A 57,385-nucleotide genomic window follows, 5' to 3' on the forward strand; every position below is an offset into this window, starting at 1 on the left:
TGCGTTTGCTGCTGGGGGTGCAGCAGCCCGACGGCGGCGACGCCTCCCTGGGCGCCTCGGTGGCCATCGGGGAAATCGACCAGGCCCGCGGCCTGCTGGCCGGCCATCTCAAACTTGCCGATGCCGTCGAGGCGGTACTCACCGAACAGACCCCAGCCGAAGTCCGCACCCTGCTGGCCAAATTCGGCCTCAAAGCGGACCACACGTCCAGGGCCGTTGACTCGCTCTCGCCCGGCGAGCGGACCCGGGCCGCGCTGGCGCTGCTGCAGGCCCGCGGCGTGAACCTGCTGGTCCTCGACGAGCCCACCAACCACCTGGACCTTCCCGCGATCGAGCAGCTCGAGGAGGCCCTCGACAGCTACGACGGCGCGCTGCTGCTCGTCACGCACGACCGTAGGCTGCTGGAAAACGTGCGCCTGGACGTGCGCTGGAACGTCCTCGACGGCGTCGTCACCGAACTGCTGGGCGCGAGCGCCACGAAAGGCTCGGCCCACCAACAAATGAGGACCAACAAATGAGCATGGACCGGGTCGCCTGGAGCTCCCTCTACAACATCACCCGCGCCTCCAGCGGGTCCAAGCCGTTCTCCAAGGAGACGATCAAACGGGTGTTCGGCTTCGCCCGGCCGCACCGAAACCGGCTGATCGCCTTCGTGCTGCTCTCCATCGTGATGGCGGTCCTGGCCGTCGCTACGCCGGTTCTCGCCGGCCAGGTGGTGGACGCGATCATCGCGCACGCCGACGCCGGGACGGTGATCTGGCTCGCCGTGCTGATAGCGATCGTGGCAGTGGCCGAGGCCGGGCTAGGGCTGGTGACGCGCTGGCTGTCCTCCATCATCGGCGAGGGCGTGATCGTGGACCTGCGCACAAAGGTGTTCGACCACGTGCAGAAGATGCCGATCGCATTCTTCACGCGGACCCGCACGGGTGCGCTGGTCAGCCGGCTCAATAACGATGTGATCGGGGCGCAGTCGGCCTTCGCCGGCACACTTTCCGGGGTGGTGAGCAACGTAGTGGCGCTGGTCCTGACGCTCGTGGTGATGCTCAACAAATCCTGGCTTGTGACCGTGCTGGCCATCATCCTGCTGCCGATCTTCCTCATCCCGGCACGCCGGATGGGCTCCAAGCTGGCAGATTTGCGCCGCGAGGCCGCGGAAAACAATGCCGCCATGGGTACCCAGATGACGGAACGCTTCTCCGCCCCCGGAGCCACCCTGGTGAAGCTCTTCGGCCGGCCGGCCGAGGAGTCCCACGAATTCGCGCTCCGGGCCGGCCGGGTGCGGGACATCGGTGTCCGCACCGCCATGCTCCAGTTCACCTTTGTCACGGCGCTGACTCTGGTTTCTGCCTTGGCCTTGGCCCTGGTCTACGGGCTGGGCGGCCGGCTGGCCCTTGCCGGGCAGCTCGCCGCGGGCGACGTCGTGGTGCTGGCGTTGCTGCTCACCCGGCTCTACGCTCCGCTGACCGCGCTCTCCAGCGCCCGGGTCGAAATCATGAGTGCGCTGGTTAGCTTCGAGCGCGTCTTCGAAATCCTGGACCTCAAGCCGCTCATCCAGCAAAAGCCTGACGCAGTGGAGTCGCCGCGCGGTCCGCTCTCCGTGGAGTTCGACGACGTCCGCTTCTCCTACCCCGCGGCGGACAAGGTCTCGCTCGCCTCTCTGGAGGACGTCTCCACGCTGGACACCCGCGGCGGCGAGGAAGTGCTGCACGGAATCAGCTTCCGGGTGGAACCGGGCCAGACCGTGGCCCTGGTGGGTTCCTCGGGCGCGGGAAAGTCCACCATCGCGCAGTTGCTCTCACGCCTGTACGACGTCGATTCCGGCGCCGTCCGCTTCGGCGGCAGGCAGCCCGGCACGAGCGTCGACGTCCGCGACCTCACCTTCGATTCGATGCGCGCCACCCTGGGCATGGTCACCCAGGACGGTCACCTCTTCCATGAGAGCATCGCCTCCAACCTGCGCCTGGCCCGCCCGGACGCGACCGCGGAGCTGATGTGGGATGTGCTGCGCCAGGCCCGGCTTGAGGACATGATCCGCTCGCTGCCGGACGGGCTGGACACCGTGGTGGGGGAGCGTGGTTACCGGCTCTCCGGCGGCGAACGCCAGCGGCTTACGATTGCCCGTCTGCTGATCGCGCAGCCGCGGATCGTGATCCTGGACGAGGCCACGGCCGCACTGGACTCCACGAACGAGGCTGCGGTGCAGGAAGCGCTCGGCGTGGCCCTCGAAGGCCGCACCGCCGTCGTGATCGCGCACCGGCTCTCTACGATCCGTGCCGCCGACGCCATCCTGGTGGTCGAGGGAGGCTCGATAGTGGAACGCGGCACGCACAATGAGCTGCTCGCCGCCGAGGGCCGCTATGCGGAGCTGTACCGGACCCAATTCGCCGAGGCCACGGCCGTGGCCGCCGAGGCTGTGCCGGAGAGCTAGGCCCAAGCCCTAGCTCTTCCGGGGCGTCCGCGCCCCGAGCAGCGGCAGCACGTGGTCCGTGAGCAGCGGCGCCAGGTCATCGGGGAGTCCGGCGCCGAGGTCCAGCCAGCGGATTTCTGCGATCTCGGCCGAGGCGTGCGCGGTCCAGGTCCCGGGGGCGGTGAAGACCGTGGCTTCGATCTGTGTGGCGGCCTCGTTGGCGGCCTCGGCCAGCCAGCTGCCGAAGGGCTCCAAGTCCTCGGGCGGCACAATAATTCCGACTTCCTCGGCCAGTTCCCGGGACGCGGCCTGGGCGGCGGTCTCGCCGGCCTCGGGTTTGCCGCCCGGATGCATGAACTTGTCCGTGCCGCGCTTGCGGACGGTCAGTAGGCGGCCCGCGGTGTCAAAGACGCAGACGGCGGAGACAATAATCCGGGGATTGACCGTTGCCGGTACGGTAGCCTCCGCTGCGACGGCGCCCGGTCCGGCCGTTCGGTGCAGTATGGATTCGAGCAGCAGATCCTTGGTCGGGCCCGTGACGTCCCAGCGGTAATGGAACTCGGCCGGGCCGACGCGGGTGTAACGGACCCGGTAGGTGTCCGGGTCGCACCAATGGCTGTCGCGGTTGTCCTGCCTGTCTTGACCGCCGAAGCCGATGCGGTGGAAGGGCCTGCCGTCATGGAAGTACATGTCCATGATGTCCGGTCTTGCCGCGGGTCGGAGCAGATACTCGCGGCTGGCCGGTCCAGAGTAGGGCGTCCCGGCGGCCGGATTCCACCGCATGGTGCCTTCCTCGCGGAAGCGAAGGCCGCCGTCGTCGGTTTCCGTGAAGTTGACTACGCCGGTGAACGTCCCGCGGCTGCCCGTGGCGCGGTCGAGCAGGCTGCGGGCGACATCCCAGCCGCCCATCAGGTAGGCGCGCAGCTCAAAGCGCTGGGCGGAGTGCAGCTCAAAATCCGGGCCGGCGCCCGGCGTCAGGGAGTTCAAGTGCCCTCGATTGGAATCGAACCAACGACACCGGCTTTAGGAGAGCCGTGCTCTATCCACTGAGCTACGAGGGCGCGTGTGCGGGTGGGCGGCCGTCGGCCGGTCCGTTCGGACACGGATACCAGCATACAAGGTGAGGGCGCGTACTACGCTCTTGGCATGACAGCATCTTCCACCACCGCGGCCCGGCAACTCAGCTACATCCCTGATGTGGCGTCCACACGGTTCTACCTCGGAGCGCTCGCCAAGTTGAGCGTGCTGCAGTACTTCGTTGCGGAGGCGGCGGTGATCGGCGCCTGGGCCGGCAGCAAGCCGTATAGCCGGCGCACCGGCTACATCAGCGACCTGGGCGCCCTGGGCTGCGGCGGATATTCGGGCCGCGATGTCTGCTCGCCGGCGCACCTGTTGATGAACGCCTCGTTCGTGGTGCAGGGGATCGGCATGATGGTCGGCGCCCTGCTGCTCAGCTCCGCCGTGATCGGCATCGCAGGTCGGGCGGGGGCTCGGCTTGCGGTTGCCCCGGGACAGCGTTCGCCGTCGGGCGCCGCACTTGTTGTCCGGGCGCTGAGCCTGGCTGCGGGGGCGGGGACCGTGGTGGTGGGGCTGGTCCCCGAGGATGCCGGCTCCGGCTGGCATCTGGTGGGCGCCATCCTGTATTTTGCCGGCGGCGGCCTGGCGCTCCTGCTGGTCGGCTGGCTGTGGCGCCGGCAGACACCGTTGGGCTTGTTTATTCTTGCCTGCGGCGCCGTTTCCCTGGCCGCGCTCATCACCGGCGGCGTGACCCGGATGCAGGTGCCTGAACCGGGCACGCTGGAACGTCTGATGGGATACCCCATCACCATCGGCATGGCGGCGCTGGGCCTGGTCCTCGCACAGCGGGTTCGGCGGGAGCTGGCGGCGCGGAAGATGAGCGCCGGGACTGACGTCTGAACAGACGCATGTTGTCAGGCAGTTGGTGGGTCCGGAGCATTTGACTAATCCGTGTCCCGGGGTGTCCGATGTCTCATCCGAGCGTCGGCTTGGACTATTATGAGGGCATTCGCCGGAACGCGCTCCGGTGCCTCGTGCAGGAGTTGGCTCCGGAGCACGCCGAATTGCCGACTTGTAGTCTTTGGGGACAGATGCCTGATCAGCTAGTTGTGTCGAGCCTTGCAGCGGCTGCCTGCGGCGGCCGCGAAAGCGCCCCAGCGCGCCGTGGCACCGTCCGAGGGGTTGTGGTTCGATGACGGTGGAAGCCCCGGTCGCGTCGGACGAGGAGATTCCCGAGGAAGTGCGGGCGGTTGGTGGAGCGTCAGCGGACGCGGCGCCGTCGACGTCCGCGGAGCCCCTTATCGGTGTCCGGCAACTGGAGGGCGAGATTATCGAAGTCACGCTGCCGCCGAACCAGGAGATCAATGGCCCCGAAGCTCGGGTGGCGGGCGCCGCCGTCCGGGCGTTCGCCGACGGCAGACGGGTGCCGGTGCTGCTGGTGATCTCCGGCGCAGTCGGTGTCAGCGTGGAAGCGCGCCAGGTCTTTGCCGGCTCCATCGCGGCGACGGCGTTCGCCATCGTGGGGGAGACACCCGTGGACCGCGTGATCGCCCACTACCTGCTGCGCTCAAAGACCGAGACCATCCCGGCAGCGTTCTTTTGTTCCCGGACAGAGGCGCTCGAGTGGTTAAGGCAGTACACGAGTGAAAAGTGATGCTCCAGACCCTCGGCTGCATACCCTCGTCGAGGGCATCGTCCGGATCGCAAGCGGTGACCTGAGCACCCGGATTCCGCACTCCGGCGCGCGCGACGACGTCGCCGCCGTCATCGCTGGCATCAACCTGATGGCCGATGACCTGCAGACCATTTACCAGGAACTTGAGGAGCGGGTCGAGAGCCGGACCGCCATGTTGCGCCAGGCCCAAGTGGAGCTGGAACGGATGGCACTGACTGACCCGTTGACCCAGCTGGCCAACCGGACTGCTCTGAACTCGGTGCTTAGCCACGCGCTCGCCGAGACGACCCGCGGCGAGATGCCGCCGGCCCTGCTGGTTCTCGACCTCGATTCCTTCAAAGGCATCAATGACACGCTGGGCCACAGCGCAGGGGACGACGTCCTTCGCGTGATTGCCCGGCGGCTCCAGGACGCGGTGCGGACCACAGACACCGTGGCCCGGCTGGGCGGCGACGAATTTGCCGTCATGCTGCCAAAATCCAACCTCGTCCGCGCCCGACGGGTCGCCAACAGGATCCTCAAGGCGCTCAGCGAGAGCATTGAAATCGGAGACCTGCGTATCACGTGCGGCACCAGCATCGGCGTCCGGGTGGCCGAACCGGGCCAGTCCGCCGACGACCTCGTCATGGAGGCCGATACCGCGATGTACGCCGCCAAGGCCCAGCAGCACAGCGGGATCAAGGTCTTCGAGCCAGCGCTGCTGTACGCCCGCAGGCTGCAAAGCCTCATGGTTACGGAGATGCGCCACGCGATCCGCCAGGACCAGCTGACGCTGCACTACCAGCCGGTAGTGGAGCTCGGCACCGGGAGGGTCGAGGGTGTCGAGGCGCTGGTCCGCTGGAATCACCCTGAGCGCGGGCTGCTGATGCCGGACCAGTTCATTCCGCTGGCTGAAGAGACCGGCATGATCGTGGAGTTGGGACACTGGGTCCTGCGAAACTCGGTCCGCCAGCTCCGTGACTGGCAGGACCGGCTGACACTGGACCCGGAGTTCTCTGTCCGGGTCAACATCTCAACGACCGAGCTGCAGAACCTTGAGCTCATCGAGCACGTTCAGGACATCCTCCGCGAGACGGGCGTGGATGCCAAAAACCTCGTCATTGAACTGACCGAGTCCACGGCGGTCACCGGCGGCGACATCGACAAGTATTCTCTTAGCGGACTGCGGCAGCTCGGCGTGCAGCTCGAAATCGACGACTTCGGCACAGGCTATTCCTCCATCAGCTATCTGCGCCAGCTCCCTGTCAATGTGGTCAAGATCGACCGCAGCCTGATCGATGGACTGGGCACGGACGAGGAACAGGGCCGCTTTGTCGAGGCCGTGCTTCACCTGATCCACGCCTGCGGACTCAAGGCCGTGGCGGAAGGAATCGAGACGGCCGAGCAGGCCGAGGAGCTGGTGCGCCTGGGCTGTGCCAGCGGCCAAGGCTATTTCTTCGGGCGGCCGACGGCCCCTGACGCCATTGAGGCCCTCATCAGCCTGGGCCGGCCAGTTTCGCCGTAGGCGGCCGGGCTTATTCGCGGTGGCTGGCGCCGGACAGCGACGACGGCGGTTCGGGCTGGCGATGTGTTGCGGTAAAAACAAAGGACGGGAACTGGATCTAGATCCGGTTCCCGTCCTCTGCGATTGCTGTCTTCGTTAGTTCTTCGGGGTGGAGTTCGGCCAGTAACCGACAGCGGCTACGGAACCCTGTCCCGAGGTGCCCCCGCTAGCGGAAATAGCGGATGCAGCTGACAGACCTGCTGCGGCCAAAGCGCCGGCGACGAGGAGTGTTGCGAGGGTTTTCTTCATGTGGTACTCCTGTTATGTAAGTGGCAGATGTGACTCATGTTGTACAGACCTGAGTATAGGGGCATCAAGATGCCGCTAGCTATAGAACGGTCCCAATTAGATGAATCCCGATCAATACCGAGGCGTCACTGGGTTTGGCGTGGTCAGGCTTGCGCGCCGAGTGCAGATTTACCGGCGTTAGACCGGATAATAGATATATGCACTCCGTTTCTCCGCTGTATGCAGCTGCTGAGCTGAAGGCTCATGAGTTTCGAAGTAACCATGCCTTTGCTGAGGCAGCCAGCAGCGCACAACGAGCGGCAGAGATTGCCCTCCGCGACGGCGACTCCGCGTCGTGGTGGAACATGACTTTCCTGCAGGCGCAAAATCTTCTTGACGTAGACCGTTTTGATGACTGCGCAAATTTGGCGATTGGTCTGTTGACGGATGCGTTCGGCCAGTGTGACGTACACGACCTGGCCCGGGCGCACGTATTGCTGGCCCGGGCGCGCCAAGGATCCGGTTTGCTGGACTCCGCAGCGGCCGAGGCCCGGTCGGCCGTGGATCTAACGAACAGCGAGACTGATGTCGATGTCAACGTTAAGGCCAGGCAGGCCCTAATCGCCGTCCTCGCGGACGCCGGAAAGTTGGACGAGGCATGGTCCGAGAGTAAGAGCCTCGCCGCTGTCATCTCTGACGAAGTGGATGTACAACTCGCGGGCAAGGCATTCTGGGTAATCGGCAACGTCGCATTTCTTTGCGACAACGTAGAGGAGGGCTTACGCTTCCACGAGCTTGCAGCCTCAACTTTCTCTCCGGCCCGAGACTTGGATATCTGGGCCAAATTCAACAAAGCGTCGGCTGCCATGCGTCTTGCGGCAAACGTTGCCGATCCCGACACGCTACGGTGCATCGAGCGAGCTGAGTTGGCCACGGATGTCATCGGCGGCAGCGCCAACGATTTGCTGCTGTTGCGACGCAATCGCGCTCATTGGACTTTCCTGGCAGGCGACGCGCAGTCCGCCGTCGTCATTCTTGAGGACATCTGCGAAACCGGGACAACCACACCGCAAAATATGGGAGATGCTTGCTTTCTCCTTGGGAGAGCGTATCTCGCAACTGACAATAAGGTTGCAGCGAGGCGTGCACTCGCGAATTCCGCTGCCCACTTTGAAAGTGCCGGTGCGCCAGACCGTGCCCAGCAGGCCCGCGACTTCCTTAAGTCCGAACTGGGCAGGGAATCGTACTGGTCCCGGCTGCGTCGCACAGTAAGTTTCGACCGTAACTAATCCTGCGGCCCGGTTCTCTCAAGACTAAGTCCGAGGAACATGCTCAGCGGTCCGGGAAACCGCTCTTCAATCTCCGCATGATGCACGAGCGCCTGTGGAGCATGCCCTCCGCTCGGGCTGGAAGTTGGACATCTAGGCCAAATGCTCACTGGCTGACCCCACGGATGGGCATGTCCAGTGGGTGCCATTGCGCTAGCGCAATCTGCCTAGGGAGCATGCCCTCCGCCGGGGTGGATCGTTGGACATCTAGGCCAAATGCTCTCTGGCTGGCCCCACGGATGGGCATGTCCAGTGGGTGCCATTGCGCTAGCGCGATCTGCCCGGGGAGCATGCCCTCCGCCGGGGTGGACCGTTGGACATCTAGGCCAAATGCTCTCCGGCTGGCCCCACGGATGGGCATGTCCAGTGGAGCGAGACGCCGACGCAGGCCGCAGCCCCCGGCCCGTGAAACGCCCCGCCGTTACGCCGGGATTGCGCCTGAAGTCCCGCCCCGCGCCGAGGAAGCCTTCCGACCCAGGAATACCGCCGCGCCGCCGACCACTAGGCTCAGGACCAACAGGACCCAGCCCGCCACCGTGAGCCCGGACGCCAGGGCTATCTGGCCGCCGTCGAGCGTGGCCGCGGACATCATGGCGTCGATGACCGAGTTTGCCCACAACCGCACGCCCGCGAACAGCAGCGGGACCGCCCACAGGGCCCAGCGGAGCGACTTCCGGGCAACATTGGTGCCGATCAGCAGCAGCCAGGTGAAGCCGAAAATCAGCGGGAAGAGCATACCGGCGGTTTTATGCACGTAGTTCAATTGCCCGCGGGCGTCACCGTCCATGGCCGAGCGCAACCGTTCCACAAAGCCCTGGTCGAAGCCGCCGACCAGCGAATCCGGCATCGGCAGCCCGCCGCTGAGCTGCGTGAGCTGGTTCAGGGTCAACAAGTGGAGGTACCAGAACAGGAACAGGCTCGCCACGACACCCGCAACCAGGATCAGGTTGCTGTTGCTCTGCGCCTTTTGTGGGGTACGGGTGGTGCTGGGGTTGATCACCGCGGGCAGGTGGTGCTGGGGAACGGCGGCGTTCGCGCCGTGCTTCTTGATCCGCTGCGCGGGTGTCTTGGCCATGGCTCCATTATTGCCCCTCACCTCAGACAGCGGGTGCCCCGCGCGGGCAGGGGGCACCTGAACGGAGCCGCTGACATACCTGATGTGGCACGCCTGTTCAGCCGCTCAGGTGGCCCGATAGGCTGAACGGGTGAGCGAACTGAGCAACAACGAACGTAGCAGCACCGAACCTGGCAAGCACCGCCTCGGCCGGCATAGCACCGCGGAACTAAGCCCGGACCTGGATGACTACCAGCTCGCCGAGGCACTGGTGCGGGAGGCCGGCAACCTGGCGTTGCTGATGCGGCAGGCCGGACTGGAGGGACAACAGAAAACGTCTGTCTCCGATGTCGTGACCGCAGCAGACCACGCCGCCGAGGCTTACGTGCTCGAACAGCTCCAGCGGTGCCGGCCCGATGACGGCATCCTCGGCGAAGAGGGCGCCTCCGAACAGGGCAACAGCGGCCGGACCTGGGTCATCGACCCGGTGGACGGCACCTACAACTTCCTGCACGGCTCCACCTACTGGTGCTCCGCGATCGCGCTCAAGGACTCGTCCGGGGCGCTTCTCGGTGCCATCTTCCAGCCCGAAGAGGACAAGCTCTGGCTCGGCGGCACCACGCGGGCGGCCACCCTCAACGGGGAGCCGCTGACCAGTTTCCGGTCCAACGACTCCGGTGGCCGGGTCCGCGCAGAGACGCCGCTAGCGGAACAGGGTGCCGCGACCTACATCCATCCCACCTGGCTCGCCGACCCCATGTGCGCCATGCCCTGGCATGCCGCGGCGACCTCGGCGGCGTCTCTGCGGATGTTCGGCTCGGGCTCGTGCGACCTTGGCCGGGTGGCCGACGGCGAACTGGACTGCTGGTTCCAGCACAGCTCCCCGGAGTGGGACTGGCTGCCGGGCCAGGCGATAGTGCTCGCCGCCGGCGGGGCGGCCGACGTCGTCCGCGTCAACGGACTCGAGTGGTTTGTGGCAGGAGGAACGACGGCGGTCCGGCAGCTCCGCGCCGCGCTCGAGTCAGGTTCCGTGGGGTAGCTCGGACGCGGGAGCGAACGCCGGGGGACATGCCTATTTTCCGCAGGCCTCCACAGCCGCCGCAGCGCCAGGGGACATGCTCATCCTTCAGGCCCAGGCGTGGGCACAATGGCGCTATGTCCGTCCGCGGGCCCGGGCGCCGGGCATGTCCGGCGCGGAGGCGGGGCTGTGATGCACGGGGAGTGCCAGTCGGCTGCGCGGAGCGACTGGCACGAGAGGGCATGCTCATTCTTGAGGCCGAGGCATGGGCACAATGGCCCTATGTCCATTCGCGGGCCCGGGCGCCGGGCATGTCCGGCGCGGCTGCGTGGCCGCGATGCGCCGGAGCCAGGGCGCCACGGGGACGTGCTCATCTCCTGCTGAGCGCAGGGGACATGCTCATCTCCCGCATGGCGTCAGGGGGACATGCTCATTCTTCGGACCGAGGCGTGGGCACAATGGCGCTATGTCCATCCGCGGGCCCAGGCGCCGGGCATGTCCGGCGGTGCTGCGGCCGCGGATCGTGCTGTCAGTGGCACCGCCTAGACTTGTTAACACCATGGATATGTTGTTTGACCCCTACGCCGACGGACCCTTCCGAGCTGCCGCGAAGCCGGCTGTGCCCGCCAAAGCTTCTGGAATCCCGGGGTCCGGCACCGGTATGCCGGACCTGAGGTCCGCACCCGGCGTCGCGTCCCCCGAAGCGCCGCAAAGCGGAAACCAAAGCGGAAACCACAGCGGAAACCACAGCGGCCAACACGGCGGCAGCGGCGCGGGTCACGGCGATGAGTGGGACCGCCCCCGGCTCCCGAACGCGGACGAACTCGTGCAGGGACTCAATCCGCAGCAGGAAGAAGCAGTCACGCATGTGGGCAGTGCCCTGCTGATCGTGGCCGGCGCCGGATCGGGCAAGACCCGGGTGCTCAGCCACCGCATCGCCTACCTGATCGCTACCCGGCGGGCACACCACGGCGAGATCCTGGCCATCACCTTCACCAACAAGGCCGCCGCCGAAATGCGCGAGCGCGTTGAAGCCCTGGTTGGCGGCCGGGCCAAGACCATGTGGGTCTCCACGTTCCACTCCTCCTGCGTCCGGATCCTGCGCCGCGAAGCCAAAAACGTGGGCCTGAACTCCAACTTCTCCATCTACGACTCGGCCGATTCGCTCCGCCTGATCACCCTCGTGGCCAAGAACCTGGACCTGGATCCCAAGCGATTCGCGCCCAAGGCCATCCAGCACAAGATCTCGGCGCTCAAAAACGAGCTGATCGATGCGGACGGCTATGCCTTCAGTGCCAATCACAACGAGCCCTTCGAACGGGCCGTCGCCGAGGTCTTCAAGGGCTATGCTCAGCGGCTGCGCCAGGCCAACGCGATGGACTTCGATGACCTGATTGCCGAAACCGTCTACATGTTCCGGGCCTTCCCGGCGGTCGCCGACTCGTACCGGCGCCGCTTCCGGCACGTGCTCGTGGATGAGTACCAAGACACCAACCACGCCCAGTACGCCCTGGTGCGGGAGATCGTCGGAGCGGGGCCCGGCGCGGCCGAGCTGACCGTCGTCGGCGACTCGGACCAGTCCATCTATGCCTTCCGCGGGGCGGACATCCGCAACATCGTGGAGTTCGAGGAGGACTACCCGGACGCCAAGACCATCAAGCTCGAGCAGAACTACCGTTCCACCCAGACGATCCTCAGCGCAGCGAACTCGGTCATCTCCCGCAACCCCAACCGGCCGGAGAAACGGCTCTGGACGGCCGAGGGTGACGGCGAAAAAATCGTCGGCTACGTCGGCGAAAACGAGCATGACGAAGCCCAGTTCATTGCCAAGGAAATCGACCGGCTTCAGGACGAAGGGGACCTCCGCCCGGGCGACGTCGCCATCTTCTACCGCACCAACGCCCAGTCCCGGTCTATCGAGGACGTCCTGGTTCGCGTCGGGCTGCCCTACAAGGTTGTCGGCGGCACCCGCTTCTACGAGCGCAAGGAAATCAAGGACGCCCTCGCCTACCTGCGTGTGCTGGTCAACCCCGACGACGACGTCAACCTGCGCCGCATCCTCAACGAACCCAAGCGCGGCATCGGCGACCGGGCCGAGGGAGCTGTCGCCGCTCTGGCGGAGCGCGAGCGGACCTCGTTCATGGCCGCCGCCCGCCGTGCCGAGGAAGCGCCCGGCATGGCGACCCGCTCCGTCAACGCTGTCCTCGGCTTCGTGAAGCTCCTCGATGACCTTGCCGAGGTGGCAACCGGCTCCGGCGCGTCCGCGGCCCTGGAAGCGGTCCTGGAGCAGACCGGCTACCTCGCCACCCTGCGCTCCAGCACCGACCCGCAGGACGAATCCAGGGTGGAGAACCTGGCCGAACTCGTCGCCGTCGTGCGCGAATACGAACGGGACAACCCCGAGGGTTCGCTCGGCGCCTTCCTGGAAGGCGTCTCCTTAGTGGCCGACGCCGACCAGATCCCCGACGCGCCAGCGGGGAGCGCCGACGAGCTGGCCGCCGCCGTCGCCGAAGCCAAACGGCTCGGCGTCGTCACCCTGATGACCCTGCACACCGCGAAAGGCCTGGAGTTCCCGGTGGTCTTCCTGACCGGGATGGAGCACGGGCTGTTCCCGCACCAGCGCTCGGCCACCGATCCCAAGGAGCTCGCTGAGGAACGCCGGCTCGCCTATGTGGGCCTGACCCGCGCCCGGAAACGGCTGTACCTGACCCGCTCCGAGGTCCGCAGCATGTGGGGCCAGAGCCAGTACAACCCGGCGAGCCAGTTCATCGAGGAGATCCCGGCCGAGCTGGTCGAGTGGAAGCGCGAAGGGACCAGCCGGCACGCCGGCGGCTGGGGGAGCGGCGGAGCGATCGGTTCCAGCCGCTACGGCGGATCCTTCTGGGGCGCCGGCACGGCCCGCGGCACCGGAGCGGACGCCTCGGCCGGCTTCAACACCGACGTCCCGGCAGCCATCATCAAGAGCCGGGTCCAGCCGCAGAAGGAGATCGTCGCCGTCAGCGTCGGGGACCAGGTCAACCACACCAGCTTCGGTAACGGCACCGTCCTCGCCGTCGAAGGCGCGGGGGATAAGACAGTCGCGAAGGTGAAGTTCGACGTCGGCGAGAAGCGGCTCCTGCTGCGATACGCCCCCCTGACGAAAATCGACGCCTGACCCCGCCAAACCGGCCCCTCCGAGACCGTCCGAAGCCCGAAAAACCCCGTAATCTAGCGGTTTTTCTACGCTCAATAGAATAGTGTCCTTCCTCACTTAAGCGGTACTCTGGGTCGGGCTGGTCCGTTCAAAGGACTAGAGTTCCAAAAGGAGCATTGCGCCGTGTGGCTCGTTTCCAAGCCTGTCGCAGGGTGCGTTTATTCCGCAGCCCGGTAACCGCGAAAACGTGGGGTCCGGCTGTACAGAAACTACTTCGACGTAGAAGGACACTAACCCGTGGACCTGTTTGAATATCAGGCGCGCGATATGTTCGAGGCGCACGGTGTACCCGTGCTTGCTGGCATCGTGGCGTACACCCCTGAAGAAGCAAAGGCAGCTGCCGAGAAAATCGGCGGCGTTACTGTCGTAAAGGCGCAGGTCAAGGCCGGAGGCCGCGGCAAGGCCGGCGGCGTCAAGGTCGCCAAGACCGCCGACGAAGCGCTTGAACACTCCACCAACATCCTTGGCATGGACATCAAGGGCCACACCGTTCACAAGGTGATGATTGCCCAGGGTGCGGATATCGCCGAGGAATACTACTTCTCCGTCCTGCTGGACCGGGCCAACCGCAACTACCTGGCCATGTGCTCGGTTGAGGGCGGCATGGAAATCGAGCAGCTCGCCGTCGAGCGTCCCGATGCTCTGGCCAAGATCGCGATCGACCCGGCCGTCGGCATCGACCAGGCCAAGGCCGACGAAATCGTTGCCGCTGCAGGCTTCGCCGAGGAACTGCGCGGCAAGGTCGCCGGCGTTATCCTGAAGCTCTGGGATGTCTTCACGAAGGAAGACGCCACCCTCGTAGAGGTCAACCCGCTGGTCCTCACCGGCGCCGGTGACGTCGTTGCCCTGGACGGCAAGGTCTCCCTCGACGAAAACGCCGGATTCCGCCACGCCAAGCACGCCGCCCTGGAAGACAAGGACGCCGCTGACCCGCTCGAGGCCAAGGCCAAGGCGCAGGACCTCAACTACGTCAAGCTCGACGGCTCCGTCGGCATCATCGGTAACGGTGCCGGCCTGGTCATGTCCACGCTCGACGTCGTCGCCTACGCCGGCGAAAACCACGGCAACGTCAAGCCCGCCAACTTCCTGGACATCGGCGGTGGAGCGTCCGCCGAGGTCATGGCGGCAGGCCTCGACGTCATCCTGGGCGACGAGCAGGTCAAGTCCGTCTTCGTCAACGTCTTCGGCGGCATCACCGCCTGCGACGCCGTCGCCAAGGGCATCGTCGGCGCACTTGCCGAACTGGGCCACTCCGCGAACAAGCCGCTGGTCGTCCGCCTCGACGGCAACAACGTCGAGGAAGGCCGCCGCATCCTGGCCGAGGCCAACCACCCGCTGGTTACCCTGGCCGCCACCATGGACGAGGGCGCCGACAAGGCTGCCGAGCTCGCCAACGCAGCGAAGTAAAAGGACCCGACTATGTCTATTTATCTGAACAAGGACTCCAAGGTCATCGTCCAGGGCATCACCGGCGGCGAAGGCACCAAGCACACCGCACTCATGCTCAAGGCCGGCACCAACATGGTGGGCGGCGTCAACGCCCGTAAGGCCGGTACCACGGTCGTCCACGGCGAGACGGAAATCACCGTCTTTGGCACCGTCAAGGAAGCCATGGCCGAGACCGGCGCCGACGTCTCCATCGTTTTCGTGCCGCCGGCCTTCACCAAAGACGCCGTCGTCGAAGCCATCGAGGCCGGCATCGGCCTGGTCGTCGTTATCACTGAGGGCGTGCCGGTCCAGGACTCCGCCGAGTTCTGGGCGCTGGCCCAGTCCAAGGTCGACGCCGCCGGCAAGCAGGTCACCCGCATCATCGGACCGAACTGCCCCGGCATCATCACCCCGGGCGAGGCCCTGGTCGGCATCACCCCGGCAAACATCACGGGCAAGGGCCCCATCGGCCTGGTTTCCAAGTCGGGCACCCTGACCTACCAGATGATGTACGAACTGCGTGACCTGGGCTTCTCCACCGCCATCGGCATCGGCGGCGACCCGGTCATCGGCACCACCCACATCGATGCGCTCGAAGCGTTCGAGGCCGACCCGGAGACGAAGGCGATCGTAATGATCGGCGAAATCGGCGGCGATGCCGAGGAGCGTGCCGCCGACTACATCAAGGCCCACGTCACCAAGCCGGTGGTCGGCTACGTCGCCGGCTTCACCGCCCCGGAAGGCAAGACCATGGGCCACGCCGGAGCCATTGTTTCCGGTTCCGCCGGCACCGCGCAGGCCAAGAAGGAAGCCCTCGAGGCTGCCGGTGTCAAGGTCGGCAAGACGCCGTCCGAGACCGCCACGCTGCTGCGCGAAGTCTACGCCGCACTCTAAGCTCCACAGCTGCACTAAACGACGGCGGCAGGCCACCACCCATGGGGGAGGTGGCCTGCCGCCGTCGTAAGCATTGTTCCCTAAACCTTCGTCCCGGCCAGCAGTTCCTCGAGTCGTTCGTACCCTTCGGTAGCGCCGCCTTCCATCCCGGACTGTGCCATGCCGTCACGGGCCGCCATGCTGGGATAGACGGCATGCGCCGTCAGCCGGGTGCGGCCGCCGCCGAGGTCATGGAAGGTGAGGAACTCGATGCTCACCACATCCGGGTAGCCACCGTACTCGAAGGTCTGGACCGCGAAGTCGTTTTCCCGCACCGCGTGGAAGACTCCGTTGAACTGGTGGGCGACGCCGTCCGGCCCGGTGTGCGTGTAGCGGTAGCTTCCGCCGGTGCGGAAGTCGTAGTGGTCGACGTCCATGGTGACCCGCCGAGGGCCCAGCCACTGGGCGACGAGGTCGGGTTCCTGGTGGGCGCGAAAGACGTCGGCCACGGGAAAGTCGAACTCACGCTCAAAGTCGATGAAGGGCAAGCCTTCCGGGGCAGAGATTTTTAGGGCGTTGCTCATGATGAGTCCTTTGCCTGGGTGCCGCGAACAGCGGCCTGGGATGTGAGCACGGCGTCGAGGCTACGGAACTGCCCCTCGCGGACCAGCCTGAACTGGTCGATCCAGGCGGTGAGCGCCTCCAGCCGTGCGGGGTTCAGGTGGACGGGCCGGCGCTGGGCGTCGCGCGTGCGCGTGACGAGCCCCGCCTGCTCGAGGACCTGGATGTGCTTCGAAACCGCCTGCTTGGTGATCGCGAAGGGTTCAGCCAATTCGTTGACCGTGGCAGGGCCCCGGCTGAGCCGGGCGATGATGCGGCGGCGGACGGGATCGGCCAGCGCCAGGAATGCGGTGTCGAGTTCGTCGTCGTCGTTGGCCACAGCGTCAGGCTCCAAAGTCCGGCCGGTCCCTTTGTCAACAAAGTGGTTGATCAACTTGGTGGTTGTTTAACCGTACGCCCGACAACGGGCAGCTGGCAAGGGTCAGCGTGCGCGGCCCGATGCCCGCCCGGTGCCCCCCCCTGTGAGTGGCTGGGGCCGCCGCTCAGACGCCCGCGTGCAGCCGGGGGAGCGCGTCCACCAAGGGTGCGAGCTCCGGAACGTCCTGCGCCTGGGCCAGTGCGCGCTCCAGTGCCTGGTCGTGGACCGGCCGGGCGTGTACCAGCAGGGCGATCCCGCCCGGCGTGAGCTCGGTGTAGATGCCGCGGCGGTCGTCGGCACACAGGATGCGGGTCAGCAGGCAACGCTGCTCGAGCCGGTTGACCAGGCGCGTGGTGGCGCTGGGGCTCAGGGCGGTGGCGCGGGCCAGCTGCTGCATCCGCATGTGCCAGCCGTCCTGCCGGCTCAGTGCGTCCAGCACCGTGTACTCCACCACCGAGAGCTGTGCTTCGGCCTGCAGTGAGCGCTCCAGGTCCGCTTCGATCAGCCCGTGCAGCGCCGCCAGGGTCCGCCAGCCTTGAGCCCGGACTTCGACGGCGTCGTCCTTGATGCCCATCTGTAGAGTTCCTTCCAGCTCGGGCCGCCGTTCCCCGGATAGCAGCAGGCGGTCGGCCCACAAAGTAATTGTTTGCACGGCATAGCTGCGTGTGCAAAAAAGAAACAAAGCGTCTGCAACTACTAGCCTACGCTTTCAAAATCTCTCCGTACAGTTTTGAGCTGCAGCGGCTCTGGCGGGTGGCTGGACGGTGCCGGCAGACCTCCACGAAGGCTCGGAACGGGGCCAGACGCGCCTCGGCGGGGAGTTCGCGGGCCTCCGGGTGCCACTGCACCGAGGCCACCCAGCGAACCGGGTCTTCCAACGCCTCCACGGTACCGTCGTGCGCCGTCGCGGTCACGATGAGTCCGTCGGCAACTCGGGCCACGGCCTGGTGATGGCCGGACGCGATTTTGACCGTCACCGCGGCGGCAGCGCCGGACACCGCGGCCCCGTACAGCCCTGCCACCTTCGACCCCGCCGCGATGCCCACCTCGTGCCACGCCCAGGGCCCGCCATCCTGGACGGACGCGGGCACGCGGTGCGCCACGGCGCCGGGAACCATGTCCTGGAACAGGGCGCCGCCGCCGGGCAACACGACGCCGTCGAGCAGCTCCAGCTGCTCGGCGGCCGTGAGCAGCACAGGGTCGGCACCACCCTCGCGCAGCAGGTCGACGATGTAACCGAAGAGCGCATTGGCCTTGCCCACCCGCGGATCGGCGCCCGCGGAACTGCTGAGCCGGACCGGGATGCCGATGCGGGGGCGGCCGCCGGAGGGCCGTGAGAGAGTCTGCATGACTCATTCTGCATGACGGCTCCGGCTTCAGGACGCAGGGCTAGGATTGCCGGATGAACAACAGGTATCTCGTGTCCCGCAGCCGCTTCATCCCGGCCACCCCGGAAACCATCTTCGAGGTGCTCGCCACGCCGGCCCTGCACAACGTGATCGACGGCTCCGACACGGTCAAGGCCGCGCAGCCACGCGGCCCCGAACGGCTCGGTCCGGGCGCCAGGTTCGGCATGGAGATGAAGATCGGCGTGGACTACAAGATCCTCAACAGTGTCTGCGAGTTCGAGGAAGGCCGCCGGATCGCCTGGCGCCATTTCTACGGCCATGTGTGGCGTTACCTGCTGGAGCCCTCCACTGACGCCGGCGGCCGGCCGGGCACCCTGGTCACCGAGCAGTGGGACGCGCGGCAGGTCCGCGGCAAGGTCTTCCTGCGCCTGGCCGGCTACCTGCGCCGGCATCCTGCCAATCTGGAGCAGACTTTGGCCAAGCTCGACTCCTACCTCGGGAGCACGGGCCGTCGCGTCGAATGAGCGCTGCCCGCAGCCTGCGCTCGAGTCCGCGCACCCTGGAAGTCGAGAGCCTCGACAGCTTCGACCGGCTGGTCGCCGGCGGGGCGCGGTCCATGCACGGCTGGCACCTCCAGTCGCTGGATCTCCGTGGCCGCCGCCGGCCGCTGGAGTCCTTTGATGTAACGGGTGCGATTTTCCTCGGCTGCAGCTTTGACGACGGCGTGGAGGATTCGCTGCGCGGCCGCGGCGCACTCATCTTTCCCAAAATGGGTGCCGTCCCGTTCAACCCCTACCGCGGCCGGCTCTACACGCCGCAGGAGCTCTACGCCGGCATTGCCAACACCCGGTACGAGGACACCCTGGATGCCAAGATCTACCAGTGGAGCATCCGCCCCGGCCAGCGGCGCCGGCTGGACGCCACGCTCGCGGCAGCCCTGCACGACCACTCGATCGGTGACGCGCTCGAAGAACTGACCCGCTCCGAGCTATGCCGTGGCCGCACCATGGTGGGCGTGATGGGCGGGCACGCCGCGAGCCGCGGCACGGAGGCCTACACCGAGGCGGCCCTGCTGGGCCGGCTGTTGGCGCGGAATGGCCGGACGGTCGCCACCGGCGGCGGCCCCGGAACCATGGAGGCCGCCAATGTGGGCGCCTACCTCAGTGTGACGGATGAGGTTGACTTCCAGCGGGCCCTGAGTGACCTCGCCGCCGTACCCGGTTTTCGGCCTTCAGTGTCGGCGTGGGCGCGGGCCGCGGCGGCCGTCGTCGAACGCCATCCGGACGGCACTCCGTCGCTGGGCATTCCCACCTGGTTCTACGGCCACGAGCCGCCCAATTACTTCGCCACGCACATCGCCAAGTACTTCGCCAACGCCATCCGCGAGGCGATCCTGGTCGAGCTGTGCGACGGCGGGATAATATTCCTGCCGGGCTCCGGCGGCACGGTGCAGGAGATTTTCCAGGACGCCTGCGAAAACTACTACGGAGCCCCGGAGACCATCACGCCCATGGTGCTGGTGGGCAAGGAACACTGGCTGCGCAGGTTCCCGGCCTGGCCGCTGCTGCAGAGCCTTGCGGCCGGCCGGCGGATGGAGGAGCGGATCTTCCTGGTGGACAGCGTCGAGGAAGCCCTCACTGTCCTGGATCGCTAGGGGTTCTAGATCGTTAGGGTTCTAGGGGTTTTAGAGGTCCGTGCGGCACGGGGCAGTGCCCAGTTCGTACAGACCGTTCAGGTCGCCGGCGGCCAGCCCGTCCGGCGCTCCGATCTCCGGATACATCAGCTGCGTCGGGTCGTCGACGTGTTCCAGGCCCATCACGTGACCCAGCTCGTGCAGGATCACGGCCGTCGCGTAGGCGGAGCTGTCCCCGCGGTCCAGGCTCCCGGCGATCTGCGGCGCGTCGAGTTCCAGGCTCCCGGTGACGAAACTCTTGGGTCCGTCGCCGAAGCTGAAGTGGGTGCTGCCGCCGGTCCCGATCACGGGGCCCTTGAGCTGCGGGGCCTGTTCCGGCGTCACCCAGGCGATGAGCAGGGGAGCCCAGCGATCGCCGTAGGCTTCCTTCTGGTACGGTGCGCGGGACTGTGACGGGAGCTCAGTGGTGGGGCCGTCGTTGATGAACTTGATCCCGGTCGCCTCGGACACGGTCTTGATCGCGTCTTCGACCAGTTGCCCGCCGCCCCGGGGCGCCAGCGCGGAATTGACCACGTAGTGCAGGGGCCGGCACGGCGAATAGCCCACGGGGCCGCCGTCGGCGTTGGTTGCCAGGAACTTGTAGGAGCTGCTCGCGGACGTAGGCTTCCGCGGCCGGCCGATAGGCCGGTCCTGCTCTTCGAACCCCGGGGTCGGAACGGCCAAATGTGCCGGTTCGGCGGAGGCGCCGGCCTGTCGGTCCGCCGGACTGCCCGTCGGCTGGTCCGCCGCCCCGACGGGCGGCCTGGCGTCGGGTCCGCCGTCGAACTCGAACAGTCCGACAAAACGGGGATCGCCGTAAACCAGCCCGGCAGTCAGGAACGCGGCCCCGGCAATCAGGACTATGGCCGCAGAGTTCCGGAGGACCCGGAAGGAGCCGCGGCCACGGTTGCGGCGCCCGTTGCGGTCCCTGAGGCCGGGATCGTGCACTAGGCGACCACCGCGCCGAATGCCAGGCCGAGCACGTACGTGACAGCGGCCGCACCCATCCCGATGGCCAATTGGCGGAGCCCGCGGCTGGCGGGGGAGGTGCCGGAGAGCAGGCCCACGACGCCGCCGGTCAGCAGCAGCGCGATCCCCACCAGCGCGGCGGAAACCACCAGCGCGGCGATCCCGGTCACCCCGAACAGGAAGGGAACGATCGGCACGATCGCACCGGAGGCGAAGAAGCAGAAGCTCGACGCAGCGGCGCTCCACGCTGTGCCGACGGCCTCGTGCTGGTCCTTGGTCTCGGGAAGCTCCGGACGCAGGGACAGGCTCGGGTCGCAGTCGCAGTCCAGCAGCCCCATCCGTTCCGCGACACGGTGTTCGGCCGCCTCGCGCGACATGCCGCGGGCCAAGTAGACGAGCAAGAGTTCATTGTGCTCGATGTCCAGCAACGGCGCGGCCGCGAGCGTGATCTGGGTGGGGCGGGTAGCGGCCAGCAACTCCCGCTGCGACCTTACGGAAATGAACTCGCCGGCCCCCATCGACAGCGCGCCGGCCAACAGGCCTGCCACGCCGCTGAAAAGGACCACTGAGCTGCCGACGCCGGAGGCAGCCATGCCCATGACAAGGGAGAGATTGCTGACCAGGCCGTCGTTTGCGCCGAAGACTGCGGCGCGGAAACTCCCGGCCAGCCGGTTGCGGCCCCGGGTCGCGAGCCCGCGGACCACTTCCTCGTGGATCTGCTCGTCGGCGACCATCGCCGGGGTGGCGGAGGGGTCGCTGGCGTACGGCGAGCGGCTCTCCGCGCGCTGTGCCAGGGCCAGGACAAAAACGGAGCCGAAATGCCGGGCCAGGAAGCCGAGGAGCTGGCTGCGGAGCGAGGCGGGCCGCGGCCGGCCGGCTCGTTCACCGAGCAGCTGAAGCCAGTGTGCCTCGTGGCGTCCCTCGGCTTCGGCCAGTGCCAGCAGGATGTCCCGTTCCTCACCGTCGCGGTTCTGCGCAAGGTCGCGGTAGACGCGGGCCTCGGCCCGTTCGTCGGCGAGGTATTGCCGCCACCGATTAATGTCTGCGGCGCTCGCGGGCGACCCTGCGGCGTGGCTCGCACCGGGTGCCTGGTGAGGATTGGTGGGGTCGAACGGGGCGTGCTGCGACACGAAATCTCCTGGGCTTGAGCGGGCATGGTTCGGCCCCATTGCGACTCCAGCGTACCCCGCAATTCCGCGGGTTTCCGGCTGGCAATCCTCACTGGAAAGTTTAGGCGGCCCTTAAAGGCGCGGCGGGGAAGGCCGCCGTCGGCCGGCCGGGACGGCCCTTGACCGCCTCCCGCGCGCGGTGTTCGAATGAAGGCCAGGGCGGGTTCTCCGGCAGGCCCGCCCGGCCGTTTCCAGGCGCGGGCATTGGGTCCGGGAGGCTGGCAAGGAACTGCCGCAACCCGAGCGCACGGAGGTTGCACCATGGACAACACCGAATCACAGGCCGGCCAGCCGGGCAGGGACTCCGTAGAGTCGGATCCCGCCTATGACTTCGCTGACGATGCCCCGGTCGGGGACGCCGAAAGCGTGGACCAGGAGGTGCTGGAAGAGGCCGGCCGGCTCGTTCCGCTTGAGGCGGAGGATTTGCTCGGCGACGAGCAATCGATCGTGCCCCGCGACGCGGATGAGTTCCGCGAACCGGAAGAAGGAGAATAGGTGGCGCCCGTGCAGGTGGCCGGACACCACGACGGCGGCGCCCCCCCCCCCCGAATGAGAGGCGCCGCCGTCGTGCGGTTAAGACGACTCGTTTCCCTTCAAGCGCCCGGCTGCCTGTCTCCGGTTAGGATTGGCTCCAATGCTGGGGCCGCACGGCCGGCCGTGAAAGGTTCCCTTATGAAGGCTCTTCCCGTTGAACCGAGCAACGTTCCGGTTGCCATCGGGTCCCGGATCCGTGCCGCCCGGCAGTCGCAGCGGCTCACCATCGAACAGGTCGCGGACGCCACCGGCCTGACCAAGGGTTTCCTGAGCCGGGTTGAGCGGGATCTCACCTCGCCCTCCGTGAGCTCGCTGGTGACGCTGTGCCAGGTCCTCTCCATCTCAATCGGCGAGCTGTTTGCCGCGCCGGAAACTCACCACACCAAGAACGGTGAGGGTCCGCGGATTTCGCTCGGCGGAGAAGGGATCGTCGAGCGGCTGCTGACGGCGCGTTCCGAGCGCCGCGTCCAGATCATCCAGGCCGTGATCGAACCCCGCGGCCGCGGCGAATCCGAGCTGTACGCCGTCGACTGCGACGTCGACGTCCTGCACGTGATCAACGGCAGCATCCGGCTGATCCTCACCAATGAGGAATTTGAGTTGGAAGCCGGCGATACGGTGACGTTTCCCGGCCGTGAGCCGCACACCTGGATCAACCCTACCGACAGCCCTGTTGAGGTGCTCTGGGTGCTGGTCCCCGCCGCAAGCCGGTAGCTCCCGGCTTCGAAGAGCCCTCGGTCACATGCCGTTTACATGGTGGAAACAACGAATTTACGTTCGCGCCTCCCGCGTAACCTCGGCGAAAAAATGGAAATGCCTTGCTGAAACATCCCCTCGGTAGCGTCGTCTGCGGGAGGCGTGTAACTCGCTGCAGGCATACGCCGTCCACAAGGTCTCGCCGTTCCGGCGCCTTTGGAGCGCCGGCATTCGAGGAAGGCTCCGGCAATGAACTTCTCTGTGCTTGCACTATCAATGGATGTAGATCCCCAGGCGCTCGATCCTGGTGCGACGGCGTGGATGCTGGCAGCATCCGCCCTCGTCCTTTTGATGACCCCCGGTCTCGCCTTTTTCTACGGCGGACTGGTGCGGATGAAATCGGTCCTGAACATCATGATGATGAGCTTCGGCGCCATGGGGGTCGTTGCCGTGGTCTGGGCCTTGTGGGGCTACGGCCTGGCGTTCGGCCCCGACTCGCTCAGCGGCCTCATCGGTGACCCGTTCGCCAACTTCGGCTTGAGCGGGCTGACCAGCAGCATCGGCAGCAAGGCTGCCGGGCTGCCGGACATGGTGTTCATCGGCTTCCAGGCGACGTTTGCCATCATCACCGTCGCACTCATCAGCGGCGCCGTCGCCGAGCGCGTCCGGTTCGGGCCGTGGCTGCTCTTTGCCGCCTTGTGGGTGACGCTCGTCTACGCGCCGATCGCCCACTGGGTCTGGGGCGGCGGAATTTTCGGCCCCACCGGGATCATCGGCAGCAAAATCTCCGCCCTCGACTTCGCCGGCGGAACCGTCGTGCACATGAACGCCGGCATGGCAGGCCTGATGCTCGCGGTGCTCCTGGGCAAACGGCTCGGCTTCATGAAAGATCCGAACATCCGCCCGCACAACATGCCGTTCGTGATGCTCGGGGCGGGGCTGCTGTGGTTCGGCTGGTTCGGATTCAACGCAGGGTCGGAGCTCGCGGCGGACGCCACGGCCGGCCTGGCCTGGACCAACACGCTGCTGGCAACGAGCGCCGCGCTGCTCGGCTGGCTGTTCGTCGAGCGGCTCCGGGACGGGCACGCCACCTCCCTGGGCGCGGCCTCGGGTGCCGTGGCGGGACTGGTGGCGGTCACTCCGGCATGCGGGTTCGTGGACCCCGTCGGCGCCATTCTGATCGGTGTCGTGGCGGGAGTGGTCTGCGCCTTGGCGGTCGGGCTGAAGTTCAAGATCGGACTGGATGACTCCCTCGACGTCGTCGCCGTGCACTTCGTGGGCGGACTGTGGGGGACGCTGTCCCTGGGATTCTTCGCGCTTCCTTCCGCCAGGACCGAAGGCGGCCTGTTCCACGGCGGCGGCTTGTCCCAGTTCTGGCCGCAGCTGCTGACCGCGCTGATCGTCACCGTCTGGAGCGCCCTGATGACTACCTTGATCGGCTTCGGGATCCACAAGACCATGGGCATGAGGGTGTCCGAGGCCGACGAGCACTCCGGCATCGACGTGACCGAGCATGCGGAAACCGCCTACGAGCTTTTGATGGTGGGCGGCAGCTTCCACCCGGGGGATCCGCACGCCGCGTTTGCCTCGGGGGAGGCCGACGTAACCAGGATGGAAAGCCCGGTAGCCAACGAACCGGTAGCAGGCCGGGCCTTGAGCTGAGGTTCGGGGCGGGCGCCCAAGGGCGGCGTCCGCCACCGACGAAAAGGTAAACATTTGATGCGCAATACAAAACTTCGAGTGTATGATGGCAGTCACACCCGCCTGACGACCCCCGAAGGAGACGCCTCTCGTGGAAGAGCTGCGCATCGAAGCCAACGGCCACCTTGGACCCATCGATTCCTCCCGTATTCCGCGCTATGCGGGAGCCGCCACCTACGCGCGCCTGCCGCGGCTGGACCAGGTCGCAAGGGCTGACGTCACGGTGGTCGGCGTCCCCTTCGACTCGGGCGTGTCGTACCGGCCGGGAGCGCGCTTCGGGTCCAACCACGTCCGGGAGGCCAGCCGGCTGCTGCGCCCGTACAACCCGGCCTGGGACGTCAGCCCCTTCGAGAACATCCAGGTCGCCGACGCCGGGGACATGGCCGTCAACCCGTTCAACATCCACGAGGCCATCGAGACCATCCAGCAGAACGCGCTGGACCTGACCGCGTCCGGCAGCAAGCTGTTGACCCTGGGCGGCGACCACACCATCGCGCTGCCCCTGCTGCGCGCCGCGGCCGAACGCGCGGGCCAGCCCGTCGCGATGCTTCACTTCGACGCCCATCTGGACACCTGGGACACCTACTTCGGCGCCGAATACACCCACGGCACACCGTTCCGCCGCGCCGTCGAGGAAGGCATCCTGGATACCGAGGCGATCAGCCACATCGGCACCCGTGGTCCGCTCTACGGCAAGAAGGACCTCGATGACGACCACCGCTTCGGCTTCGGCATCGTCACTTCCGCCGACGTGTACTACCAGGGCGTGCTCGAGACGGTCGCCAAAGTCCGCGACCGGATCGGCAACCGCCCGCTCTACATCTCGGTAGACATCGACGTGCTGGATCCCGCGCACGCGCCGGGCACCGGAACCCCGGAGGCCGGCGGCATCACCAGCCGCGAGCTGCTCGAAATTATCCGCGGCTTCCGCGGCATGAATCTGGTGGGGGCCGACGTCGTCGAGGTCGCCCCCGCGTACGACCACGCGGACATCACCGGTGTGGCGGCGAGCCATGTCGCCTATGAACTTCTCACCCTGATGGCGGACCGGGCCGTCGAAGGCGACCGGGTCGGCGCGGCAAACGGCTACGCCGCGCAGTCGCTGGGCCAGGAATCCCGCCGTCCGGCCGGCTTCTCCGCGGCGGCCACCAAGTGACCGGCGTGCGCAACGGCGGGGACCTCGTCGTTGAAACCCTCGAAGCGCTCGGTGCCAAAACCGTCTTTGGCATCCCCGGCCAGCACGCGCTGGGACTGTTCGACGCGATGGGCCGCGGGAAGCTGCACTTCGTCTCTTCCCGGGTGGAGAACAACTCGGCCTTCGCCGCCGACGGGTACTCGCGTGCCACCGGCGAAGTCGGCGTCCTCTTCCTGTCCACCGGTCCTGGCGCCCTGACCTCCCTGGCCGGGCTGCAGGAGGCCTATGCCACCGGGGTTCCGATGGTGGTGGTGGCAAGCCAGATCCCGCTCGAAGGCCTCGGCGCGCGCCGCAAGGGCATGCTGCATCAACTCGACGACCAGAAGGCCTCGGCCGCCAACGTGACCAAGAGCCAGCGCCTGATCCAGCACGCCTCCGGCATCCCCTCGGCCATCCAGGACGCCTGGACCGAGGCGATTTCCTCGCCGCAGGGCCCGGTGTGGCTCGAAATCCCGCAAAACGTCCTGCTGGATCCCATCATGGTGCCACCGGTGGAGGACGCGCTCGCCGAAGCCGCGGACAACCCGCCGCGGGTGGAGCTGGTCCGTGAAGCCGTGAAGTGGCTCTCGGAGGCGAAGCGCCCCGCCATCATCGCCGGCGGCGGCACCCGTCGCGGCCGGGCGGAAAAGTCCCTGCTCTCCATCGCGGAAAAGCTGCGCGCACCGGTGATCTGCACCCCCGGCGGCAACGGTGCGTTCCCCTGGGACCACGAGCTGTCGCTGCAGTCCTGGATCGAGGACCAGTACACGACCGAGCTGCTCGAGGACGCCGACGTGCTGGTCGTCATCGGCTCGTCGCTGGGCGAGGTCACCTCGAACTACTTCACCTTCGCACCCCGCGGCCGGATCATCCAGATCGACGCCGAACCGCGCGTTCTCGAGTCCAACCGTCCCGGCCTCGGCATCCGGGCCGACGCCGGCCAGGCGCTCGCTGCCCTCGACGACGCCCTGACGGCTCCGCACGCGGAGCGCTCGGACTGGCACGGCAGCTCACCTGCGGACCTGGTCAAGGACACCCTGGCCAAGATCAGGGCCCGGCTGGAAGCCCAGGACCTCGGCAAGGAGCTAAAGTTCATGGCCGACATCCGCGAGGCTGTTCCCGCCCAGATGCAGACGTTCTGGGACATGACGATCTCCTCCTACTGGGCATGGAGCTGCTGGGACGCCCGTGAGGGCCAGTTCCACTCGGCGCAGGGCGCCGGCGGGCTGGGCTTCGGCTTCCCCGCGGCGATCGGCGGCGCCGTCGGCCTGGAAACCACGGGCAAGTCCGGCGCTTCGGCGCGGGTGCTCGCGGTGTCCGGTGACGGTTCAGCGATGTACTCCATCTCCGAGCTGGCCACCGCGAAGCAGCACAACGTCCCGGTCACATGGCTGATCGTCGACGACGGCGGCTACGGGATCCTGCGCGAGTACATGGTGGGGGCCTTCGGCCAGGCCACGGCCACCGAGCTGGCGCGCCCCGACTTCGTGAAACTGGCCGAGGCCTTCGGCGTCCCGGCTGTCCGGGTGGCCCCCGGGGACGTGGGGGACGCACTCAAAGCATCCTTCGCCGCGGACGGCCCCAACGTCGTCGTCGTCGAAACCCTGCTGAAGATGTTTGCCCCGACGCACCTGGACGGCTAAGCGCCCCGCCAGCACGCACCCGCCAGGCCCCGCATCCACCGGATGCGGGGCCTGACGTCTGAAGGCCCCTGGGAACCTTCTTAGTTTCCCAAAGTAATCAATTTGAGGTATTGTTGCTTAGGGCAAACAATAAAGGGGCTTCCACGCATGACAGTCGCATCGACCGCTGCAGCCCAGCTGGTCAATCAAATCTTCGATCTTCAGCGCGCCGTCCGGTGCGTTTCCGCGGCCAACCTCCGCGGCGACGATACCGGGGTGGCGCTCCAGGGCGTGCTGCGCTTTGTGGGGGAGGGTGAAACCCGGGCCACGCAGCTTGCCGAACGGCTCGGCGTCAGTGCACCCGTGCTGAGCCGGCACCTTGCGGAGCTGGCAGGACAGGGCTACGTAGTGCGTCGTCCCGATCCTGAGGACGGCCGGGCCCAGCTGATTGTGCTCTCCCCGTCCGGGGCGGAGAAACTCCGCTCGATCGAGGCGCAGCGCGCCACCACCCTGCAGGGGTTCCTGCAGGACTGGAGCGAGGACGACGTCGAGGCGACCGCCCGTAACCTGAAGAAACTAGCTGAATCCCTATGGAGTTCAGCCCGGGCAAAGACGGCCGGATCCACTAACACGTCCACCTTCGTTGAGGAGTAAATCCATGGCCAGCCACGCTGCCGCCGCCGGGCCGTCCCCGGCACCCACCCCGCACTCGCATCCAGCACCCCAGGTGGTCATGAGTCACCGCCAGATCATGGAGGCGCTGACCGGCCTGCTGGCCGCGTTCTTCACCGCCATCATCAGCAGCACCATCGTGGCCAACGCGCTGCCGACCATCATGTCGGAGCTCAAGGGCACCCAGACGGACTTCGCCTGGGTCATCACGGCCGCGCTGCTGGCCAACGCCGCCACCACCCCGATCTGGGGCAAGCTGGCGGACCTGTTCGACAAGAAGCTACTGGTGCAGTTGAGCATCGTGATCTTCGTTGCTGGCTCCGTGATGGCCGGGTTCTCGCAGACAATCCCGTTCCTGCTCACGGCCCGCGTCATCCAGGGTGTCGCGATGGGCGGCCTTACGGCATTGGCCCAGGCCATCATGGGCTCGATGATCCCGCCGCGTGACCGCGGCAAGTACTCCGGCTACATGGGTGCCGTGATGGCCGTCGGCACCGCCGGCGGCCCGCTCCTGGGCGGCTTCATTGTCGACAGCCCGCTCGGCTGGCGCTGGACCTTCTTCGTCTGCGTGCCGCTGGCCGTCATCGCCCTCATCCTGCTGCAGATCACCCTGAAGCTGCCGCACGTGAAGCGTCCGGCCAAGATCGACTGGCTGGGCTCCATCCTCCTGACGTCCGGCGTCAGCCTCCTGCTGATCTGGGTTTCCTTCGCCGGCAACCCGGACTACTACGGCTGGTGGTCCTGGCAGACGGTCGCGATGGTCGGCGGCGGCATTGTCCTCCTCGCCATGCTGGTGGTCGTGGAATCCCGCGTGTCCCAGCCCATCATTCCGCTCAAGATCATCTCGGAGCGCACCACCGCGCTCTCCATCCTGGCCTCGGTGGCCGTCGGCGTCGGCATGTTCGGCTCCTCCGCGTTCCTTGGCCAGTACTTCCAGGTGGCCCGCGGCGCCAGCCCCACCGAAGCCGGCCTGCTGACGCTGCCCATGATTGCCGGCAACCTGATCGGCTCGGTGCTCTCCGGCCAGCTGATCAGCCGCACCGGCAAGTGGAAGCGCTACCTGGTTGCCGGCTCCGTCCTGCTGGTCGGCGGCCTGGGCCTCGCCGGCACCATCGACCACACCACCGAGCTCTGGCTGACCGGCCTCTACACCGCCGTGCTGGGCCTGGGGCTTGGCCTGCTGATGCAGAACCTCGTGTTGGCCGTGCAGAACACCGTCCGGGCTACGGACATCGGCACCGCCAGCGCCTCGGTAGCGTTCTTCCGCTCCGTCGGCGGCGCCATCGGCGTCTCGGTGCTGGGCGCCGTCCTGGGCAACCGGGTCAAGGAGCTCGCCAACCAGGGACTGGCCGCCGCCGGTATTCCGGTTACGGGTGGCTCCGGCGGGGGCAGCCTGGACCTCAAGGACCTGCCGCCGCAGATCCGTGACATCATGCGTGCCGCCTATGGCGACGCGACGGCCGAGATCTTCATGATTTCAGCGATCATCGGCATCGTGGCCCTGGTTGCGGTGCTCCTCATCAAGGAAAAGCCGCTGCGCCGCACCGTGGACCTCCAGCCCGAGGCTGCTGCCTCGGCTGCGGTCACCGGTTCCGGTGCCGACGTCGACGCCGGGGCAGCCGCCCACGCCGTCATCGCCTCCGGCCGCACCTCGGATTCCGGCGCTCCCGCCACCGGCATCGTCGACTTGGACCGCGAATTCCTCGAGGTCCTCACCCGGCAGCGGGCCAACGGATCCCACTTCCCGGAGGCTGCCCGGCCGGGCACGGACGACCCCCAAAACGGCGGCGGCGAGGCCAGGGCGGAGCGTGAAGGCGCCCGGCTCCGGGCCAGGACCCTGGTGGCCGAGGCTCGCGCCGACCACTCCGACGTCGTGCCCCTGCTGCTGCAGACCCAGCGGTTGCTCGCCGAGCAGCAGGTCCAGCTGGCGGATGCACTCCGCGCCGTCCACGAGCAGGCTGTGGAACAGCGCGCGATTGCCGCCGAGCAAGCCCGGGTCAGTGACCAGCTGACCACCCTTCGCCGCCAGTTGGCGAAGGAACGCAAGCTGCAGCGCGCGGCCGCCGACTACATCGCCACCCACGGCCGGCACCGCGGCGAATAAGCCACCGCTCGAAGCAATTCTGTGATGCGGCCCCGAGACTCCCCACCAGGGGAGTCTCGGGGCCGCTTTTCAGCTGTCCAAGGATTCCGTAGAGTAGGACGGCTAAGGCTGTCTGCCCCAGCTGCTGATACTTTCCTTATTCGACTTTTGCGAATTCCCTTTCGGCGTTTCATGAACCCTTGCTAAGGACCTGTGGGCATGCTTGTCACCCTCATACGGCGCTATTCCAAGCCGTACCTGCCGTATATTGCGGCCGTCGTCGTCTTCCAGTTGGCCTCCACCATCGCGGCCCTCTACCTGCCCAGCCTCAACGCCCAGATCATCGATGTGGGAGTCTCCCGTGGCGACACGGACTACATCTGGCGCACCGGCGGGCTGATGCTCGGAGTCGCCCTGATTCAGGTGGTCACCGCCGTGGCCGGCGTCTACTTCGGCTCCAAGGCGGCGATGGCCTTCGGCCGGGACCTGCGCCGGGGCGTGTTTCGCAAGGTCAGCAGCTTCTCCGCCCGCGACGTCAACGTCTTCGGCGCCCCGACGCTGATCACCCGCGGCACCAACGATGTCCAGCAGGTCCAGATGCTGATGCTGATGGGGCTGAACTTCATGGTGGCCACCCCCATTATGTGCATTGGCGGCATCGTCATGGCCATCCGCGAGGACCTCAACCTGTCCTGGCTGGTCTGGGTCTCCGTCCCGGTCCTGGTGGTCGTGGTCGGCTACCTTGTGGTCCGCCTGATGCCGCTTTTCCGCTCCATGCAGACGAAGATCGATCGGCTCAACGGCATCCTGCGCGAGCAGATCATCGGCATCCGCGTCGTCCGGGCCTTCGTCCGCGAGCCGCACGAAGCGCAGCGCTTCGGCGCGGCCAACAAGGAACTCACCGACGTGTCGCTGAAGATCGGCGCGCTGTTTGTGCTGATGTTCCCCGCGATCGGCATGATCCTGCACGTGTCCACCGCCGCCGTGCTGTGGTTCGGCGGCCAGCGCGTGGACGCCGGGGACATGCAGGTGGGGTCGTTGACGGCCTTCCTGCAGTACCTGCTGCAGATCCTGATGGCGGTCATGATGGGCACGTTCATGGCCATGATGATCCCCCGCGCGTCGGTCTGCGCGGACCGGATCGGCGAGGTGCTCGACGTCGAACCGTCCATCCACGAGCCGCTCACCCCAATCGCCCCCGCCGCGAAAGCGGGCCGGGTGGAGTTCCGGAACGTCTCCTTCGCCTACCCGGGCGCCGAGGCGCCCGTGCTGAGCGGTATCAGCTTCACCGCCGAACCCGGCCAGACCGTGGCGATCATCGGGTCCACCGGTGCGGGCAAAACCACGCTGCTGGCGCTGCTGCCGCGGCTCTTCGACGCCGCCTCCGGCGAGGTGCTGCTCGACGGCGTCCCGGTCACCCAGCTTGACCGCACCGAGATCACCGGGCGCGTCGCAATGGTGCCGCAGCGGCCGTACCTGTTCTCCGGGACCATCGAGCACAACCTGCGCTTCGGCAAGCCGGAAGCCGGCGACGAGGAACTCTGGGACGCCCTCACCGTGGCCCAGGCCGCCGACTTTGTCCGGGAGAAGAAGGACGGACTCGGTGCCCGGATCTCGCAGGGCGGCACCAACGTCTCAGGCGGCCAGCGCCAGCGGCTGTGCATTGCCCGGGCGCTCGTAACTGAACCCAAGGTCTTCCTGTTTGACGACTCTTTCTCGGCCCTGGACGTCGCCACCGACGCCCGGCTCCGGAAGGCTCTGAAGGCCAAGACCGCGGACGCCACGGTGATCATCGTGGGCCAGCGCGTCTCCACCATTGCGGATGCGGATCAGATCCTGGTGCTGGATAACGGCCGGATCGTGGACCGTGGAACCCACGAGGAGCTCCTGGCGAGCTCCGCCACCTACCTGGAAATTGTCGAATCCCAGCTGACCGCGGAGGCAATCGCGTGAGCATCAACGAAAAGCTCAGCCACGGGGCCCCGGCCGAGGCAGCCGAGGACGATTTCCACGAGGAGGAGTTCGTCCCGGGCGAGGCGGACGGCGGCATGTTCGGCGCTGTGCCGGCGAAGAAGGCCCAGCACTTCTGGCCCTCGGCCAAACGGCTGATGGGTCTGCTGAAACCCGAGCGCGCCGGCATCGCCGCCGTGCTGGCGCTGGTGACGGTCGCCGTCGTCCTCAACGTGGTTGCGCCGCGCATCCTGGGCCAGGCGATGGATGTGATCTTCGGGGGAGTGGTCGGCAAGCAGTTGCCCGCCGGCGCTACCAAGGACCAGTTCATCGCCGGACTACGCTCCCAGGGGCAGCACAACTTCGCGGACATGCTGGCCCGGATGGACGTTGTCCCCGGCCTGGGTATCGACTTCCAGAAGCTTGCTTTCCTGATCAGCGTGGTGCTGGTGATGTACTTCTTCGCCAACATCTTCCTGTGGCTGCAGGGCTATGTCCTGAACGTGCTGGTCATGCGGGTGGTGCGCAGGCTGCGTGATGACACCGAGAAGAAGCTCAACAAGCTTCCGCTGAACTACTTCGACACCCGCCAGCGCGGCGACATCCTCTCCCGCGTCACCAACGACGTCGACAACATCCAGCAGGCGCTGCAGCAGGCCTTCGCGCAACTGGTGAACTCCGCCCTGACCGTGATCGGCATCGTCATCATGATGTTCATCGTGTCCTGGCAGCTGGCGCTCATCGCCCTGATCGCCCTGCCGCTCTCCGGCGTGGCCGCCGGCATGATTGGCGCGCGCAGCCAGAAGCTCTTCGCCGCGCAGTGGAAGAACACCGGCGAGCTCAACGGCCAGATCGAGGAATCCTTCTCCGGCCACGACCTGGTCCGTGTCTTCGGCCGCGACGCCGACATGCTGGCACGCTTCGACGAGCGGAACGAAGAGCTCTACAAGGCCAGCTTCGGCGCCCAGTTCGTCTCCGGCATGATCATGCCGGTCATGCAGTTTGTCTCCTACCTCAGCTACGTGGGGATCGCCGTTGTGGGCGGCCTGCGGGTGGCCTCCGGCGGGATGAGCCTCGGCGACGCGACGGCGTTCATCCAGTACTCGCGCGAGTTCACCCAGCCGCTGGGGCAGATGGCCGGGATGGCCAACATGCTGCAGTCCGGCGTGGCCTCCGCCGAGCGGGTGTTCGAGTTCCTCGACGCCGACGAACAGGACGCCGAGACCGCCACCGAGCACCTCCCGGCCAAGACCGACGGGCACGTCGGGTTCCGGCACGTCAGCTTCAGTTACTCCCCGGACAAGCCGCTGATCGAGGACCTGTCCTTCAACGCCGAGCCCGGGCACACGGTGGCAATCGTCGGGCCGACCGGCGCCGGCAAGACCACGCTGGTGAACCTCGTAATGCGCTTCTACGAACTCAATTCCGGCAGCATCACCCTCGACGGGGTCGACATCACCCGGCTCAGCCGCGCGGAACTGCGGTCCAAGGTGGGCATGGTTCTGCAGGACGCCTGGCTGTTCGGCGGCACGATTTACGAGAACATCCGCTACGGCAAGCTGGACGCCACCGAGGAGCAGATCATGGCGGCGGCGAAGGCCACCTTCGTGGACCGCTTCGTCCGCGCACTGCCCGAGGGTTATGACACCGTCATCGATGAGGAAGGCAACAACGTCAGCGCCGGTGAGAAGCAGCTAATCACGATCGCCCGCGCCTTCGTGGCGAACCCCTCGCTGCTGATCCTGGACGAGGCCACCAGCTCGGTGGACACCCGCACCGAGGCCCTGGTCCAGAAGGCCATGGCCGCGCTGCGCACCGAGCGGACCAGCTTCGTGATTGCCCACCGGCTCTCCACCATCCGGGATGCTGACACCATCCTCGTGATGGAGGCCGGACGGATCGTCGAACAGGGCCGGCATGCGGAACTGCTGGAACTCCAGGGTGCCTATTACCGCCTGTACATGTCCCAGTTCGCCGGCGAGGACGCCGAAGCCACCGTCGTGGACGAGTCGACGGCGGTGCACAGCTGAGCGCCGCCGGGGCGGCCGACGGGTCGGGGTTGGCGGCCCAGGAGTCCGCAGCTCCCCGGCGCTTGGAGCTGCGGGTGCCGATGCGCTGGGGTGACATGGATGCGTACGGCCACATCAATAACGTGCAGCTCGTCCGGATCCTTGAGGAGGCCCGCATTGCCGCTTTCGGGCCGCCGCGCGGAGCCGGCCTGCCCGGAATCGAGCCCGAGGTGGCGCTGTTCAACGAGGTCCCGGCCGGCACCCTGGCGCTCGTCGTGGAGCACAAGATCCGCTACGTCCGGACGCTGGAATACCGCAACGTTCCCGCCGTGGTGCAGCTGTGGATCGGCGCGGTCAAGGGCGCCAGCTTCGATATCCACTACCTCGTCCAGGATCCCGTCACCGGCGAGGACTGCGTGAAAGCGAGCAGCCACTTGGTGTTCGTGGACGAGGCCACTGGGCAGGTGATGCGGCTGACCCCGGAGCAGAAGGCCAAGCTGGCGCCCTTCACGGCCGCCCGCCAGACCCACTAGTCGCTACCTGAGCGGGCCGGTTCGGTCCTAGACTGATCTGGCCGGGGGATGCACGCCGCGGGACGCCTGAAGTGGGACGCCTAAATGGCGATGCTGAACGGCGAGGCCTGAAGTGGGACGCCTGAACGACGGAATCTAGGAGCACGAATTATGGCCAAGCGAAGCAAGCTGAAGGCCCGGAAGAAGACCTGGAAGGAACTCTCTCCGCTCGCGAAGTTCGGCACCATCACGGCGGCCCTGGTCCAGGTGTCACTGCTGGTCGCTGCCCAGCGCGATATTTCACGCCGCCCGGCGGAGGAGATCCGCGGCAGCAAGGCGTTGTGGCGGGCCGCCACGCTGATCAACTTCGTCGGTCCGGGCAGCTATTTCACCTTCGGCGTCAAGCGCCCCGCGGCCATCAAATAAGCCGGCCGGTGGAGGCCCGCCGGAAGCGCGGCGGACAGCTACCGTCCGGTAGCCCCGGGACGCACGCAATGCGGGCGTCCAGCTTTAGCCTGTAAATTGAGGGTATGACCCCAGCCAAGAAGCCTGCCATGCACCGTGCCCTCGGCATCTCCAAAGAGATCGAAGACGCGGCGTGGTTCGTGCTGGGTCCGGGGTTGCTGGGTAAGGCGTCGCCGCTGGACGGTCGGACCCGGACCTGGTCCGTTCAGGCGGCAGCGGAGTTGCTGGAGCGCCTTGAACGCGGCGTCCCGGACCCCAAGGCGCCGATGATGACCAACCTCCGCGAAAACCTGGAAGGCGCCACCCGCGGGGCGAAGCAGCTGGCCGTGGAACTGTTGTTCCTGCAGTCGCTGCCGCTGGCGCATGAGGTGAAATCGCTCAAGGTTAAGCGGGCTCGCGTGGCTGAGGCAGCATCCTGGCTGGAGCCGCCGCTGGAGCTTCCCGGGGAACTGTACGCCGGCATGACGGATCACGGCGTCATCCGGGACCGTACCGCGGAATTCAACTGGACCATATGGGACCACCTGAAGTGGCTCTGCCGTTTTGTCCAGCATGTCGCCCAGCGTCCCGCCGGCGTCGTGCAGGCCGCGGTGAAGGACCCGCTGGCCTTCCATGCGCTCATCGCCGGCACCCCCGAAGACCAGCCCGCGATCCGGCGCAGCATCGAGTTCCTGGTCTGGCCGAGCTACTTCGAACCTGTCGTGGCCGACGTCGAACGCCAGGAGATCCGGGATGCCTTCGCTTCCCTGGTCGGAGGCGCCAAGGGGGACTCGGACGAGGAAGTGTCCGCGGATATCCACCGTATCCGGCTGCACCTAGACGAGCAGGCCGGGCAGCGGATCGACTGGTACTCCCGTCAACTGGTCAGCCAGTGGCGGAAGGTGGGCGATCCCGGCCGCCGCGCCTGGCTGCTGCGCAGCCACCAGGACAATGCCGAGGTGCTCGCCGCCTGGCAGGCCGAGGAAGCGGTGACGATCGACGTCGAACACCTCCGCCTGCTCGAGCCCGGCGTGACAGCCGGACTGGTCCAGCACGCCGTGGACGAGGACTACAAGCACCTCAGCTATGTGGAGCGTGAGGACACCAAGTCGGCCGTCTTCGCTTTCCTGACCGTCATGAAACCGGGCGACCTGACGCTGTACCAAAGCTCCGGCACCGTCCGGGTGGGCGTAGTACTGGGCGAACCCGAACAGCAACAGGACAACCGCAGGCTGCGCCGCAAGGTCCGCTGGTTTGACGAGGCCCACACCATGGCGGACCTGCCCCGCCACGTGCAACGGCAGCTCGCCAGCTCCGGCCTCATCGTGGACGTCACCAGGGTGATCCAGGCGCTCGACGCGCTGCTCCCTGCCGAAGCGGAGGCCGAGGAGGGCGACGGCGCCGAGCCGGCCGCCGTCGTCGCCCCCGTCCCGGAGGGCTTCAGCCCGCTGACGGAGGAGTTCGCCGCGTCCCTGCACATGGACCTGGAACCGCTGCAGGAAATCGCCGAACTGCTGGAGGACAACCGGCAACTGGTTCTCTACGGCCCGCCCGGCACCGGGAAGACCTACCTGGCCAAGCATCTGGCCGCCGAACTGGCCGGTGACCCCAGCGACGAGCGCGTCAAACTCGTCCAGTTCCACCCCTCCTACGCCTACGAGGACTTCTTCGAGGGCTACCGGCCGGACAAAACGGACGAGGGCCAGGTGTCCTTCAAACTGGTCGCCGGCCCGCTGCGCCGGCTGGCCGAGGAGGCCGCGAAGCCCGGCAACGAGAGTAAACCGTACTTCCTGATCATCGATGAGATGAACCGGGCCAACCTGGCGAAGGTCTTCGGCGAGCTGTACTTCCTGCTGGAATACCGCGACGACCGGATTTACCTGCAGTACAGCCCCACCGAGCCGTTTTCGCTGCCGGACAACCTGTACATCATCGGCACCATGAACACCGCGGACCGCTCCATCGCGATGATGGATGCCGCCATCCGCCGCCGGTTCTCCTTCATCGAGCTGCACCCCAAGACGGAGCCGGTGAAGGGCACGCTGCTGCGCTTCCTGCAGGCCCGTGGCCTGGACACGACGCCGGCGCTCCTCCTCGACGAGCTGAACAACGCGATCGACGAGTGGGACCGGGACCTCATGATCGGGCCGTCCTACTTCATGAAGAAGGCGGCCCAGACCCCCACCGGGCTGCGCCGGATCTGGAAGTACGAGCTGATGCCGCTGCTCGAGGAGCATTACCACGGCCAGCTGAACCGGGCGCAGCTGGAGGAACGGTTCGGCCTGGAGCAACTACTGGCCCGGCTTGCGCGCGTCTAGCCTCGCCGGATCCTTCCGCCACATCGTCCTGGACGAGCTGTCCGGGGGAGTGGTGGAACGGATCGACCCAGCCAGCGCCGCCTACATCAACGGCAGCGGGCTGGCCAAGGCCGCGCCGCTGGGATTGGGTTTGTTCCGGATCGAACCGGTCGGCAAGGTCGGTTCGGTGCGCACGCCCTCGATTCAGCTGGAGGTGCGGCCCAAGGAACGGCTGGGCCTGAGCCGGCTGTTGTTCCTGCTCGGCTACACGGAGAACCAGGGTTTCCGGGACGACGACGTCGCCGCCGTCGAGGACACCGACCTCTGGAGCGCCCTGGCCGAGTCGCTGGCGCAGCTCGTGGACCGTGCCCTCGGCCGCGGAGTTCTGCAGGGCTACCTGAACGTCGACGAGTCGCTGCGTACCGTCAAAGGCAGGATCCGGATCTCGGACCAGATCTCGCGCCGTCCGGGCATGCTGGTGCCGCTCGAGGTTTCCTACGACGAATTCACCGAGGACATCCCGGAAAACCGCATCCTGCGCGCTGCCCTCGAACGGATGTCGCAGGTGCCGGGAGTGCGGGCGGACGTGCTTAGCCGCTTGCGCCGGTTGAAGGGAAAGCTCGACGCCGTGACGCGGCTGCAGTCCGGCGCGCCCCTGCCGCCGTGGCGGGCCACCCGGATGAACAACCGCTACCACGCGGCCTTGCGGCTCGCGGAGGTCATCCTGCGCAACGCCTCTGCCGAGGCCGGGGACGGCAAGCAGCATTCGGCGTCGTTTGTGGTGGACATGTCCAAGGTATTCGAGGACTTCGTCGGGACCGCGTTACGGGGAGCCATGGCTGCCTACCCGGGAGAGATGCGGCTGCGGTATAACTCGATGCTGAACGAGGCGGTGCGCGACTCGGACCGGATCATGGTGCAACCGGGCGCTGTGCATCTGCTGGGCGGCCGGCCGGTAATGGTGTACGACGCCAAATACATAGCAGCATCCGACGTCGGCGCCTCCCTCTCCGCCGACCATTACCGCATGCTGGCGTACTGCACCTCGCTACGGGTGCCCACGGCGTGGCTGGTGTACGCGGGCGCGGGCGAGATCAAGCTGCGGCGGATTCTCAACACGGACATCGACGTGGTGGAATTCCCGCTGGATCTGTCCCTGCCGCCGTCGGAGATCCTGGCGTCCGTGGCGGATCTGGCGCAGCAGTCGTGGGGCGAGGTGGTGCGCCAGGCGACGATCAGCCGCTGACGTTTTCCTGCCGTCGACTAGGCGAAATCGTCCTGCGGTGTCGAGGAGACGGACAGCAGGTGGTTCAGGAGCGCTTTCTCAGGCTGTCCGGGATGATTGGCGACGTGCCAGCGGAGCTGTTCCCGGACGGCGGCCTCGTCCGGTTTCGTGTCTAGGAGGATGGCGTCGATTATGGCGGAAACCTGCCGGCGCAGCGGCTCCAAATCCTCGGCGGGTTCGGGGCTTCGAAAGGCGTGCCGGGTGTGGTTCTCGGCGGACAACATCAAGTGCGGCATGGTGCTTCTCCTGCGGAGTAATGAGTACCCCAGCGTACTGGCCAATAGAGTCCTAGTCCCCGAGCTTTGATCTTAGCTTAGGCAGGCCTGTCTGTCTCGCCTGAAGCGGGCAGACCTGCAGGGCTATTCCGACCGGGGCTCGGTGCTGCTGAGATTACCGGTGACCGTGCGCTCATTCTTGATCTCGGGCGCGAAATTATTTCGCGTCGCGGCCCGGGGAGTGGCCGGTGGCGGAGCCCGGGGAGGGCCCCTGCGGTTCGGGCAGTCAGGCCGGGCCGGTGAGGAACGCGTCGAGCCGGTGTTCCATGGCGGACAGGTCCTTGAGTTCGCATTCCCAGACGGTGAGCACTTCCCAACCGGACCTTTCGAGCAGGTGGAGCTGTTCGGCGTCGCGGTTCCGGGTTACGTCCCGCTGAGTGGTGGAGTTTGCCTCGACACCATGCGGGTCAGTCATTTGATTATGCTGCCGTGAGTTCTGGGAGCAAAATCGCCTCCTCTGCCGGTTCGACGGCGGCGGTGTTCATGGCCTTGAGTTCGGCCATGGAGGCCTCGGAGAGGTAGCGGCGGTCGCCGGCTTCCCATTCGTCGTGTTGCTCGACGAGGACCGCGCCGGCGAGCCGGAGAAGGGCAGCGGGGTTGGGGAAGACCCCGACGACGTCGGTGCGTCTTTTGATTTCTTTGTTGACCCGCTCCATGGGATTTGTGGACCAGATCTGGCGCCAGTGTCTGGCCGGGAATCCGGTGAACGCGAGGACGTCGTCCCGGGCGTCGCCGAGCATCGCGGCGACCTTCGGATGGGATTTGAGGAGCATCCGGGTGACTTCGTCGAATTGGGTGTTCACGTGCCCGGCGTCGGGCTGGGCGAAAGCGGTACGGATGATCGAGGCAACCATGTCCTGGGATCCCTTCGGCACGGTCGAGAGCACGTTGCGCATGAAATGAACGCGGCAGCGCTGCCACGCCGCGCCCTGGAACACCGTGCCGATGGCTTTCTTCAGGCCGCTGTGGGCGTCGGAGATCACCAGCTTCACGCCGTCCAGCCCGCGGGCCTTCAAGGACCGCAGGAACGCGGTCCAGAATCCCTCGTTCTCGCTGTCGCCGACGTCGAAGCCCAGGACTTCCCGCCGCCCGTCCGCGGCCACGCCGAAGGCGACCACAACCGCTTGGGACACGACGCGGTGCCCGACGCGGGCCTTGCAGTAGGTGGCGTCGAGGAACACGTATGGGTAGTCCATGACGGAGAGGTCGCGGTCCCGGAACGCGCCGACTTCGTGGTCCAGGTCCTCGCAGATCCGGGACACTTCGGACTTGGAAATCCCGGTGTCGGCCCCGAGCGCTTTGACCAGATCATCGACCTTGCGGGTGGAGACCCCGTGCAGGTAGGCCTCCATCACGACCGCGTAGAGGGCCTGGTCGACGCGCCGGCGCCGCTCCAGCAAGGCCGGGAAAAACGACCCGGCCCGCAGCTTAGGGATCTTCAGGTTCAGGTCCCCGGCGGTGGTCGTCAACGTCCTGGACCGCGACCCGTTGCGTTGGGTGGTGCGTGCCTCGGAGCGTTCGAACGGGGCGGCGCCGATGAACGCCGTCGCCTCCGCGTCGATGAGCTGCTGGTAAAGGGTTTCGGTCGCGGTGCGGATCCGGTCGGAGACATCGGTGAGTTTCAGTTGGCCAAGGAGGTCAAGCAGGGCAGACTGGTCTAGAGCCATCGTGTGTTTGTGTCCTTTGTGAGTTCTTTGATCGGTACTCACTGACCATCGCACGATGGCTCACTACGTCGCCGGAGCAACGCGCAACTGCGGAGATCTACACCACTCCACGGGACGTAACCCGGTTCCGGGTGCGGGTCCGCTTGGCCTGCCAGAACTCGGCGTTGGATTTGGGCGCATGCTGGCCTGCCCGACAGTCGTGGAAGTGCCAGAAGCAGCCGTTCACGAAGATGACTTTGTGGCGCCCGGCGAACACCAAATCTGGATTTCCGGGCAGCTTACTGCCGCGCGTGGTGCCGTGCAGCCGGTACCGGTAGCCCTTGGCGTGCAGCAGCCGGCGGATTAGCAGTTCGGGCTGGGTGTTTTTGCCCCGGATGCGGGACATGTTCCAGCTGCGCCGCTCCGGGGTCAGACTGTCCGCCATGGTTTAAGTTTAGGCAGCGGTCATCTGATGAGGATATTTTTTAAATCTCCCGCTCGGGGTGTTCGCCGAACTGGAAGTGGCGGCCTGTGACCGACGTCGGCTCGATTTCGACGTAGAAGTCCTTCAGCGTCGGCACCCACGGTTTGAGCCCCAGTGCCTCGGCTGCGGCGATGTCCGCCGACTGCTCCAAGGTACGTGCCGTGCCGCGGAGCACAACCGACCAGGCCTCATCGGAGAGGATGCCGTCGGTTTCGAACAACACCTTCGAATTGATGGTCAGCTCGGCCAGCTTGTTACCGGGCGCCGTGCGGAGGTAGAGCTTCCGGTTACTGATCGCGTAATTCACCGGAAAAATGTCCGGTTCGCCGGCCACGGTGACGACGAGCCGGCCGTGTTTCGTTCCTTCGATCAGTTTCCAGGTTTGGTCGTCGGTCAGGTCAAGGATTGGGCTGCCTTCTGCGTGTTCAAACATCATGGGCTCATTGTTCTATCCGCCGTAGAAAAAGGCTAGAGGCCATAGGGTGGTCGTTTTTCGGGCGGCTTTCGCGGGGCCATAACGGGTTGGCGGAGCCCTCGCGCTGGTGGCTGCCGGGCGGACTTGCTGTGGATAACTTCTACCGACCGAATGTGATCTCAGTTACCCTTAGGCATTGTTTGGATTCCGGCGTCTTGATTTTCTATCGGGGGATTAGCTGAACATGACATTCCGCACTCCAATCGCCGACCGCTGGCGCGGCGCCGCTGCCGCTCTGCTCACCGGCCTACTTCTGACGGCAACGGCCTGCACCGGTGGCCAGGCGTCCCCGAGTGCAGAGCCGCCTGCCGGGTCGCCTGCCACGTCAGCTTCCGCAACCCCGACTCCGACGCCGACGCCGACCCCGACCGCCAGTTACAAGCCGGCCGACGCCACCGGGAGGGCACAAAACGTCCCGGTGCCTGTGCTTCCCGAGGCAGCGAAGGCGCAGACGAAGGAGGGGCTGGAGGCCTTCGCACGGTACTGGTATCAACTTTTGAACTACGCCTATGAAACGGGCGACCTTTCCCGTATCAGCTCCATCTCCAGCGGAACTTGTGCCCTATGCGGAAAGGTATTTCCCGGCATCAAGACGTGGAATGCGGAGGGAAAGTGGATAGTCGGAGGCACCGTCACAGTGCTCGCCGTCCAGTCGACCTTCGTGCGAACCGCGGCTGGCAATTTTCAGGTGGCCGTTCAGTCACAACAACGATCAGGCTCGTTGAAGAATGCAGACGGTTCCGATGGCCAGACGGTGGAGGAATCAGAGATTCTGGGTGACCTTATGGTGGCCAACTACGAAAAGGGGAGCTGGACGGTTCAAAATGTGGACAGGCTTGGTAGCTAGGGGATGCGATCCATTCCAGTCCTATTCCGAATCCTCAGCAGTGTGCTCGTTGCCATGATCACGCTCATGACCGGTGCCGGCGTAGCGTCGGCCAGCGATTCAGACGTTTCCTGGAGTAAGTCCGGTCTCGGAGTCTGGCGCTACGACGCAGGTGCCGATGTGTGGGTTGACGCCCCCGGAGCGGTGTCAGAAGACCCGAACGCCTACAAGTTTGAGTATCTTTGCCTCGACGATGCCATGAATGACTTTGACATTGCATGCCTGGGAGGCGCCGTCCGATGCGATCAGGCCAGCAACGGACGGCCGGTCAGATGGTTCGCTTCCTTGAAAGTCTTTTCACCGCCAATTTGGTCCGCGATTCGACCCGACCGATGTGTCTACGTAGAACAACCCGATGACGTCATGGGCAAGATCGCCGCCCAAATCCAAACCAAGTTTGAGCAACTTCCAGTCCTGGCCGGAACTTCTGTCACCCAGCCAAGCCCGCATACGCTAAGGGGGGCAGAGACGAATTTCTATGCACAGGCCGTGGAGCAGTCGTTCGACGTCGACATGCTGGGCCAAAGGGTTGCGATCGTAGCCAAACCTGTTCAGTACACCTGGAACTACGGTGATGGCTCCGCCCTTGGTCCAACCACAATCGCCGGCGGACCGCTGCCGCAGGACCGTTGGGGCGAAAAGACAGCCACCAGTCATGCCTACAGCCAAACCGGCGACTTCTCGGTGGCCCTGACCACCCATTTCCAAGGCACGTATTCCGTCAACGGCGGACCGCCGCTTCCCATCCCGGGCCAAGGGCAGTTCAGTTCCCCGGCACAGACCGTGAGCGTTTGGCGGTCCATCACGCGGAACTACGCGGACGATTGCCTGCAGAATCCGCAGGGCTCCGGCTGCCCGGGAGCGCCGGCCTCCCGCTGAACCTCGTGTGAGCCGAGTCTCGAACGGAATAGGCGCGCCCAAGGAGGAGTTTCCGCCAGTGAACCCAATCCACTGCGAAAGGAACTGCGCATGCTGTTCTCCCCCATGAATCTCGGCCAACTGGAACTGCCCAACCGCCTTGTGATGGCGCCGCTGACCCGCATACGCTCCGGCAAGGAAGGCATCCCCGGCCCGCTGGTGGTCGAGTACTACCGGCAGCGCGCCTCGCTCGGCCTGATTGTAAGCGAAGGGATCTACCCCAGCCCGGCCGGCCGTGGCTTTCCGGGCCAGCCAGGTCTGGTCACTGAAGAACAGCTCAAGGCCTGGGCCGCCGTCACCGCCGCGGTGCACGCCGAAGGTGGCAGGATCTTCGCCCAGGTCATGCATGCGGGTCGCGTCACGCATGAGGCCACCAATGGCGGCCACGAGGTAGTCGCCCCGAGTGCCATCGCCATCGACGGAGAGACCCGCACTTATGACGGCAAGAAGGCCTACCCGGTGCCGCACGCCCTGACAGCAGAAGAGCTGCCCGGCATCCGCGAGGAGTTAGTTCTGGCAGCCCGCAACGCGATTGAGGCCGGGTTCGACGGCGTCGAGCTGCACTCCGCCAACGGCTACCTTTTGCACGAATTCCTGACATCGGCCGCCAACCAGCGCGACGACAACTACGGCGGCTCACCGGAAAACCGTGCCCGCTTCGTCGTAGAGGTCACCCAAGCCGTTGTGGACGCCATCGGTGCGGACCGCGTCGGCATCCGGATCTCACCGGAGCACAACGTCCAGGGCGCCCTGGAGTTGGACGCCGCCGACGTCCGCGAAACCTACGGCTACCTGGTGGACGCCCTGGCCCCGCTGAAACTGGCGTACCTCAGTGTTCTTCACAAGGATCCCGGCAGCGAACTGGTTCAGGACTTGCGCTCGCGTTTCAATGGGACCTTCATGCTGAACACGGGCTTCGGCGTCATCACGACCCGGGAAGATGCCACGTCGATCGTTTCGGATGACCTCGCCGACGCCGTGGTCGTTGGGCGCCCCGCCATCGCCAACCCGGATCTGGTCCGCCGCTGGCGCGAGGGGCTGCCCGTGAACGAGCCGGATCCGGCCACTTTCTACAGCGACGGCGCCGAGGGCTACACCGACTACCCGGTCTACCAGAGCTCGAACTAGGGTCGCACGCCAGGCTAACAGCTGCGGGACATGCCCAGCGCGTGCCTCGAACAGTGGACAGAATGCCATTCTGCCCACTGTTCGTCCTTAAGGATGGGCATGTCCCTAGAGATGGCTTGCAGGCGCGGGGCATGCACTGCGGGGTCGTCGAAAAATGGACATGCCCGTCGGGGGGCTCAAAAAATGGGCATGTCCTTAAGGGGCGGCAGGCACTGACCGCTGGCAGAGGCCGATGAAGCCGCCCAGCTGTTCCAGGCCTTCCGGGTGGGCCGGCATGAAGTTCGTCAGCTCCGGGGAACGGACGACGACGGCGCGCCACTGCCCACGCGATACCGCAACGTTGATCCGGTTGCGGGAAAGCAGGAACTCCATGCCCCGCGGTGCTTCGGCCACCGCCGAGCACGCCATCGAGATGATCACCACCGCGGCCTCCTGGCCTTGGAACTTGTCCACGGTTCCGACCCGCACCTCGTACATGCCCGCCCGGTCCAGCGCATCGCGTATGAGGTTCACCTGGGCGTTGTAGGCGGCCACCACCAGGATGTCCGCAGCGTCCAGGGGCCGCGTCTCCTCCGGGGTGTGCCAGAGCAGGCGGAGGTGGCGCCTCACCTGCCGCACTACCTCGGCGGCTTCCTCCGGCGATGACGTCGTGTTGCCAGCATGGCGCACCATGATCGTTTCGATGCCGGCAGGAACTCCTTCCAGGCGGCGAAGGTCAGCGGAGGGTGCGGACCGCAGCCTGCCCTCGTAGGACAACTCGGACACCGCCCGGCACAGTTCGGAGTTCATCCGCCATGAGTCGGCCAGAAAATAGCCAAGCTCCGGCGGGAGCGTAGGGTGCCCGGCGGAAATCCAGCCAAGGGCCGATTCGTCGACCGGCTCCGGGTGCCTGCCCTGGCTGACCTGCGGCAGTTGCTGCGGGTCGCCGAGCAGCAGTAGCCGGCTGCTGGCCTGGGCCACCGCCAGCGTGTTGGCCAACGAGAACTGTCCGGCCTCGTCGATCACCAGCAGATCCAGCGAGCCCGGCGGGACGGTGGCGCCGGTCATGGTCCAGGCGGTGCCGCCGACCAGGGCGCCGCCCGGGGAAGCCAGCAGTTCGGCGACGTCCTTGGCGGTGCGCGACTGCCAGGGCAAGGGATAGTCGTGCTTCACGTTCTTCGCCACCAGGGCCGGGCTGACCCCGGCCTTCGCGACGGCAGTCTTCAGCAGATTCTCCACGACGGCGTGCGACTGGCCGACGACCCCGACCTTCCAACCCCGGGCGACGAGCCGGGAAATGACGTGCGCGCCTACATGGGTCTTGCCGGTTCCGGGAGGACCTTGCACGGCCAGATAAGAGTGGTCGAGGCGCAGGACCGCGGCGGTGATGGCGTCAACAAAACGGTCCGGACCGTTGCCCGGCTGCGGCAGCGGCGCACTTCCGGTGAGCCTCGGAGGCAGCCGCCGGGCCAGGTCCAGCGCGGGGTGGCGCGGGATGATACCGGAGATCAGGGCCACAGCGACCGTGGCGGCGAGGACCTCCAGCGCCTGCTCGAGGCTCTTGGTGGCGAGCGGCTGATCCTCGGTCAGGGCGATGGGCAGGTCATTGTGGGGTGGGATGTTCCGGTGCAGGCGGTCCCGAATGATGACGGTGTCTCTGCCGTCCTCATGTCCAAGTTCCAAGACCTCCGTACCGAACCAGCCGCTCCGGCCCGTCCCGTCCTTGCCGGTGCCCTCGAGTCCCGCGGGAAGCGGCAGTCCGTACATGCGGAACCACTTGCTGCCCTCGCGCAGGTCCGAGCCGGGGCTCACGGTACCGGTCAGCCTGACGCGCCGCTCGGGCAGTCTCCTGCCCGCTTGTTGCCAATCATCAAGGATTTCCGCGGACTCGACCAGGAACACGTTCCGGTCGCGCTCGTGCGTGTCCGGCCCCTGCTCACACCGGTCGAAGTGCGCCCACCAGAACGATTTGCGCTCGCGGCGGTGGTAGCTCACGGCGGCTGCCAGCATCGCGACCGCCTTCCGGTCGTCGGCGGACAAGCCGCTGCCCGGTTCGGCAGACGCCATCAGCGCCGCCTCGGCCGGCCCGAGCGCCGCCCCGCCGGTCTCGGACCCGCCGGTCTGGGACCCGCCGTCGTCCCCCAAGCCGCCGTCCCCGGAACCGCCGTCATCCGTTGCGTCGGAGTCAGCCGGGCCGGAGCCTCCGCCGCGCGGCTCGATGCCGCGTTCCTTGGCCCGCCGGAGCAGCCAGTCCCGCAGTTCCAGTGTCGAGAGGCAGTCGTATTCGTTGTAATCGGAGATGTCCGCGAGAATCGCGGCGGCGTCGTCGGCCCGGCCGGCGTCGCGGGCCTCGCAGTAGTGCGCGTAGGCCACCACCGAGGCGCCGGCGTCCTTCACCTCGCCGGAACGCAGGTTGGTGCCCATGTAGAGCGGCTCGAGTTTTTTGATGCTGTAGGAGTTTTCTGAGATGCGGATGCTGTTCCGGACCGTCTGGTAGAGGTCCACGAGCAGCCCCTCGCGGAGCCACTCGTCCACGATGTCCTCGCCGGCCACATGCAACACCGAGAGCTTGCGCAGCGCAGTTTTCTCGTACGGGGCGTAGTGGTAGACGTGCATGTCCGGGTGGTCCTGCCGGCGCTTCTCCACATAGTCCAGGAAGTCCAGGAATGCCTGCTTTTCCGCCGCCCGGCTGTGCGCCCAGAACGGCCGGAATGCCCCCGCTTCGCCCGGCCGAACCGGTGCCTCGATCACGCCGAACAGGTACTCAAGCCCCCACACCCCGGTGGCGCTTTCCTGCCACAGCGGATCGCCCTCGAAATCGAAGAAGATATCGCCGGGACTGGGCGGCGGCAGTTCTGCCAGCGTGTTCTGCGGCACGACGGCGTAGCGCAGGGTGTGTTCTTCGCCGTCCTTGACGTATCGGACTTCTCCGTCCGTGGGGCTAACGCCGCTTTGGATCCGCGCCTGTTCCTGCAGGCGCAGCAACGCGGGGGTGGGCCGGGCCAGGGTCGCCTGGGCAAGGCCCTTGACCGTCCGGATGCCGCGTTCGTGCAGATGCCTGCGTTGCGCCGAGTTCATCCGGGCCACCAGGAGCAGATCGTCGGTGGCTTTGACTTGTTCCTGGCAGTAGTCGCAACGGCCGCAGGCGGTGACATCCTCCGCCCCCCAGCGGACTGTGTCGGCCCGGGCGACGTGGGCGGCGGTCAGGGCCAGGAAACGCTCGCGCCGCTCCCGGAACACCGGCAGGATTTCGGCGAGCTGGTGGTGGCTCCGGACGTAGTCGAATCCGCCGTCGGCCAACTGAACCGTGGCACCGAGGACCAGCGTAACCACAGGATCCACCCGGATGCCGGCCTTCAACAGCTGGTCACCGTACGCGGCAAGCTGCAGCAACGCGGTCACCTTGGCATGCCGGGCCAGTTTGGTGTCGAACACCGCGTAGCCGCCGTCGGGGCGCCGCACCAGGAAATCGGAGCGGCCGTGGAACTGGCCATCGAAGAAGGCGGCCTGGAAGACGACGTCGGCCCCCGCTCGCAGCGCCTCGATGGATTCGTGGTGCTTGGCCATCAGGGTGGCGCGGTCCATGGCGGCGGCGGGAACGACGTCGTACACGCCGCCGCCGCGGGCCGGATCCCACGCCCCGAACTCGGCGACAAACCCGTCCAGGACCTTGCGCTCGTGGACGTCACCCAGCGCAGCCGCGTGCAGGAGCATCTCATCGGTGCCGAAGTCCGCCTTGGCGGAGCGGCCCAGCTTCTCATCGAGCTTTCGGAGCAGCTGGTACTCGCAGCCCGCGGCCACCACCAGGTCGCTCGCGGAGAAGACCAGGTCCGGCGCCGCGTCCGGTACCTCCGGTTCAAGAAAAAACACTGCGCCCCCGCTGCTTGGTTGGTTCCGCTGATGATCCCGCTGCTATTTCTTCTGCCAAGCTATCAAAGCCCTCCGACAGCGAACGCCGCCCCGACGAGGACCGGCCAGGGTCTGGCCGCAGTCGGAGGACCGGCGTAGGGTCTAGAAGACTATGACTGAACAGCAACCCTATGAGCTAGTCAGGCGCTACCCGCACTTCGAGCTGCGCCGCTATCCCGCGCACGTTGTGGCTGAAATACACGTCAACGCGACCTTTGACCGGGCCGGGAACGCAGCCTTCCGGCACCTGTTTAACTACATCAGCGGCAGCAACACTGGCGGGCAAAAGCTGGCGATGACCGCCCCGGTGATCCAGGACAGCGGCAGCCAGGAGAGCCGAAATCGGGGGAGCATGAGCCAAGCGCAAAAGCTGGCGATGACCGCCCCGGTGCTGCAGAGCGGTCCGCTGCCGGGAACCACTGGACCCGCCGACTTTGTGGTCGCCTTTGTGCTGCCCGCCGGGATGACCGCCGAGACGGCACCGGCTCCCGCCAACCCCGACGTCAGGATCCGGGCCGTCCCCGGTTCCCTGGCCGCAGCCCTCCGCTTCTCCGGCAGCGGCACGGAGACAGCCTTCGAACGGCGCACCGACGGGCTGCAGGCGGCGCTGACCCTCGCCGGCCTGACAACGGTGGGGCCGCCGCGGTTTGCCCGCTTCGACCCGCCTTTCAAACCGTGGTTCCTCCGCCACAACGAGGTGGTGCAGGACGTGCAGGAGCCACCCGCCACCGCAGGGACGCCCGGCGCCGGGACGGGGTAGAGGCGACGTAGCGAAGCGGTAAGGCAAAATGGGCAGGTGAGCCAACTCCCGCAGCACCCCGCCATGACCTCCCCGATCGAGACCCAGATCGCCGCCGAACTCGGTGTGCAGCCCTGGCAGGTGAAGGCAGCCGTGGAGTTGCTCGACGCCGGGTCCACGGTGCCTTTCATCGCCCGCTACCGCAAGGAAGCCACCGGCACCCTGGACGACACCCAGCTCCGCGGGCTCGAGGAGCGGCTGCGCTACCTGCGCGAGCTGGAGGACCGCCGTCGGACCGTGTTGGAAGCGATTGCCGCGCAGTGTGCGCTGACCCCCGAACTGCAGGCCGCCGTCGTCGGCGCCGATACGAAGTCGCGGCTGGAGGACATCTACCTGCCGTTTAAGTCCAAGCGCCGTACCAAGGCCCAGATCGCCCGGGAGGCCGGCCTGGAGCCGCTCGCGGACGCGCTGCTGAAGCGGCCGGAGCTGGACCCGGAACGCGAAGCGGCCCGCTACCTGAACGCCGACCATGCCATCGGGGACACCGCTGCGGCGCTGGCCGGAGCCCGGTCCATCGTGGTCGAGCGCGTCGGCCAGGACGCCGACCTGGCCGCCACGCTGCGGGAGCGGCTCTGGACGCAGGGCCGGATGGTCTCCCGGGTTAAGAAGGGCAAGGAAACCGAAGGGCAAAAGTTTAAGGACTACTTTGCGTTCACCCAGGCGCCCGCCGGGATGCCCTCGCACCGGGTCCTCGCGCTGCTGCGCGGTGAGAAGGACGGGGTGTTGGAGCTGGATCTCGCCGAGGCGGAACCGGACGACGACGCCGCCCTGTCCGCCGCCCGCGGCCGCTACGAGTCCGCGGTGGCCAGGTTCCTCGGGGTTGCGGACTGTGGCCGCCCCGCCGATGCCTGGCTGCTGCAGACGGCGCAGCAGGCCTGGCGCTCGCGGGTACTCGGCCGCCTGAGTGGGGACCTGCGCAGCCGGATGTTTGCCGCGGCCGAGGACGAGGCCGTCCGGGTGTTCGCCGCCAACCTCCGCGACGTGCTGCTCGCGGCGCCCGCCGGGAACCGCGCCACCCTGGGCCTGGACCCGGGCCTGCGCACCGGGGTGAAGGTCGCCGTGGTGGACGGCACCGGCAAGGTCGTGGCGACGGACACGGTGTACCCGCACGCCCCGGCCAGGAAATGGGACGAGGCGTTGCGCACGCTCCTGGGCCTGGCCCGGAAGTACGACGTCGAACTCGTGGCGATCGGCAACGGCACCGCCTCGCGGGAGACGGACAAGCTCGCGGCCGAGCTGATCAAGCAGCTCACCGCGGAAGCAGGCCACGTGCCGCAGAAACTCGTGGTCTCCGAGGCCGGGGCGTCCGTGTACTCCGCGTCGGCGCTGGCAGCCGCGGAGCTGCCCGGCATGGATGTTTCGCTGCGCGGCGCGGTGTCGATCGCCCGCCGGCTGCAGGATCCGCTCGCTGAACTGGTCAAGATCGAGCCGAAGTCGATCGGCGTCGGGCAGTACCAGCACGACGTCACGGCGGCGAAGCTGGACCGCAGCCTCGACGCCGTGGTCGAGGACTGCGTGAACGCCGTGGGGGTGGACGTCAACACCGCGTCGCCGGCGCTGCTGAGCCGGGTGGCCGGCGTCGGGCCGCTACTGAGCGAGAACATTGTGGCCTACCGGAACGAGCACGGCCCCTTCAACAAACGCAGCGAACTGAAGAAGGTGCCGCGGCTGGGCGCGAAGGCTTTTGAACAGTGCGCCGGCTTCCTGCGGATCACCGGCGGAGCGGAGCCGCTGGACGCTTCGAGCGTGCACCCCGAGGCCTACCCGCTGGCGCGGAAGATCAAGGCCGCGGCCGGGGCTGCGCTGCCCGGTGCCGGTCCGGCGGCCGGCAACCTCTCCGGGCTGAACCCGGAGGACTTCGTGGACGGCTCCTTCGGCCTGCCCACCGTGCAGGACATCATCGCCGAGCTGGAGAAGCCCGGCCGGGATCCGCGGCCCGCGTTTGCGGCGGCGTCGTTCCTGGAGGGGGTCGAGAAGATTTCAGACCTCAGGCCCGGCATGGTGCTTGAGGGGACGGTCACTAACGTCGCGGCGTTCGGCGCGTTCGTCGACGTCGGGGTGCACCAGGACGGCCTGGTGCACGTCTCCGCGCTTGCCAACCGGTTCGTCTCCGATCCCCGCGAGGTGGTCAAGTCCGGGCAGGTGGTCAGGGTCAAGGTGCTGGAGGCGGATCCGGAGCGGAAACGCATCTCGCTGACGCTGCGGCTCGACGACGAGCCGGCAGCCGCCGGTGAGCGCACGGGGAGGCAGGCGTCCGGGAAACCGGCGCCGGGGAACCAGACGTCCGGGAAACCGGCGTCGGCGGGCCCGGCGTCGGCGGGCCGGAGGCGAAATCCACCGCCGGCAGCCGATGCCAAGCGAAACGCAGCCACACCGGCGTTCAAGGCCGCCGCCAAGCCGGCGCCCGGCGACACCGCTATGGCCGAGGCGCTTCGAAAGGCGGGTCTCGGCAGGTAGGCTCCACCGTTCAGCGCGAAGGTCCTACCGCTCAGCGCATTGATAGTACGTTTGCTGATGATCTGCACCAAGATTGCCGTAGGCAACGGCTCAATTTTGGGGTCCTTTGCCTCTAGATTGCTGGACATCTACGTCTTGAACGAGCAAAGGGAGCAACCATGGGCTGGCTGGACCGAGAACGAACTGTTGCCCCGCCGGGATTCAACCGCTGGCTTGTGCCGCCGGCGGCGCTCGCCGTTCACCTGTGCATCGGGCAGGCCTACGCGACAAGCGTGTACAAGACGGCACTGGTCAAGCACTTTGGCGCCAGCTTGACCGAAATCGGCGTGATTTTCTCCATCGCCATTGTCATGCTCGGCCTTTCGGCCGCCATTATGGGCACCTGGGTGGATAAGAACGGCCCGCGCAAGGCGATGTTCACCTCGGCCATGTTCTGGGCCAGCGGTTTCCTGGTCGGTTCGCTCGGCATCTTCACGCACCAGCTGTGGCTCGTCTACCTCGGCTACGGCTTTATCGGCGGCATCGGCCTGGGCATCGGCTACATCTCGCCCGTGTCCACCCTGATCAAGTGGTTCCCGGACCGGCCGGGCCTCGCCACGGGCATGGCCATCATGGGCTTCGGCGGCGGCGCACTGATCGCGAGCCCGGTTTCCACCGCGCTGCTGAAGATGTATGACCCGAATTCCGGTGCCAAGGGCTGGGTGGCCAGCGGCGATTCCGTCGGCAAGCTCTTTCTGACGCTCGCTGTCATTTACCTCGCGTATATGCTCTTCGGCGCCTTAACCATCAGAGTCCCTGCCGACGGCTGGAAGCCGGCAGGCTTCGACCCCGCAAAGGTCAAAGCCTCCAAACTGGTCACTACTGACAACGTCTCAGCAAAGAACGCGGTCAAGACCAAACAGTTCTGGCTGGTGTGGATTGCGCTGTTCTGCAACGTCACCGCCGGGATCGGCATCCTGGAACAGGCCGCCCCGATGATCCAGGACTTCTTCCGGAAGTCCGATGGCGCGTCCCTGGTCAGCGCCGGCGTCGCCGCCGGCTTCGTCGGGCTCCTCTCCATCGGCAACATGGCAGGGCGGTTCGCCTGGTCCGCGACCTCCGATGTGACCGGCCGCAAGCGCATCTACATGGTCTACCTCGGCGTCGGAGCGGTGCTATATACGGTCCTGGCACTGGCCGGATCCTCGACCACGTTCCTCTACGTCGCGCTCGCGTTCTTCATCATCTCGTTCTACGGCGGCGGTTTTGCGACGGCTCCGGCCTACCTGCGGGACCTGTTCGGGACCTTCCAGGTCGGCGCCATCCACGGCCGACTGCTGACCGCCTGGTCCGCTGCCGGCGTCGCCGGACCCCTGATCGTCAACGCCTTCCTGGACGCGCAGGGCAAGCCGGGCCAGCTTAACGCCGCCTCTTACCAACCGGCCTTGCTGACCATGGTCGCGTTGCTGGTGGTTGGTTTCGTGGCCAACCTGCTGGTCAAACCGGTCGACGCACGATTCCACGAATCCCGCCCGGAAAACCGCCGGCCAGCCGAATCCGCCATGGAGGCCTGAGATGAGCACCGCACACACCCCTGACGCCCACGCGGCTGTCAAAGCGTCAACCGGAAGACTTGCCGTTGCCTGGGCACTCGTCGGAGTGCCGCTGGCTTACGGGGTCTACGAAACCCTGACCCGCGTGGCGGCCCTGTTCGGCTGATCCTGTGACCTTCACCCCGCCTGACGCGTTCACCACGCGCCCCACCCTGCAGGGCACCTTCGGGATGAGCGCCTCCACGCATTGGTTGGCGACGGCGGCGGCCCAGGCAGTGCTCGAACGTGGCGGCAACGCGTTCGACGCCGCCACGGCCGGCGCCTTCGTGTTGCACGTCGTTGAGCCGCACCTCAACGGCCCCGGCGGGGACATGGCCGGCGTCTTCGTGACGGCGTCCGCCCCCGGCACCCCGGTGGTGTTGATGGGTCAGGGACCGGCACCGGCGGCGGCCACCGTGGAGCACTACCGCGCCGAAGGCCTGGACCTGGTTCCGGGGGCGGGGGCACTGGCCGCCGCGGTGCCCGCCGCCGTCGACGCCTGGCTCCTTTTGTTGCGTAACCACGGGACCTGGGAACTGGAGGAGGTGCTGGAATTCGCGATCGGCTACGCCCGTGATGGGCACCCGATGCTGGCACGCGTCGGCACCACGATCGCTGCGGTGGCGGAGCTGTTCCGGCGACACTGGCCCAGCTCGGCGGAGCTCTGGATGCCCGGCGGAAGGATCCCGGCCGACGGGGAGCTGATCCGGAACCCCAACTATGCCCGGACCCTGGAACGGCTCATCGAAGCCGGGCGGGCTTTGAGCCCTGGCGGGTCCCGTGAGGCGCGTATCGATGAGGCCCGCCGGGAATGGCGCGAGGGTTTTGTCGCCCGGGCCATGGTGGCGTCGGTACAGAACCCGCACCGGCACTCGTCGGGCACCGACCACCGGGGTGTACTGGCACTGGCCGATATGGCCGGCTTCGAAGCCGGGTACGAGCCGGCGGCTACCTTGGAGTTCCGCGGCCACACCATCGCCAAGACCGGGCCCTGGGGGCAGGGGCCGGCGCTGCTGCAGACCCTGGCCATCCTCGACGGGTTCGAGGACCGCTTCCTGGACCCGTCCACCGAGCTCGGCGCACACACAATCCTGGAGGCCCAGAAGCTGGCGCTCGCGGACCGCGAGGCGTACTACGGGGATACTGCCGTGCCGCTGGAGTACCTGCTCTCCGAGGAGTATTGCGAGGGACGCCGGGCCCTGATCATGGACCGGGCGTCGCACGACTTCCGGCCCGGGCAGGTTCCGGGACGCGTGCCCTATCTGCCGCCGTTGCGGACGGAGTACATTCCGCCGGCGCTGGCCCGTGGCGGTTCGGCGGCCGGATTGGGCGTGGGGGAGCCGACCGTGGCGCCGAGCGGGGAGACCAGGGGCGATACGTGCCACATCGACGTCGTGGACCGCTGGGGCAACATGGTCTCGGCCACGCCGTCGGGCGGCTGGCTGCAGTCCTCACCAGTGATCCCGGAGCTGGGCTTCTGCCTAGGGACCCGTCTGCAGATGACGTGGCTGGAGCCGGGCACGCCGTCTACCCTGACCCCGGGGAAACGGCCCCGCACCACCCTGACGCCGACGCTGGTGCTCCGGGACGGACACGCTGTCACCGCGCTGGGCTCGCCCGGCGGCGACCAGCAGGACCAGTGGCAGTTGCCGTACCTGCTGCGGACCATCGTGGGCGGCTACTGGCCGCAGCAGGCCATCGACGCGCCGACGTTCCATACGACGTCGATGCCTGCGTCGTTCTGGCCGCGAACCTGGGAACCCGGCGGCGCCGTGGTTGAGGACCGGCTGGGTGAAGATGTTATCGCGGGACTTGAGCGCCGCGGACATGTTGTCACGAGAGCCGGTGACTGGACTCTGGGCCGGCTGTCCGCCGTGGTCAGGGACCCGGTAACCGGAGTGCTGCAGGCCGCCGCCAACCCGCGCGGCGCCCAGGGGTACGCGGCGGGGCGGTAGCTAGCCGGTTCGACGGCGGCGCGCCGCCAGATACGTTGCGCCGGTCGCGACGGCGGGGATGCCGAGGAAGAAAGTCAGCCCCGCCACGCCGCTCGGAACTCCTCCGACGGCTACGTAGGCTGTCATGCCGATCCACCACAGCAGGGCCGTTGCAAAGCCGCTGACAATGAGGACGCCGCGAGTTCCCGGGTGATTGAACCAAGGAAGGCTGCGGGGCGGGCGGGTCTCCAGAGGGGCCGATACCGAGGAGGCAGAGTCAGCTCGGTGGCGTGGCGGGCTTGGGAAGTTACGTGCTTCACGGCGCAGGTTCCACTGCGGTCCTGTGGCGAGCGGCCGCCTGCCACGGCGCGCCAAGAAGTATGTTCCGACGGTCGTCAACGCAGGGACGGCTACAAAGACGAGCAACCCGGCTACTCCGCTCGCTGGGCCGCCGATCACCCCATAGCCCGTTAACCCGATCCACCAGCAAAGCACTGTCACGAATCCGCAGAGGATCAACAGGACATTCCGCGGGCCGGAGGTTCCGTCAGGAAGGGCGGCGAAATTGCCGTTTTGTGCCATGATCGTTCCCCTTCGCGGGTTGTTTCAAAGGCTGGGTAGTTGTCATCACAGCACGGAACAGCAGCTTTGACGAGACCTATTCATTGATCCGATTCATTGATCTGATGGAGTGCGGCCGTGGTCCAGGTGCCGGCCCTGCCTCACGATCGGAAGTAGTGGTTGCGGCGGGGTTGTTGGTGTGGGTCGAGGTGGGGTGGCGGGATGAACCAGGGGATGCCGGCCCGGGGCTGGATGGTCCAGTGTTCTTTGTGGATCAGGTGGTGATGGTGGGAACAGAGCAGGGTGCCGTTGTCGGTGCTGGTGGTGCCGCCGCGGGACCAGTAGTCGATGTGGTGGGCTTCGCACCAGGGGGCGGGGATGGTGCAGTCGGGGAACGCGCAGCCCTGGTCGCGGGCGGTGATGGCTTTGCGGAGGTGGGGCGGGAAGACCCGGCTGGTGCGGCCGATGTCCAGGATCCGGCCTTGGCTGCCGAGCAGGACGGGGATGATGTCCGCGTCGCAGGCGATTTTGCGGATGGTCTCGGCGGTGACCGGGCCGGTGAACGCCAGGGTCCCGGTGCCGGGGCCGGGGTTAGGGCCGAGGCGGGTCAGGAGGTCGCGGTAGTCGATCGTGACCATGATCTGGGGGCGGAGTCCGCCGGTGCCGGGCAGGCCGCCGGAGGCGAGGGCGAGCTTGCAGGCACCGACCAGGCCGTCGAGGAGTTTCTGCGGCCGGGACCGCCAGTCCAGTCCCACTTCCGCCGGGCCGACTTCTACCGGGCCAGGGCCCCCGGCCACTGCCGTCTCCCGGCCCCGTGCCGTCTCCCCGGCGCACTCCGCTGTGCCGGTGCCGGCCCGGGCTCCTTCGTCGATTCCTTGGGCCGGTGTGGTGCGGGGGTTGGTGGCGGTGTTCATCACGGTCAGGAGGTGTTCGAACTGCTCGGTGGTCGCGAAGATTTCCAGGTGCTGCAGGCCGTGGCGGGGACGGCGGAGGAACGCGCCCTGGAGTTGTCGCAGGACTTCCTCGGCCGGTTCGGCGCCGTCCTGGTCGATCGCGTCCAGCCAGCGCCGGGTGATCCGGGCCAGGAAATCTGGGTCGTGCTCGATCGCGGTGCGGGTCAGGGCGTGTTCCATCCGGGCACCGGTCTCCGCGCCGCAGAGCGGCCGGACCCGGTCCAGGGCCAGGGTGATGAGGGTCGCTGACGGGGACGGGACGGCCCCGGCGGCCACGGCGGCGGCGAGTTCCTCGTGCAGCGGCGGCAGCGGCTGGCCGGTCATACCCGTGCGGGGCAGCACAGCCCGGGCCAGGCAGAGCCGGCGGTGGGCCTCGGCGACGCTGATCTGCAGCCGGGCCCGCAGGAACTCCTCGGTCCTGCGGAACCCGTCATCGCCGGCCCGGCCCCGGGCGGCACCGACGTCGCCGGCCGGTACCCCGCAAGTACCGGCCGCGCCGGTGGGTTCGTTGCGGGTGCGGTCCACGGCC

Annotated in this window: 49 protein-coding genes, 1 tRNA gene and 2 pseudogenes (2 of these 52 cut by a window edge); 33 read left to right on the forward strand and 19 right to left on the reverse strand. The window is 66.9% G+C overall.

The features are described from left to right. Positions 1-518, forward strand: partial view of an ABC-F family ATP-binding cassette domain-containing protein gene (locus tag ABIB14_RS01975; protein ID WP_354233672.1) — the end only. Its footprint begins 1,174 nt before the window's first position; 518 of the gene's 1,692 nt are visible here — the last part of the coding sequence; the start codon falls outside the window, past its left edge; it ends in the stop codon at positions 516-518. After that, the gene (locus ABIB14_RS01980) at positions 515-2,428 is read left to right on the forward strand and encodes an ABC transporter ATP-binding protein (RefSeq protein WP_354233673.1); all 1,914 of its coding nucleotides are present in this window, start codon (positions 515-517) and stop codon (positions 2,426-2,428) included. The genes ABIB14_RS01975 and ABIB14_RS01980 overlap by 4 nt, the downstream gene beginning before the upstream one ends. Before the next feature lie 9 nt (positions 2,429-2,437). Here the strand turns inward: ABIB14_RS01980 and ABIB14_RS01985 are convergent, their stop codons facing one another. The 3 genes and pseudogenes from ABIB14_RS01985 to ABIB14_RS01995 all read right to left on the reverse strand — a co-directional run bounded on the left by ABIB14_RS01985 (position 2,438) and on the right by ABIB14_RS01995 (position 3,468). Further along, positions 2,438-2,836 (reverse strand): NUDIX hydrolase, encoded by a 399-nt coding sequence (locus ABIB14_RS01985; RefSeq protein ID WP_354233845.1) that lies wholly within the window; start codon positions 2,834-2,836, stop codon positions 2,438-2,440. A 126-nt stretch (positions 2,837-2,962) separates the two neighbouring features. Next, positions 2,963-3,316, reverse strand: a pseudogene (locus tag ABIB14_RS01990) (DUF6314 family protein); the annotation flags it as partial. Positions 3,317-3,395: 79 nt separating this feature from the next. Next, a tRNA-Arg gene (locus tag ABIB14_RS01995) sits at positions 3,396-3,468 on the reverse strand. A gap of 85 nt (positions 3,469-3,553) precedes the next feature. Here ABIB14_RS01995 and ABIB14_RS02000 point away from each other — a divergent pair. From ABIB14_RS02000 to ABIB14_RS02010, 3 genes are all read left to right on the forward strand, one after another. Further along, complete coding sequence (locus ABIB14_RS02000) at positions 3,554-4,324, forward strand: DUF998 domain-containing protein (RefSeq protein WP_354233674.1); 771 nt, start codon at positions 3,554-3,556, stop codon at positions 4,322-4,324. A 292-nt stretch (positions 4,325-4,616) separates the two neighbouring features. Further along, entirely contained in the window at positions 4,617-5,078 is a 462-nt protein-coding gene (locus ABIB14_RS02005; RefSeq protein WP_354233676.1) for a DUF7793 family protein, read from the forward strand. Then, entirely contained in the window at positions 5,068-6,603 is a 1,536-nt protein-coding gene (locus ABIB14_RS02010) for a putative bifunctional diguanylate cyclase/phosphodiesterase (protein ID WP_354233677.1), read from the forward strand. Before ABIB14_RS02005 ends, ABIB14_RS02010 begins: the two co-directional genes overlap by 11 nt. Positions 6,604-6,738: 135 nt before the next feature. Here ABIB14_RS02010 and ABIB14_RS02015 read toward each other — a convergent pair whose 3' ends face one another. Next, positions 6,739-6,891 (reverse strand): hypothetical protein, encoded by a 153-nt coding sequence (locus tag ABIB14_RS02015; RefSeq protein ID WP_354233678.1) that lies wholly within the window; start codon positions 6,889-6,891, stop codon positions 6,739-6,741. Positions 6,892-7,088: 197 nt separating this feature from the next. Here ABIB14_RS02015 and ABIB14_RS02020 point away from each other — a divergent pair, with 197 nt between their 5' ends. Beyond that, positions 7,089-8,159 (forward strand): hypothetical protein, encoded by a 1,071-nt coding sequence (locus ABIB14_RS02020; RefSeq protein WP_354233679.1) that lies wholly within the window; start codon positions 7,089-7,091, stop codon positions 8,157-8,159. Positions 8,160-8,619: 460 nt separating this feature from the next. On the opposite strand, the gene ABIB14_RS02025 is transcribed toward ABIB14_RS02020, so the two are convergent. Next, the gene (locus ABIB14_RS02025) at positions 8,620-9,273 is read right to left on the reverse strand and encodes a hypothetical protein (RefSeq protein WP_354233681.1); all 654 of its coding nucleotides are present in this window, start codon (positions 9,271-9,273) and stop codon (positions 8,620-8,622) included. 220 nt (positions 9,274-9,493) lie between these two features. Here ABIB14_RS02025 and ABIB14_RS02030 point away from each other — a divergent pair, with 220 nt between their 5' ends. The 4 genes from ABIB14_RS02030 (at position 9,494) to sucD (ending at position 15,785) form a co-directional block, all read left to right on the forward strand. Continuing rightward, positions 9,494-10,291, forward strand: a complete 798-nt coding sequence (locus ABIB14_RS02030) for an inositol monophosphatase family protein (protein WP_354233846.1) — start codon at positions 9,494-9,496, stop codon at positions 10,289-10,291. 538 nt (positions 10,292-10,829) lie between these two features. Continuing rightward, a complete protein-coding gene (gene pcrA, locus ABIB14_RS02035; protein WP_502909579.1) occupies positions 10,830-13,424 on the forward strand; it encodes a DNA helicase PcrA in 2,595 nt (864 codons plus the stop codon). A 276-nt stretch (positions 13,425-13,700) separates the two neighbouring features. Then, entirely contained in the window at positions 13,701-14,870 is a 1,170-nt protein-coding gene (gene sucC / locus ABIB14_RS02040) for an ADP-forming succinate--CoA ligase subunit beta (protein ID WP_354233683.1), read from the forward strand. Between the two features lie 12 nt (positions 14,871-14,882). After that, entirely contained in the window at positions 14,883-15,785 is a 903-nt protein-coding gene (gene sucD, locus ABIB14_RS02045) for a succinate--CoA ligase subunit alpha (RefSeq protein WP_354233685.1), read from the forward strand. A gap of 80 nt (positions 15,786-15,865) precedes the next feature. Here sucD and ABIB14_RS02050 read toward each other — a convergent pair whose 3' ends face one another. The 4 genes from ABIB14_RS02050 to ABIB14_RS02065 form a co-directional block, all read right to left on the reverse strand. Continuing rightward, positions 15,866-16,348: an SRPBCC family protein gene (locus ABIB14_RS02050; RefSeq protein ID WP_354233687.1), complete on the reverse strand. Its 483-nt coding sequence runs from the start codon at positions 16,346-16,348 to the stop codon at positions 15,866-15,868. After that, the gene (locus tag ABIB14_RS02055) at positions 16,345-16,704 is read right to left on the reverse strand and encodes an ArsR/SmtB family transcription factor (RefSeq protein WP_354233848.1); all 360 of its coding nucleotides are present in this window, start codon (positions 16,702-16,704) and stop codon (positions 16,345-16,347) included. The genes ABIB14_RS02050 and ABIB14_RS02055 overlap by 4 nt, the downstream gene beginning before the upstream one ends. 163 nt (positions 16,705-16,867) lie before the next feature. Next, the gene (locus ABIB14_RS02060; RefSeq protein WP_354233688.1) at positions 16,868-17,317 is read right to left on the reverse strand and encodes a MarR family winged helix-turn-helix transcriptional regulator; all 450 of its coding nucleotides are present in this window, start codon (positions 17,315-17,317) and stop codon (positions 16,868-16,870) included. 127 nt (positions 17,318-17,444) lie between these two features. Then, positions 17,445-18,092 carry a gamma-glutamyl-gamma-aminobutyrate hydrolase family protein gene (locus ABIB14_RS02065; protein ID WP_354233690.1) on the reverse strand — a complete coding sequence of 216 codons (648 nt, stop codon included), beginning with the start codon at positions 18,090-18,092 and terminating at the stop codon, positions 17,445-17,447. Between the two features lie 53 nt (positions 18,093-18,145). Here ABIB14_RS02065 and ABIB14_RS02070 point away from each other — a divergent pair, with 53 nt between their 5' ends. Both ABIB14_RS02070 and ABIB14_RS02075 read left to right on the forward strand, forming a co-directional pair. Next, entirely contained in the window at positions 18,146-18,616 is a 471-nt protein-coding gene (locus ABIB14_RS02070) for an SRPBCC family protein (protein WP_354233692.1), read from the forward strand. After that, a complete protein-coding gene (locus tag ABIB14_RS02075; protein WP_354233694.1) occupies positions 18,613-19,746 on the forward strand; it encodes an LOG family protein in 1,134 nt (377 codons plus the stop codon). Before ABIB14_RS02070 ends, ABIB14_RS02075 begins: the two co-directional genes overlap by 4 nt. Positions 19,747-19,776: 30 nt before the next feature. Here the strand turns inward: ABIB14_RS02075 and ABIB14_RS02080 are convergent, their stop codons facing one another. Continuing rightward, positions 19,777-20,712 (reverse strand): matrixin family metalloprotease, encoded by a 936-nt coding sequence (locus ABIB14_RS02080; protein ID WP_354233696.1) that lies wholly within the window; start codon positions 20,710-20,712, stop codon positions 19,777-19,779. Further along, entirely contained in the window at positions 20,712-21,863 is a 1,152-nt protein-coding gene (locus tag ABIB14_RS02085) for a VIT1/CCC1 transporter family protein (protein WP_354233698.1), read from the reverse strand. Before ABIB14_RS02085 ends, ABIB14_RS02080 begins: the two co-directional genes overlap by 1 nt. Positions 21,864-22,163: 300 nt before the next feature. Here ABIB14_RS02085 and ABIB14_RS02090 point away from each other — a divergent pair, with 300 nt between their 5' ends. The 13 genes from ABIB14_RS02090 (at position 22,164) to ABIB14_RS02150 (ending at position 38,842) form a co-directional block, all read left to right on the forward strand. Further along, on the forward strand, positions 22,164-22,397 hold the full coding sequence (locus ABIB14_RS02090) for a hypothetical protein (RefSeq protein WP_354233700.1): 234 nt from the start codon (positions 22,164-22,166) through the stop codon (positions 22,395-22,397). A 177-nt stretch (positions 22,398-22,574) separates the two neighbouring features. Next, positions 22,575-23,150 (forward strand): helix-turn-helix domain-containing protein, encoded by a 576-nt coding sequence (locus tag ABIB14_RS02095; RefSeq protein ID WP_354233701.1) that lies wholly within the window; start codon positions 22,575-22,577, stop codon positions 23,148-23,150. Between the two features lie 231 nt (positions 23,151-23,381). Continuing rightward, a complete protein-coding gene (locus ABIB14_RS02100; protein WP_354233703.1) occupies positions 23,382-24,794 on the forward strand; it encodes an ammonium transporter in 1,413 nt (470 codons plus the stop codon). Positions 24,795-24,924: 130 nt separating this feature from the next. Next, the gene (gene speB / locus ABIB14_RS02105; RefSeq protein WP_354233705.1) at positions 24,925-25,989 is read left to right on the forward strand and encodes an agmatinase; all 1,065 of its coding nucleotides are present in this window, start codon (positions 24,925-24,927) and stop codon (positions 25,987-25,989) included. Continuing rightward, positions 25,986-27,650 (forward strand): thiamine pyrophosphate-binding protein, encoded by a 1,665-nt coding sequence (locus tag ABIB14_RS02110; RefSeq protein ID WP_354233707.1) that lies wholly within the window; start codon positions 25,986-25,988, stop codon positions 27,648-27,650. Before speB ends, ABIB14_RS02110 begins: the two co-directional genes overlap by 4 nt. A gap of 147 nt (positions 27,651-27,797) precedes the next feature. Beyond that, positions 27,798-28,283, forward strand: coding sequence for a MarR family winged helix-turn-helix transcriptional regulator (locus ABIB14_RS02115; protein ID WP_354233709.1), 486 nt, complete (start codon positions 27,798-27,800; stop codon positions 28,281-28,283). A gap of 79 nt (positions 28,284-28,362) precedes the next feature. Continuing rightward, entirely contained in the window at positions 28,363-30,405 is a 2,043-nt protein-coding gene (locus tag ABIB14_RS02120; RefSeq protein WP_354233849.1) for an MFS transporter, read from the forward strand. Between the two features lie 198 nt (positions 30,406-30,603). Further along, positions 30,604-32,337, forward strand: coding sequence for an ABC transporter ATP-binding protein (locus ABIB14_RS02125; RefSeq protein ID WP_354233711.1), 1,734 nt, complete (start codon positions 30,604-30,606; stop codon positions 32,335-32,337). Positions 32,338-32,432: 95 nt separating this feature from the next. After that, positions 32,433-34,364: an ABC transporter ATP-binding protein gene (locus ABIB14_RS02130; protein WP_354233850.1), complete on the forward strand. Its 1,932-nt coding sequence runs from the start codon at positions 32,433-32,435 to the stop codon at positions 34,362-34,364. Between the two features lie 80 nt (positions 34,365-34,444). Beyond that, the gene (locus ABIB14_RS02135; protein WP_354233851.1) at positions 34,445-34,876 is read left to right on the forward strand and encodes an acyl-CoA thioesterase; all 432 of its coding nucleotides are present in this window, start codon (positions 34,445-34,447) and stop codon (positions 34,874-34,876) included. Between the two features lie 150 nt (positions 34,877-35,026). Next, complete coding sequence (locus ABIB14_RS02140) at positions 35,027-35,281, forward strand: hypothetical protein (RefSeq protein WP_354233713.1); 255 nt, start codon at positions 35,027-35,029, stop codon at positions 35,279-35,281. Positions 35,282-35,385: 104 nt separating this feature from the next. Continuing rightward, a complete protein-coding gene (locus ABIB14_RS02145) occupies positions 35,386-37,617 on the forward strand; it encodes an McrB family protein (protein WP_354233716.1) in 2,232 nt (743 codons plus the stop codon). After that, complete coding sequence (locus ABIB14_RS02150) at positions 37,604-38,842, forward strand: 5-methylcytosine restriction system specificity protein McrC (RefSeq protein ID WP_354233718.1); 1,239 nt, start codon at positions 37,604-37,606, stop codon at positions 38,840-38,842. The genes ABIB14_RS02145 and ABIB14_RS02150 overlap by 14 nt, the downstream gene beginning before the upstream one ends. Before the next feature lie 17 nt (positions 38,843-38,859). Here ABIB14_RS02150 and ABIB14_RS02155 read toward each other — a convergent pair whose 3' ends face one another. The 5 genes and pseudogenes from ABIB14_RS02155 to ABIB14_RS02175 form a co-directional block, all read right to left on the reverse strand. Beyond that, positions 38,860-39,117: a hypothetical protein gene (locus tag ABIB14_RS02155; protein WP_354233720.1), complete on the reverse strand. Its 258-nt coding sequence runs from the start codon at positions 39,115-39,117 to the stop codon at positions 38,860-38,862. A 265-nt stretch (positions 39,118-39,382) separates the two neighbouring features. Continuing rightward, the gene (locus ABIB14_RS02160) at positions 39,383-39,571 is read right to left on the reverse strand and encodes a PDDEXK family nuclease (RefSeq protein ID WP_354233722.1); all 189 of its coding nucleotides are present in this window, start codon (positions 39,569-39,571) and stop codon (positions 39,383-39,385) included. Between the two features lie 4 nt (positions 39,572-39,575). Continuing rightward, positions 39,576-40,823, reverse strand: a complete 1,248-nt coding sequence (locus ABIB14_RS02165) for an IS256 family transposase (protein ID WP_354233724.1) — start codon at positions 40,821-40,823, stop codon at positions 39,576-39,578. A 121-nt stretch (positions 40,824-40,944) separates the two neighbouring features. Then, positions 40,945-41,247: pseudogene (locus ABIB14_RS02170) on the reverse strand (very short patch repair endonuclease); the annotation flags it as partial. 40 nt (positions 41,248-41,287) lie between these two features. Beyond that, entirely contained in the window at positions 41,288-41,722 is a 435-nt protein-coding gene (locus tag ABIB14_RS02175; protein ID WP_354233726.1) for a pyridoxamine 5'-phosphate oxidase family protein, read from the reverse strand. Positions 41,723-41,945: 223 nt separating this feature from the next. Between ABIB14_RS02175 and ABIB14_RS02180 the strand changes: the two genes are divergently transcribed. The 3 genes from ABIB14_RS02180 to ABIB14_RS02190 all read left to right on the forward strand — a co-directional run bounded on the left by ABIB14_RS02180 (position 41,946) and on the right by ABIB14_RS02190 (position 44,693). Further along, positions 41,946-42,608: a DUF6318 family protein gene (locus tag ABIB14_RS02180; protein WP_354233728.1), complete on the forward strand. Its 663-nt coding sequence runs from the start codon at positions 41,946-41,948 to the stop codon at positions 42,606-42,608. Positions 42,609-43,010: 402 nt separating this feature from the next. Next, the gene (locus ABIB14_RS02185; protein WP_354233730.1) at positions 43,011-43,526 is read left to right on the forward strand and encodes a PKD domain-containing protein; all 516 of its coding nucleotides are present in this window, start codon (positions 43,011-43,013) and stop codon (positions 43,524-43,526) included. A gap of 90 nt (positions 43,527-43,616) precedes the next feature. Beyond that, positions 43,617-44,693: an alkene reductase gene (locus ABIB14_RS02190; RefSeq protein ID WP_354233732.1), complete on the forward strand. Its 1,077-nt coding sequence runs from the start codon at positions 43,617-43,619 to the stop codon at positions 44,691-44,693. Positions 44,694-44,888: 195 nt separating this feature from the next. Here ABIB14_RS02190 and ABIB14_RS02195 read toward each other — a convergent pair whose 3' ends face one another. Next, complete coding sequence (locus ABIB14_RS02195) at positions 44,889-48,542, reverse strand: TM0106 family RecB-like putative nuclease (RefSeq protein ID WP_354233733.1); 3,654 nt, start codon at positions 48,540-48,542, stop codon at positions 44,889-44,891. A 151-nt stretch (positions 48,543-48,693) separates the two neighbouring features. Here ABIB14_RS02195 and ABIB14_RS02200 point away from each other — a divergent pair, with 151 nt between their 5' ends. From ABIB14_RS02200 to ABIB14_RS02220, 5 genes are all read left to right on the forward strand, one after another. Further along, positions 48,694-49,341 carry an SOUL family heme-binding protein gene (locus ABIB14_RS02200; RefSeq protein WP_354233734.1) on the forward strand — a complete coding sequence of 216 codons (648 nt, stop codon included), beginning with the start codon at positions 48,694-48,696 and terminating at the stop codon, positions 49,339-49,341. Positions 49,342-49,404: 63 nt separating this feature from the next. Next, positions 49,405-51,837 carry a Tex family protein gene (locus tag ABIB14_RS02205; RefSeq protein WP_354233852.1) on the forward strand — a complete coding sequence of 811 codons (2,433 nt, stop codon included), beginning with the start codon at positions 49,405-49,407 and terminating at the stop codon, positions 51,835-51,837. 158 nt (positions 51,838-51,995) lie between these two features. Then, the gene (locus ABIB14_RS02210; protein ID WP_354233735.1) at positions 51,996-53,390 is read left to right on the forward strand and encodes an OFA family MFS transporter; all 1,395 of its coding nucleotides are present in this window, start codon (positions 51,996-51,998) and stop codon (positions 53,388-53,390) included. Between the two features lies 1 nt (position 53,391). Continuing rightward, positions 53,392-53,535, forward strand: a complete 144-nt coding sequence (locus ABIB14_RS02215; protein WP_354233736.1) for an MFS transporter small subunit — start codon at positions 53,392-53,394, stop codon at positions 53,533-53,535. A gap of 4 nt (positions 53,536-53,539) precedes the next feature. Next, on the forward strand, positions 53,540-55,363 hold the full coding sequence (locus tag ABIB14_RS02220) for a gamma-glutamyltransferase family protein (protein WP_354233737.1): 1,824 nt from the start codon (positions 53,540-53,542) through the stop codon (positions 55,361-55,363). Here the strand turns inward: ABIB14_RS02220 and ABIB14_RS02225 are convergent, their stop codons facing one another. Together ABIB14_RS02225 and ABIB14_RS02230 are read right to left on the reverse strand one after the other, a co-directional pair. Then, positions 55,364-55,489 carry a hypothetical protein gene (locus ABIB14_RS02225; RefSeq protein WP_354233739.1) on the reverse strand — a complete coding sequence of 42 codons (126 nt, stop codon included), beginning with the start codon at positions 55,487-55,489 and terminating at the stop codon, positions 55,364-55,366. A 575-nt stretch (positions 55,490-56,064) separates the two neighbouring features. Continuing rightward, positions 56,065-57,385: the 3' portion of an HNH endonuclease gene (locus ABIB14_RS02230; protein WP_354233740.1), read on the reverse strand. The gene runs 233 nt beyond the window's last position; 1,321 of the gene's 1,554 nt are visible here — the last part of the coding sequence; the start codon falls outside the window, past its right edge; its stop codon occupies positions 56,065-56,067.

The organism is Arthrobacter sp. UYEF3, from assembly GCF_040546245.1.
Taxonomy (GTDB): Bacteria; Actinomycetota; Actinomycetes; order Actinomycetales; family Micrococcaceae; genus Arthrobacter.

Excerpts from the sequence above, each read along its gene's own strand:
- ABIB14_RS01980 (WP_354233673.1), top strand. The coding sequence starts at position 515 with ATGAGCATGGACCGGGTCGCCTGGAGCTCCCTCTACAACATCACCCGC.
- ABIB14_RS02000 (WP_354233674.1), top strand. The coding sequence starts at position 3,554 with ATGACAGCATCTTCCACCACCGCGGCCCGGCAACTCAGCTACATCCCT.
- ABIB14_RS02005 (WP_354233676.1), top strand. The coding sequence starts at position 4,617 with ATGACGGTGGAAGCCCCGGTCGCGTCGGACGAGGAGATTCCCGAGGAA.
- ABIB14_RS02015 (WP_354233678.1), bottom strand. The coding sequence starts at position 6,891 with ATGAAGAAAACCCTCGCAACACTCCTCGTCGCCGGCGCTTTGGCCGCA.
- ABIB14_RS02020 (WP_354233679.1), top strand. The coding sequence starts at position 7,089 with ATGCACTCCGTTTCTCCGCTGTATGCAGCTGCTGAGCTGAAGGCTCAT.
- ABIB14_RS02025 (WP_354233681.1), bottom strand. The coding sequence starts at position 9,273 with ATGGCCAAGACACCCGCGCAGCGGATCAAGAAGCACGGCGCGAACGCC.
- pcrA (WP_502909579.1), top strand. The coding sequence starts at position 10,830 with ATGGATATGTTGTTTGACCCCTACGCCGACGGACCCTTCCGAGCTGCC.
- sucD (WP_354233685.1), top strand. The coding sequence starts at position 14,883 with ATGTCTATTTATCTGAACAAGGACTCCAAGGTCATCGTCCAGGGCATC.
- ABIB14_RS02050 (WP_354233687.1), bottom strand. The coding sequence starts at position 16,348 with ATGAGCAACGCCCTAAAAATCTCTGCCCCGGAAGGCTTGCCCTTCATC.
- ABIB14_RS02060 (WP_354233688.1), bottom strand. The coding sequence starts at position 17,317 with ATGGGCATCAAGGACGACGCCGTCGAAGTCCGGGCTCAAGGCTGGCGG.
- ABIB14_RS02065 (WP_354233690.1), bottom strand. The coding sequence starts at position 18,092 with ATGCAGACTCTCTCACGGCCCTCCGGCGGCCGCCCCCGCATCGGCATC.
- ABIB14_RS02070 (WP_354233692.1), top strand. The coding sequence starts at position 18,146 with ATGAACAACAGGTATCTCGTGTCCCGCAGCCGCTTCATCCCGGCCACC.
- ABIB14_RS02075 (WP_354233694.1), top strand. The coding sequence starts at position 18,613 with ATGAGCGCTGCCCGCAGCCTGCGCTCGAGTCCGCGCACCCTGGAAGTC.
- ABIB14_RS02090 (WP_354233700.1), top strand. The coding sequence starts at position 22,164 with ATGGACAACACCGAATCACAGGCCGGCCAGCCGGGCAGGGACTCCGTA.
- ABIB14_RS02095 (WP_354233701.1), top strand. The coding sequence starts at position 22,575 with ATGAAGGCTCTTCCCGTTGAACCGAGCAACGTTCCGGTTGCCATCGGG.
- ABIB14_RS02100 (WP_354233703.1), top strand. The coding sequence starts at position 23,382 with ATGAACTTCTCTGTGCTTGCACTATCAATGGATGTAGATCCCCAGGCG.
- ABIB14_RS02115 (WP_354233709.1), top strand. The coding sequence starts at position 27,798 with ATGACAGTCGCATCGACCGCTGCAGCCCAGCTGGTCAATCAAATCTTC.
- ABIB14_RS02120 (WP_354233849.1), top strand. The coding sequence starts at position 28,363 with ATGAGTCACCGCCAGATCATGGAGGCGCTGACCGGCCTGCTGGCCGCG.
- ABIB14_RS02125 (WP_354233711.1), top strand. The coding sequence starts at position 30,604 with ATGCTTGTCACCCTCATACGGCGCTATTCCAAGCCGTACCTGCCGTAT.
- ABIB14_RS02130 (WP_354233850.1), top strand. The coding sequence starts at position 32,433 with ATGTTCGGCGCTGTGCCGGCGAAGAAGGCCCAGCACTTCTGGCCCTCG.
- ABIB14_RS02135 (WP_354233851.1), top strand. The coding sequence starts at position 34,445 with ATGCGCTGGGGTGACATGGATGCGTACGGCCACATCAATAACGTGCAG.
- ABIB14_RS02140 (WP_354233713.1), top strand. The coding sequence starts at position 35,027 with ATGGCCAAGCGAAGCAAGCTGAAGGCCCGGAAGAAGACCTGGAAGGAA.
- ABIB14_RS02145 (WP_354233716.1), top strand. The coding sequence starts at position 35,386 with ATGACCCCAGCCAAGAAGCCTGCCATGCACCGTGCCCTCGGCATCTCC.
- ABIB14_RS02155 (WP_354233720.1), bottom strand. The coding sequence starts at position 39,117 with ATGCCGCACTTGATGTTGTCCGCCGAGAACCACACCCGGCACGCCTTT.
- ABIB14_RS02160 (WP_354233722.1), bottom strand. The coding sequence starts at position 39,571 with ATGACTGACCCGCATGGTGTCGAGGCAAACTCCACCACTCAGCGGGAC.
- ABIB14_RS02165 (WP_354233724.1), bottom strand. The coding sequence starts at position 40,823 with ATGGCTCTAGACCAGTCTGCCCTGCTTGACCTCCTTGGCCAACTGAAA.
- ABIB14_RS02175 (WP_354233726.1), bottom strand. The coding sequence starts at position 41,722 with ATGATGTTTGAACACGCAGAAGGCAGCCCAATCCTTGACCTGACCGAC.
- ABIB14_RS02180 (WP_354233728.1), top strand. The coding sequence starts at position 41,946 with ATGACATTCCGCACTCCAATCGCCGACCGCTGGCGCGGCGCCGCTGCC.
- ABIB14_RS02185 (WP_354233730.1), top strand. The coding sequence starts at position 43,011 with ATGGGCAAGATCGCCGCCCAAATCCAAACCAAGTTTGAGCAACTTCCA.
- ABIB14_RS02190 (WP_354233732.1), top strand. The coding sequence starts at position 43,617 with ATGCTGTTCTCCCCCATGAATCTCGGCCAACTGGAACTGCCCAACCGC.
- ABIB14_RS02200 (WP_354233734.1), top strand. The coding sequence starts at position 48,694 with ATGACTGAACAGCAACCCTATGAGCTAGTCAGGCGCTACCCGCACTTC.
- ABIB14_RS02205 (WP_354233852.1), top strand. The coding sequence starts at position 49,405 with ATGACCTCCCCGATCGAGACCCAGATCGCCGCCGAACTCGGTGTGCAG.
- ABIB14_RS02210 (WP_354233735.1), top strand. The coding sequence starts at position 51,996 with ATGGGCTGGCTGGACCGAGAACGAACTGTTGCCCCGCCGGGATTCAAC.
- ABIB14_RS02215 (WP_354233736.1), top strand. The coding sequence starts at position 53,392 with ATGAGCACCGCACACACCCCTGACGCCCACGCGGCTGTCAAAGCGTCA.
- ABIB14_RS02225 (WP_354233739.1), bottom strand. The coding sequence starts at position 55,489 with ATGACAGCCTACGTAGCCGTCGGAGGAGTTCCGAGCGGCGTGGCGGGG.